The organism is Antrihabitans cavernicola, assembly GCF_008297975.1.
Taxonomy (GTDB): Bacteria; Actinomycetota; Actinomycetes; order Mycobacteriales; family Mycobacteriaceae; genus Antrihabitans; species Antrihabitans cavernicola.
The window spans coordinates 1-56,264 of record NZ_VLNY01000022.1; the positions used below are offsets into that span (position 1 = coordinate 1).

Sequence of the window (56,264 nt, forward strand, 5' to 3'; positions counted from 1 at the left end):
GTGGCGCGGTATCGCGACCCGCTACGACAAATACGCCCTGACCTACCTCGGTGGTGTCCTGCTGGCCTGCGCCGTCATCCACGCCCGCGTCGGAGCCAACCAATTGAGAGACACGCCCTAGTCAGCCATGATGCGATGCAGGAACGCCGTCACATCGGCGAAGTCCTGATCGCCGAGCGTGTTGTGGTCAGCGGTCGGATAGACGTGGTATTCCACGGGCTGTCCGGCCGTTGTCATCTGTGCGGCCAATGACAACGACGTTACGATCGGCGCGAGTGTGTCGACGGCGCCATGGCCAAGGAAGATCGGGCGGTCGTAACCGGAGAACGGCACCTGCATGTACTCGCGCAGGACCGTCTCGAAGTTCGGCACGCTCGACAGCGGAGCCGAGAAGAACTGGCGCAGATCGACATTGCCCAGCGCCGTTCCCAGATTGTCGACACAGAGATCTCGCGCCTTCGCCATCCACTCCTGCCCCAACGGGGTCAGCACATTGTCGATGCCGAGCTCGGGATGCTCATGTGCCAGCCCGTTCAGCACGTACAGCGGGAACGTCGCCAACCCAGATGGCAAGGCGAAAGGCGGCGAGTCCGGGCCCAGCGCGGGGAGCACGGTTTCCAGATTCGCGGGTGGCGCTGTCGCGACCGCACCTCGAAAGTCCAATCCCGTACCGCGAGTCAGCTCGGTCGCGTAGCGCGCCGTTGCCAATGACACCTGCCCGCCCTGCGAGTGACCGTAGACCGCCCACTTGCCGGTGAGCGGGAAGTCGGCGCGCTTGGCGGCGATGACGGCATCGGTCACACTCGTCGCGGCGACTTGCGTTCCCAGAAAGTCGTGCACGCCAGGCGTTCCGAGGCCCGCGTAGTCGGATGCGACCAGCGCATACCCTTGGCGCAGCCACTTGCTGCGATCCTGGATCAACTGATCCAGATCCTCGACGGTGGACGGCGCGCAGCCGTCACCGATCCCGGTGGTGCCGTGCGCGTACGCCAACAGCGGATATCCGCCCGGTGGCGGCGGCGCATCCGGCAGATAGATGGCCGCCGAACTGACCGCAGGACGACCGTTGCCGTCGACGGTCGAATACAACACGCGGAACTGCTTGCCCGCATTCGGAATTCGGACGTGCGGATCCAGATCTGCCCGTGCGATGATCTGCCCGCGAGCCGGAATCGGTCCGTTGTAGTGCGCGGCGTCGATGCCCGAGTCGAAGACCGGTCCCGTCAGCGCCGTCAGTGGCCGTGCGTTCGCGGTGACCGAAACCGATTGTGCGGCAAACACAACTGTGAGTGCCGCCACGACCAATGCCCGTGCGCTTTTCATCTGTCGCCCCCATGATTGCGCCCCCGACGGCCAGATTCCTCAGCCGCAGGAATAACCTTGCCTCAGCGGTAATGCACTCGCAACCCGGCCGCGCCAGCGTCACACTCGGGGCGGAGCACCAGGTGGTCGTCGTAATCGCCACCGTTCTGGCTGCGAAAGGGAATGGGCCGCTCATCGGGTAACGACGCCAGACGCTTCGCGAGTTCTGCTGCGACAGTGTCGTATTCGGTCGTCGACAGGCCCAGGGCACTGTTCACCACGAACGGTCGCAGCGCATCCATTCCGGTGTACCAGATCGTGCCGTGCAGCAGCGGAAACAGCAGATCGTCGACGTCGCCGTGAATCCCACGCGGACCGGTGGTCGCCGCCTTCGCGCCGATCGTCGTGATCACCAGCGCTCGCCGCCCGACCAGACCGCCGTCACCGTAGCGACGTGCTCGACCGGTGGCCGGATCGATCACGGTCTGCGCGAACCCCTGCACGAACAACCGGTCGAACCAGCCCTTGAGAATTGCCGGCGGACCGAACCACCAGAGCGGAAACTGAAACACCACCGTGTCGGCCCACAAGAGCTTGTCCTGCTCGCTGCGGATATCCGGGCTGAGGGTGCCGGTGTGCAACGCCTGCTCGGATTCGGTCAACACGTCGAGCCGCTGAGCAGGGTCATGACCGAAATCGTCATGGTCGACAACGGGATTCCACTTCATGGCATAGAGATCAGATTCCAGGACCTCGTGTCCCTGCTCACGCAGCGTGCGTATGCCGTGGTCGCGCAGGCTGCCGTTCAACGATCGAGGATCGGGATGGGCCAACACCCACAGCACTCGCACGTCTGTCCTTTCGTCGCACCGTCTTCGGTGCAACGAGGCCCACCTGCTGAGCATTCCGTGCTCGGCCGTGATCGAGGCTTTCGGCTCAGTCGATCCCCGGGACGAACCGGATCTCGCGGACGACCCCGTCGTCGAGGACGGTAAGCGCGTGCTGATACGCCGCACTGTCGTGTGCCGCGACAGCCGCCTCCATCGACGCGAACTCGATGATGACCACTTTCCCCGGACCACCGTGCTCGTAGTGGTGCTCGGAATCGCCGCGGGTGAGGATCGTCCCACCGGCCTCGCGCAGCGCCGGACCCGCCAGCTCGGCGTACGCCGCCATCTTCTGCTCGTCGCGGATCTCGTGGTAGTAACTCACCCAATACACGCTCATGCGCCTCATCCTGCACCACCCCGTCTAAGGTCATCTCGATGACCTGGTAGACCGGCAACGCGACGTACGACACGGTGCTCACCATCGGCTTCGTCTGCGCCGCTTTCACGATCGTCAGCGGTGACCGCGCAGGCGAGATCACGCCGTTGGTCCTCGGCTTCATCTGGACGATGCACTATCTGAACCGCGGCTGGTTCTTTCCGCTGTCGTTACGCGTGGTGCCCGGCAAGAAGAGCACCTTCAGCGTTGCCGTGTTGGCTGCGGCATGTTCGTCACCGCCATGCACGGATACTTGAACGCGACGTGGTTCACCACGTACGGAACACATTTGACGCGATCCTGGCTCACCGACCCACGGTTCGTCGTCGGCCTGGTGATCTATCTGGCGGGCTTCTCCCTCACCGTGTCGTCGGAACACATCGTGCGCAACCTCCGACCCAAGAACAACGCAGCTTCGTCGGAGTACACCGTCCCGCACGGCGGCGGATTCCGCTATCTGGTGCCGCGAGCCATCGCAACGCATCGGTGGTACCGCGACAAATTCGTCGACTACCCCGCCAACCGAAAGGCCCTCATTCCCGGGATCCTGTGATCCCGGAAACACTCTCGCCCGGAACGCTTTTCGGGTCGTATTTCAACATCGTTTCCCACCACCGGTCCGGAAATTCGACGCCTCGGGCCATCGACAGCGTGAGCCCGATGGCCATGAACACACCGAGCAGCCCAAGCCACAGGGCGTAGCCGGCCAGCACGCTCCATACGAGAGTCACCACGATCCGACCCGGGTCCATGAACACGAGTGCCGGCGCTGTCACCAGTGCGATCGGAATGAACCAAAACGATCCCGCCTGATCGAGTCGAAGTATCAAACGCACCAACCGACTTGGCCTCTGTGAATTGCTCATGCCGTCAACGCTAGGCACGCGATGTCGTGGTGGCGATTACCTCGGGGTAAGTAACCGAGTACGCGGGGCTAACGCGCCCGCTCGATCTCCCACGTGAGTCGAACCCGCGTACCGCTGTCGGCTTTGTCGAACACCACGTCCGAGGCGAGCGCCTTCATCAACGGCAGGCCACGACCCCGCAAGTGCAGGGGGTCGGCCGCCGGGATGCGCCAGTGCCCGCGATCGGTCACCGTGACGACGATGCGACCCGAGTCGGTGTCGTGCATGACGTCGAGTTCGACCAGCGGAAGATCCTCGGTGATGCCGTAGGCATGCTCGACGACGTTCGCGAGGGCCTCGTTGGCCGCTAAAGCTATGTCACTCAAGCGCTCTCGACTCAAGTCGAAGTTGGTCGACAGCCAGAACGTCAATGCCTTACGAAGTACCGCCGCCCCGGTCGGGGTCGCCTCCGTCGACCAACTTCCGGAGCTCGCCACATCGGCGGTTCCGGAGGTCGAGTTGTCGGCGACTTCGCTCATCGGCGCAATCGGTGTCCCGTCAGGCTGCCGACATCGCAGCAAGCGCCGCGTCGACGGTGGAATACATCGTGAGTTCCTTGTCCAGACCCACCATCTTCATGGGTCGACCGATGGCAGGCCCGTCCGCGACAACGCCGAACGGAACGCTCTCCTTTGCCTGTTCGTTTGCAGCGACCAATACCGTCATGCCTGCCGAAGCAAGGAACTCGACACCCGTGAGATCGACGATGATTGCGGCGGGCTTGTTCGCGAGCGCATTGAGGATCGATTCGCTCAGCTGCGGCGCGGACACCATGTCGAGCGATCCGAATACCGAAAGAACGACAATTCGGCCGTTCCATGCAACGGCGATCTCGAAACCTTGGGAACCGAAAGGGGTTGCGCCTCCACTGACAGCGTCAGAATCCGACATCGTTCCCGAAACCTCCATGCGCGTTCCATCGCCGACACGTTGGTACGACGGTTCGACCACGCTGCGCCAGCATCCTGCTCCGGCTGTTGGCTCAACCGTCGTCGCAACCTTACGAGATTCCGTTCCGATGCACCACCGATGCACGATCGATGCACGACGGCGCTTGGCTACGCCGGCCTGACGATCACTCGGGCGCTTGGTCTGCACTGTCTATCTGCTCGGTTTCGGCCCGGTCGTCGACGTTTCCGGGCTTCCCTTCGTCCTTGCGCTCCTCGGTGACGCGCTCCTCGATATCATCGAGCGTCTTCGCCAACGCGTCGTCTCGCTCCGCGCCTGCCGTTGCCGAGCGCTGCACATCGTTCTCTTGCTCCGCCATGCCGATCCTCCTTCGCGGTTTCCTCGTCAGGTACCCACCGCGACAAACCGTCAATCGCAACCCGAGACCGCCGGAGCCGCGCGTGTCAGACACTTATTTTCGAAACCGCCCTGGCGGGTCGGTATCGGTGAAATCTCCCGATTCGTCGCACCGACAGTGAGCCGAACGAAGAGGCACCCGAAACAGGTGCGATCCGGACCGATCGGGAGGCCCGAATCGGAGGGGCAGCATGGTGTCCGACTCGCCGGATTCGCACTTCGCGTCGATGCGAATTAAGAGGATTCCGAGGGCTAGTTTTGCGAGAAATTCTGCTATGTTGCGAAAAAGTTGCCAGCATAAGCCCAGATCGTTGCGGGTTTTGCCTGCTGGGGCTGGGCGAAAGGGCCGCTCCCTGGCACACTGAAAATGTGGTCATTGCAATTATCGTTGGAGCGTGGGTGGTGATATCCGTCCCACTGGCGGTGGTCTTTGCCCGCATCTGCTCCAACGGCCACAGGTCCGAAGTGCGTCCGATCAGCGATCCCGAAGCCGCTCACGGCGTCGAAATACGGCACTGAATCCACGCCTCATTCACCACACCAGTCACACCCGGACGACGCCGTCCTGTTCGCGAGCTTTGCCCAACCAGCCGATTCTGAACATCGAAGTTCAACCTTCTTGTTAGTTACGCTGTCGAAAGCTACGTCTCGCTCGGCCGATTTTCGTTTGTTAGGATTCCGTCGTTTCGAGTCGCGGTTCGCGGCTGAAGGAAGAATGGGGCGCTTAGGTGAAACGCACTGGTTCGCTCGGATTGGCAGCTGTTGCTGTCGCGACTGCGTCGGTGCTGGTGTTCAGCAGCCCCGCTTCCGCTGATCCGAACGCGATCAATCCGTTCCCCGTTCTCAACGGCACCAACGGCCTGCCGATCCTGCACGGCAACACTCGCGCGGTCTTCCAGGCCACCGGCATGGCCAGCCCGAACAACACTCAGAACTACAACGTGCTCGGCACCGACCTCGGCATCATGTGGGACAGCGGACGTGGCGACATGCTGACCGCATACGGCGATTCGGCTGGGCTCGGCTTTCCGAACCTGTTGGCAGGCAGCATCTACGCGTGGCGGAGCAACATCCTGCTTCGCTCGAACGGTCAGGATCCGTCGCACGGCATCCACTACGACAGCGTCGTCAAGGACATCTTCGGGCAGGCCAAGGATCTGATCCCCAGCCCCAAGATTCCGTTCATCGAGATCAGCCGCATACCCACGGCAGGCGTTTCCGTGGACGGCGTCCAGTACATGAGCCTGATGTCGGTGAAGAACTGGGGCCAGCCCGGTCAATGGGAGACCAACTTCTCCGGACTCGCGGTGTCCGGTGACAACGGCGAGAACTGGGCCGAAGCACCCGAGACACGCAGGCCGTCCGATGGCGGCAACAAGAACTTCCAGATGAACGCGTTCCTCAAGGACGGCGGCTTCGTCTACGAGTACGGCACCACGCCGGGCCGTGGCGGCAACGCCTTCGTCTCCCGGGTGAAGGAACACGACATCCGCAACATGGCCGAGTACGAGTACTGGAACGGCAAGGATTGGAAGAAGGGCGACGTCAACGCCGCGACGCCGATCGCAAGCGGTGTCGGCGAACTGTCCGTGCAGTACAACCAGTTCCTCGGTCAGTACGTGATGCTCACGACGGACCCGTTCAACTCCGTCGTCATGCGTAAGGCACCGTCGCCCACCGGTCCGTGGAGTCCGCCCCAGGTGCTGATCGACACACGCGAGCTGCCGACCGCGTACGCACCGTCGATCTACCCGTACCAAACCGGATCCGACCTCTACTTCCTCACCACGGTGCATTCGCAGTACAACGTGGTGTTGATGAAGACGAGCTTGGGCTGACCATGGAAAGACGATCAGGGCTCACCGGTGCAGCAGCGGTGACCCTGGCCGCTCTGACGTTCTTCGCCTCGCCTGCCGACGCCGTCCCCGGCGGTGTCAATCCCATTCCGTACATCAACGGCACCGACGGACAACTCCCGCACCTCACGGGACGCACCCAGGCGGTCTCCTTCTTCACCGGACCGTCCAGCCCCAACAACACCGTGGGCCGCTTCAACGTTCTCGGCACCGATCTCGGCGTGATGTGGGACAACGGTCACGGTCAGGTGCTGACCGCATTCGGTGACACCGTCGGCCTCGGTCTCGACACCTTCAGCGCCAACGGCATCGTCGGCGATTGGCGCAGCAACGTTCTGTTCCGTAGCTCCGACCACGTTCTGAGCGACGGCATGGGGATCGACAGCGCCCCGCTCGACAACCCGATCCACGCGAAGGAACTGGTACGCAGCCTCAAGATTCCCGGGGTCGAAACCAGCGTGATCCCCACTGCCGGAGTCGAAGTCGGCGGAATCCAGTACATGAATTTCATGTCCGTGCGAAGTTGGGGCCCGCCGGGAGAGTGGGACACCAATTTCTCCGGCCTGGCATCGTCCCCCGACAACGGCGAGAACTGGTTCATCGAACCGCCACGACGCACCAATCTTCCTGGTAGCGGCGACCACAATTTCCAGATGGCCGCGTATGTCAAAGAAGGCGGCTACGTCTACCAATTCGGTACGCCGTCAGGACGATTCGGCGACGCCCGACTCGCCCGCGTCCCGGAGGCAGCGATCCGCGACCTCGGCGCCTACGAGTACTGGACCGGCAAGGACTGGAAGAAGGGCGACGTCAACGCCGCCGTTCCGGTGCTGCCCGCACCGGTCAGCGAATTGTCGGTGCAGTACAACGACTACCTCGGTCAGTACATCGCGCTGTACGCGGATCAGGCCAACAACATCGTCATGCGCAAATCGGCCAGCCTGACCGGACCGTGGGGTCCGCCCGAATCCATCCTGGGCGGCAACGAGATTCCGCAGCTGTACGGCGCGTACATCCACCCGTGGTCCACCGGCTCCGACCTCTACTTCCTGGTGACCACGTACCGTAGTTACAACGTCATGCTCATGCACACCCGCCTGTAACTGCCGAAGGATCGGAGCCTCGTGGACGCCGCCGAATGGAATGCGCGCTACGCCGCTACCGACTTGGTATGGGGTGCCGCACCGAACACCGTTGTGGTGGAGCAAGTTACCTCCCTGCATCGCGGCCGCGCTCTCGATCTGGCGTGCGGCGAGGGCCGAAACGCGATCTGGCTCGCGACGCGAGGCTGGGATGTCACGGCCGTCGACTATTCGCAGGTGGCGATCGACAAGGCGCGCACGGTTGCGACGCGGTCGCCGCGATCGGTACGCGAACGGATCGACTGGGTGCGCGCGGACGTCACCACGCACACATCGGAACCCGGCTACGACCTCGTTCTGCTGGTGTACCTGCATCTCCCTGCGCCCCAACGCCGAACGGTCCTCTACAACGCGATAGCGGCGCTGAACGACGCCGGCGTTCTGTTGGTGCTCGGCCACGATTCGTCCAACATCGCCGACGGTGTCGGCGGCCCGCAGGATCCCGGCGTTCTGTTCACACCGGAGGACGTCGTGCACGACATCGCGGACACCCTCGAGGTGTTGGTCGCGGAGAAACGGCTGCGGCCGACGGAGGCAGGCGACGCCATCGATGCTCTGGTCGTGGCGACCAAGGTTCCTTCTGCCGTTGATGTCACCGAACTAACTGTCGCTCCACCTGCGCAGCCACGGATCGACAACTGAGGCAATCTCTTTCGCGCTCTTCTTCATGGCGTGCGTCTCGCCCGGCAGGGCATGAACCAGAGTGGCATCGGCGGCGTCGGGCATTCCGAACGGATCACGATCGCCGTTAAGAACCACCACTTCGGTTCCGGCGGAACGCAATTCGGCGACCCGAGTCATCTCCGGCTTGCCGGGTGGGTGCAGCGGGAAGGCGAGTGCGATGATCCCCGTCGGCTGCAGTTCGGGTGCGGTGCGACAGGCGACGCGGGCACCGTTGCTGCGGCCGCCCTGGATCAGCGGCACACCCTTGAATCGCTTACGAAGATCGGTGACGATCTCCACCCACGCCGCATCCTGCTTGACCGCCGATCCCGGCGCCCGACCACCTGCGACCCGATACGGCTGCAGCACCCGAGCGACGGCGCCACCGAGTTCGACGGCGACTCGGCGCACCACCAGCAGGTCGGGCGCCTCGACTCCCCCGGCCGCTCCGTGCGTGAGAACGAGGAGGAACCGAGGACTCGTACGGCCGTCCAGGGCGACATGGGCGTCCCCCGCGGCAGTAGGCACGACGATGTTCCTCTTCCGCACCACTCCGGGTTCGATTTCTCGCGACGCTCGGGGTTCCATGGATCGACCGTAACCCGTTCACCGCTGCCGTTTCCGACAAACATGACGGAATCCTCATGATTTTCGATGAAACAGGCCGCGAAAGTTGTTGTTCGGCAGGCTGTTTCACACTTTCGCAGCAAATGTGCTTCGTATCACAATTGACCGACGGACTCTTGGCGGTTATGGCTACCCGGTAGTAATATGGCGGTTAAGTTACTCACCAGTAGCACTGTCGAGTAGCACTGCAGTTGAGCGACACCGCATGGGCGGGACCGGACACCCCCGGACCGCACCACCTCAATGGAGAGCGAAGAGACACGATGGGCCATTACAAGAGCAACGTCCGCGACCTGGAATTCAACCTTTTCGAGTCCCTGGGCCTCGACGACGTCTTGAAGACCGGCGCGTACGGCGACCTGGACTCCGACACCGTCCGCGAGATGCTGAGCGAAGTTCGCCGCCTCGCCGAGGGGCCGCTGGCCGACTCGTTCGCCGACGCCGACCGCAATCCGCCGACGTTCGATCCCGAAACCCACGCCGTGACTCTTCCGGCAGCGTTCAAGAAGTCCTACAAGGCGCTCGAAGACGGCGGCTGGTCCAAGGTCGGCGTCCGTGAGGAGCTCGGCGGTCTCGGCGCACCCAGTCCCGTCACCTGGGCGCTGTCCGAAATGATCCTGGGCGCCAACCCCGCCGCGCAGATGTACGCCGCGGGCGGCGGCTTCTCCCAGGTTTTCTACAACAACGGCACCGAAGAGCAGAAGAAGTGGGCTGCCGCGATCTCCGAGCGCAACTGGGGCGCCACCATGGTGCTGACCGAGCCGGACGCCGGTTCGGACGTCGGCGCAGGCCGCACCAAGGCGATCAAGCAGGACGACGGCACCTGGCACATCGAAGGTGTCAAGCGCTTCATCACCTCGGGCGACTCCGATGACCTGTTCGAGAACATCATGCACCTGGTGCTGGCACGCCCCGAGGGTGCAGGCCCGGGCACCAAGGGCCTGTCTCTCTTCTACGTGCCGAAGTATCACTTCGACTTCGACACCGAGACGCTCGGCGAGCGCAACGGCGTCTTCGTCACGGGTGTCGAGCACAAGATGGGCTTGAAGGTTTCGGCCACCTGTGAGGTCACCTTCGGTGGCCACGGCGTTCCCGCCAAGGGCTGGCTGGTCGGCGAGGTCCACAACGGCATCGCGCAGATGTTCGACGTCATCGAGAACGCTCGCATGATGGTCGGCACCAAGGCCATCGCCACCCTGTCGACCGGTTACCTCAATGCACTGGACTACGCCAAGGAGCGCGTCCAGGGTGCCGACCTGACCCAGATGACCGACAAGGCCGCTCCTCGCGTCACCATCACGCACCACCCGGACGTGCGTCGCAGCCTGATGATGCAGAAGGCGTACGCCGAGGGCCTGCGTGCGGTCTACCTCTACACCGCCGCACACCAGAACGACGACATCGCCAAGCATGTCTCCGGCGCGGACAAGGACGTCGCGTTCCGCGTCAACGATCTGCTGCTCCCGATCGTCAAGGGCGTCGGCTCCGAGCGCGCCTACCAGTACCTGACCGATTCGCTGCAGACCTTCGGTGGCTCCGGCTTCCTGCAGGACTACCCGATCGAGCAGTACATCCGCGACGCGAAGATCGACTCGCTGTACGAGGGCACCACCGCGATCCAGGCGCAGGACTTCTTCTTCCGCAAGATCGCCCGCGACCGTGGCGTCGCGCTGGCGCACGTTGCAGGCGAGGTGCAGAAGTTCATCGACAGCGACGCAGGCAACGGTCGGCTGAAGGCGGAGCGCGCGCTGCTCGCTACCGCTCTCGAAGACGTGCAGGCGATGGCGGCAACGCTGACCGCTCACCTCATGGGTGCCCAGCAGACCCCGACCGAGCTGTACAAGGTCGGCCTCGGTTCGGTCCGCTTCCTGCTCGCGGTCGGCGACCTGGTGATCGGCTGGCAGCTGCTTCGCCACTCCGCGATCGCCGTCGCAGCCTTGGACAACGGAGCGGATTCGGGCAAAGACAAGTCGTTCTACGAGGGCAAGGTCGCGGTTGCGTCCTTCTTCGCGAAGAACGTGCTGCCCGAGCTCACGTCGACTCGCGCCATCCTGTCGAACATCGAGAACGACATCATGGAGCTCGACGAAGCTGCGTTCTGATACCAACTGCAGCCCTCGAGACGACACCCCCGAACCACACAGGTTCGGGGGTGTCGTCGTTCACACCCTGTTTCGGAGCCGATCCCGTCGGGTAATCGCTCGGTACGACGTAAGCAAGGGAAGGACGTTATGACGGACATCCACACGTACACGGTTCCCGGTCTGAAGGCGGACGAAGGCAAGAAGGTCGCCGAGGCGCTGCAGGATCGGCTGAACGCACTCAACGACCTTCATCTGACGCTCAAGCACATCCACTGGAACGTGGTCGGGCCCAATTTCATCGCTGTGCACGAGATGCTCGATCCGCAGGTGGACACCGTTCGCGGTTTCGCCGACGACGTCGCCGAGCGGATCGCGACGCTCGGGGCGGTCGCAACAGGTACGCCGGGCGCGTTGGTGAAGAACCGCACCTGGAACGAATACTCGATCGGCCGTGCCGACACCATCGAGCACCTCGGTGCGCTGGATCTGGTCTACGCGGGCGTGATCGAAGGCCACCGTGCGGCAATCACGGCGACAGGCAAGATCGACCCGGTCACGGAGGATCTGCTGATCGGGCAGAGCGGGAAACTCGAACTGTTCCACTGGTTCGTGCGCGCGCATCTGGAGAATTCGGGCGGCGAGCTGTCGACCCGCGGCGCGAAAACCGAAAAGACGGCTGCCAAGAAGGCCAGCTGAGAAACGAGACAAACGTGAGGGGCCGGGCACTGCTGCCCGGCCCCTTTCCCCTATCCTTCGACAATTGCGCGTGATCCGCGTCACTTAAGTCGAAGGAGGGGTTCGATGACGACACCCGTCAAGAGCGTGCCTACAGGTTTGCGCCGAGTCGTCGCCGCATCGATGGCGGGCACGGTGGTGGAGTGGTACGAATTCTTTCTCTACGGCACCGCTGCCACGTTGGTGTTCAGCAAGGTCTTCTTCGCCAACACCGGTGACGACCTCGACGCCATTCTCGCGGCGTTCATCACCTACGCCGTCGGTTTCGCCGCCCGCCCGATCGGCGGCATAGTCTTCGGCCATTTCGGCGACAAGTACGGTCGCAAGCAGTTGCTGCAGTTCAGCCTGTTGTTGGTCGGCGGTTCGACGGTACTGATGGGCTGCCTGCCCACGTACGGCCAAGTCGGTTATTGGGCGCCAACGCTTTTGGTGATCCTGCGGTTCATCCAAGGATTTGCCGTCGGCGGCGAGTGGGGCGGCGCGGTATTGCTCGTCGCGGAACACAGCCCCGATCGAGACCGTGGTTTCTGGGCCAGCTGGCCGCAAGCCGCGGTGCCGGTCGGCAACATTCTCGCGACGGTGATCCTGCTGACGATGGTCGAGACGCTTTCCGACGACGCGTTCCTCAGCTGGGGATGGCGGGTCGGTTTCTGGGCATCGGCAGTGATCGTGCTCGTCGGGTACTACATCCGCACCAAGGTCACCGATGCACCGATCTTCGTTGCGGCACAGGAGGAAACAGCGCGTATCAAGGCGGCGTCGTACGGTGTCGTCGAGGTGCTCAAGCGCTATCCGCGCGGAGTCTTCACCGCCATGGGCCTCCGATTCGCCGAGAACCTCATGTACTACCTGGTGGTCACGTTCTCCATCACCTATCTGAAGGTGGAGGTGAAGGCCGACACCAGCACTATCCTCTGGTACATGCTGGCCGCACACGCCGCGCACTTCATCGCAATTCCGTTGGTGGGCAGGCTGTCCGACAACATCGGCAGGCGGCCGGTGTACTTCGTCGGCGCAGTGCTCGCGGGCACCTGGGGCTTCTTCGCGTTCCCGATGATGAACTCCGGGCACTACTTCGTGATCATGAGCGCGATCATCATCGGTCTCCTGATCCACGCTCTCATGTACTCGCCACAGCCCGCGTTGATGGCGGAAATGTTCCCGACCCGGATGCGGTATTCCGGTGTGTCCCTTGGCTATCAGGTGACGTCGATCGTGGCCGGTTCACTCGCGCCGATCATCGGAACTCGGTTGCTGCAGCACTACCATTCGTCGGTACCGATCGCGATCTATCTGCTGCTGGGAGCGCTGATCACCCTCGTCGCCGTCTACTTCACCCGTGAGACCAAAGGGATCTCGCTGCAGTCCATCGACGACGAGGATGTTCGGCGACTCGCGACCGAGACTCAGGCACCGGCGGCCAGGAGTTCGTCGAGCTTGTCGTAGCCCTCGCGCACACCGTGTTCCATGCCGGCTTCGATGATCCCGTCGCGGGACTCGACGCTCGGGAACACCGAGCGTTCACGTAGCAGAGTCCGGCCGTTTCCGAGATCCTCGAACGTCACCGTCCCGAATCCGACATCCGGCACGCCGAGGTACTCGAACGTCTGGGTCACACCGGTTTCCACCGATGGATCGCCGTGGAAGACGCCGCGGAACGAGAACTCCGTGCCCGCCGGGTTGCGGTGGATGTAGGCGTACTTGCCGCCGTGGCGCGGCTCGAACTCGGTGATGATCATCTCGTAGCCCTTGGGGCCGACCCAACGGCCGTAGAGGTCGCGGTCGGTGTGCGCCCGCAGCAGCTGTTCCGGCGTCGCAGCGAATTCGCGGGTGATCTCGATGTTCTGGGTGCCGGAGACCGCAGTGATCTGCAGGGTGTCGGTGGTTGTCATGACTGCTCCTTCGAAAGTGTTGTGGTGGTGTTCATTTCGCCGAGGAGCTCGTCCAGCCTGGAGTAGCTCTCGTCCCAGTAAGCTCGATAGTCGGCCAGCCAGTCGGTGGCGTCCTTCAACGGTTCGGCTTCGAGATGACTCAGGCGCATGGTGCCCTGTCGATTGCGTGAGATCAGGCCCGCCTGCTCGAGCACCTTGAGATGCTTCGAGATCGCAGGTTGCGACATCGAGAACTGTGCGGTGAGCGCGCCGACGTTGCTGTCCTCCCGCTTCAGCCGAGCCAGGATGGCGCGGCGGGTGCGGTCGGCCAAAGCGCTGAACACGAGATCGAGCTGATCGTCGGTCATTTGATAACCATTCCGTTATGTAACTTACTGGTTATAGATAACCATACGGTGATGGAGTCGTCAAGAGAGTTCGCAAACTCCTTCCCCGGACGCGAGTCAGGGGTCCGCTCACCACGTCTAGTGGAGGAAGCGGACCCCTGACTCGCGTTTTTCTAGCGGGTGGGCGACCCCGAGAACGGGATGCCGGTTGCAGCGCCGCTGTTGCGCTGGCCGCCAGGGTGCTTCCACAGGCCGCGACGTTCGAGGATCGGCAACACACCTTCGCCGAACCAGTACGCCTCTTCGAGGTGCGGATAGCCGGAGAGAATGAAATGGTCGACCCCGGTTTCCGCGTACTCGGCCAACCGATCCGCAACCTCTTCGTGCGAGCCGACCAGCGCCGTTCCCGCACCGCCGCGGACCAGACCGACACCCGCCCAGAGGTTGGGCGCGATCTCCAGCCGATCCGTGTTGCCACCATGCAGCTCGACCATGCGACGCTGCCCCTCGGACTCGCTGCGCGCCAAATTCGCTTGGACGCGTTCGACATCCGCGGGATCGATCTGCGACAGCAGCCGATCCGCCTCGGCCCAGGCCTGCTCAGAGGTGTCGCGGCTGATCACGTGGACGCGCAGGCCGTAGGTGAGTTCACGGTTCTGCTCGGCACCGAGCCCGCGGATCCATTCGATCTTCTTCGCAACCGCAGCAGGCGGCTCGCCCCACGTCAGATAGGTGTCGGCGTACTTCGCTGCGACCGGACCGGCCGGACCCGACGACCCACCGAAGAACACCGGTGGTGTGGGCGTCGGCTGGCGACCGAGGGCGGCATCCTTGACGTGAATGTGCTTGCCCTCGAACGTCACCGGACTCTGCGAGATCCACAGACTGCGAACAACGTCGAGGAACTCACCGCAGCGTTCGTAGCGCTCTTCCTTGCCGAGGAAGTCACCGTACGCCTGCTGTTCGTGCGTTTCACCGCCGGTGACCACGTTGAGCAGCAATCGGCCACCCGACTGCCATTGGAACGTCGTCGCCATTTGTGCGGCGAGCGTGGGGCTGACCAGTCCGGGCCGAAATGCGACGAGGAATTTGAGCGTCTCGGTGGTCTCCACCATCATCGCCGTCGTCAGCCACGCGTCCTCGCACCAGGCGCCGGTCGGCGTGAGAACAGCCTCGAAGCCGTTGTCCTCGGCCGCCGAACCGATTTGGTTGAGGTACTTCAGCGTTGCCGGTCGATCACCGGACATGCCGGTGCCGTGCCCGCCGGCGATCAGGTTGCGGGAATCGCCGTAGGTAGGCAGAAACCAGTGGAAAGACAAGCTCATTCGATAACTCCAGACATTTCAGGGCCGAGCATTTCAAATCAAGCCGTGGCGCGGCGGTGCGTCATCGCGGAGCACAGCACTACCGATGTGCTGGTACTTCCACCGGGCGGGGTCGTGCAGCGTGTGCGTTCGCGCGTTTCGCCAGTGCCGATCCAAGTTCAGCTCGGCTCCGGCGGAGCGGGTTCCCGATACCTCGAAGATAGCCGAGGACACCTCGAGCGCGCTTCGCTCACCGACCACCTTCGCGACGGCCACGGCGACCGACGCAGCCTGTGCAGCGTCGTCGCTGGCCTGCGCGAACGCGGTATCGACAGCGATGCCCGCTGCGACCAGGGTGGCTTCGGCAGTAGCGACGCTGACGGTGAGTTCACCGAAGCGTTGAACCAGCAGTGGATCGTCGACGGCGTTGTCGACCTTCGCCTCGAACCACGGCCTGCTCTTGGTGCGAACGAACTCTTTCGCCTCGTCGAGCGCGGCACGGGCGATACCGACGTCGATCGCGGCATGCAGCAACTGTGCGTAGGCGCCGTAGCTGGTCGGTCCGTCGAAGGCAGGCGAGCGCGGCACCACCCAATCCGGCTGCACAGCAACATTATCCAGGGTTACAGTGCCGCTGCCAGTCAACTTCTGACCCAACGCATTCCAGTCGTCGGCGATGTGCAGCCCTGCCGAGTCGGCAGGAACGTAGAGCACATAGTCACCGGCAAGCAGCGACGACCGTTCCTCCGGATCGTCGAGTCGAGCCAAGACCGGAATCCAGTTCGCGAACAGCGTTCCCGTGCAGTAGTACTTGGCGCCGGTGAGCCGGAAGCCGTCACCGTCGGGCGTGAACGTGGTCGCGATGTCGGTGATGGTCTTGCCGCCACGCTCCGACTGGGCATTGGCAAATCGTTTGCCCGCCAACAGTTCGCCGAAGAAGAACTCCTGTTGTTCGGGGGTCGCCGCCACCTTCAGCAGGTGTACGTACACGAAGTGGCTGTGCGGAATCTGGGCGATGTTCGGATCGGCGTAGGCGAGGCGTCGGATGATCTCGGCCAGTACCGACGGCGGTACATCTGCACCACCGTAAGTCGCCGGGACAGTCGCGGCATAGATCCCGGCCTGCGACAGCTGCTCGATCTCGACAGCGGGCAACCGGCGATCCTGCTCGCGTTCCGATGCGCCGCTATGGAATTCGGCTGCCAACCGAGCTGTGCTCGCCAACGCCTCGTCAGCGTCGGCGAGCACAACTACATCGAGAGACGTCGTCACGCGCGCGCCGGCTCCAGGACCGGCTCCTGCTGCGCCTCGAGCTCACGAACCAGTGGCAGCACGTTGGCACCGAAGTACTCGATCTCTTCCTGGAAATGCAGGAAGCCGCCGAGGATCAGATCGACGCCGAGCTGGCGGTACGCCACTATTCGCTGCGCCACCTGTTCGGGTGTACCGATCAGCTGGGTGCGGAAACCGTCGTTGTACTGGACCAGGTCTTCGAAACTCGAATCGGCCCACATGCCCTTCTTGTCGCCGGTCGAGTTACCTGCCTGCTGCACGGCGCCCTTGAAGCCTTCCACCGCAGGCTTGTTCGCCTTTTCGATGATCTCGCGCAACGTATCGCGAGCTTCCTTCTCGGTATCTCGGGCGATGATGAAGCCGTTGAGACCGAACTTGGTCTCGCGCTTCGCTTCCCTTGCGTGGGTTCGCAGGTCGTCGAGTTGCTCGGTGACCCCGTCGAAGTCCTTGCCGTTGCTGAAGTACCAGTCGGCGTACCGACCACCGTTGACGCGGGCCGCGCTGGAGTTGCCGCCCTGGAACAGTTCGGGATTGGGGCGCTCGGGTGTGTTGAGCGGCTTCGGCTTGAGCGTGAAATCGTGAATCCGGTAGAAGTCGCCACGGAAGTCGACGTCGTCCTCGGTCCAGATCTTGCGCAGCACCTGCAGGAATTCCGCGCTGCGACGGTAACGCTCGTCGTGCTCGAGCCACGGCTCGCCCAAATGCGTGAATTCGTCCTTGAACCAACCACTCACGACGTTGACGGCGAAGCGGCCGTTCGACAGGTGGTCGGCGGTGGCGCCGAGCTTCGCGAGTACGGCAGGCTGCCACAGTCCTGGGTGCACCGCGGCGATCACCTTGAGCCGCTCGGTCGCCAACAGCAGAGCGAGGCTGAAGCTCGTCGACTCGTGCTGGAACTCGGCGCCGTAGCTGGCCTCGTAACGCACCTGGCTCAGCGCGTACTCGAAGCCGTTGTTCTCGGCCGTCTGCGCCAACTTCTTGTTGTACTCGTAATCCCAGCTGGTGCGCTGCTCGATGGTGGAGGTGACCAGCCCGCCACTGACGTTGGGAACCCAGTAGGCGAACTTGATCTCGTCGGCGATCTTCTCGGTGCTCATGTACGTCCTTGCGTTGCGGTGTCGGTCAACGGCTCAGCGTCTCGGCAAACGACGGTTCGGCCAACCCATGCAACGCCGATGAACGAAACCCTTGACATTGCGAGATAGTCGCGTTGGCTTGTCCGATGCCAAGTACCGCAACAGCGCACACCGACGAGGCCAGCCTCGGCACCGGCCTGCAACGCCGACACATGAACTTGATCGCACTCGGCGGCGTGATCGGCGCAGGTCTCTTCGTCGGGAGCGGCGTGGTGATCGGCGACGCGGGACCCGCCGCGGTGGTGTCGTTTCTGATCGGCGGCATCATCACCACCCTCATCATGCGGATGCTTGCCGAAATGGCAGTTGCCCGACCGGTGATCGGCTCGTTCTACGAGTACGCACGCCAAGCGCTCGGCGACAGAGCAGGATTCGCCACCGGCTGGATGTACTGGTACTTCTTTGTCATCGTCGTCGCGGTGGAAGCCGTTGCGGGAGGACGCATTCTGCAGTTGTGGATACCGGCCGTCCCACTGTGGATTCTCAGCTTCGCATTGATGATCATTCTGACGGGCACCAACATGGTGTCGGCTCGATCCTTCGGTGAGTTCGAATACTGGTTCAGCTCGATCAAGGTGATCGCGATCGTGCTGTTCCTCGGCATGGGCATCCTGTGGATCACCGGGCTGTGGCCGGATTCCACACCGGGACTTGGCAATCTGGTCAGCCACGGCGGATTCACGCCGCTGGGCTGGGGTGCGGTGCTGGCGGCGGTGGTGCCCTGCGTCGCTTTCTACACCGGTGCCGAGATCGTCACGATTGCCGCCGCCGAATCCGAAGACCCCAAGGGCGCGGTGCAACGGGCCATGCGGTCGATCGTCGCACGGATCGTGGCCTTCTACGTCGGCTCGATCTTCATCGTCGTCTCGATCCAGGCATGGGACGCCAAGAGCGTCGGTGTCAGTCCGTACGCGGCAGTACTCGACGTGCTGGGCATCCCCGGGGTCAGCACGGTCATGAACTTCATCGTCCTCACCGCGGTCCTGTCGTGCTTGAACTCGGCGCTCTACACCACGTCGCGAATGCTGTTCGCGCTCACCAGAAACGGTGACGCACCGCACGTCTTCACCAAGCTGTCCAACAACGGTGTACCGCGCCGCGCGATTCTGCTCGGCACCACCGTCGGCTACGTCTCCGTGGCCGCCACCTATCTGTGGGGCGACGTGGTGTTCAACTTCCTCATCAACTCCTACGGTGCGGTCGCACTGTTCGTGTATTTGATCATCGCCATCTCCCAGGTGGTGTTGCGGAAACGGCTCGAGCGCGACGATCCAGGTTCGCTGCGCTTGAAGATGTGGCTCTTCCCCTGGCTGAGTTACGCCACCATTGCCGTGATGGTGATCGTGATCGTCGAAATGGCGCTGCTGAAGAGCACACGCTCACAGTTCCTGATGAGTGGCGTGACGTTGCTGGTCATCCTTGCCGTATACGAGGTGCGTCGGCGACTTGCGGGACGGAAGCCGGCCCTGACCGCAGCAGAGACCAGTTCACGACAGGGATGACGAGTTCCACCGGAATCATCAGCACGTAGAACCAGTTCGGTGTTCCCGTCTGCAGCCAGGCAAGCAGGCGGGCGAGCCCGCCGAGAAAGAACAGCAGACCCAACAGGTTGACTACGCCGGCGCGGTGGTCGAGATCTTGTGCGGCCCAGACGAAACCGAGGCCGTAGGCGGCGAACAGGACGAAGCAGAAGCGGAGGTCGCTGTCTACGGTCGCGTTGACCGATCCGCCGCCGATGATGGTGGAGACCCCGAAGAACAGGTGCACCACACCGATTGCTGTGCACACCAGACCGAACACGACAAGCCACCAGCGGAACGCAGTTCGCATCACGGCCTCCTATTAGACGATTGTCGAATAGACTAAGGTTAGGACTACGCTGCGTCGTGGTCAATGGCTGCCTAAAGTCGAGATGTGCCACGTACCAGACTGACTCCGAATCAACGACGCGATCACCTGATGGACGTGGGCGCCAAGGTGTTCGCCGTGCAGGCGTACGAGGACATCTCGATGGACGGCATCGCTGGCGAGGCAGGCGTCTCGCGGGCGCTGCTCTATCACTACTTCCCGAACAAACGAGACTTCTTCTCTGCGATATGGGCACGTGCGCACGACGGCTTGCTCGAGTCGGCCGTCTTCGACGACACTCGACCGCTGATCGAGCAGGCTCGGGATGCTCTGACCGCCCACTACGTCTTCTACGAACAGAACGCCGCGCTGGTCTTCATTGCCAACCGCAGCGAGATCTCGTCGGATCCGATCGTGCGCGACCCGGTCATGGCTGACCTCAACATCATTCGGCACCGGTTGCTCGACGCGAGCGGTGCCACTGGACATACCCGAGCTATTGCTTCGGCGGGGCTCGCCGGCTGGATCGCATTGGTGCGCGAGGTCGGAATCGAGTGGCTGCAGTATCGGCAGATCTCACGCGTGGAGGCGATCGACATCTGCATGGCCACGCTCGTCACGGCCGTCGGACCTGGCATCGATCTCGACCGAACACCCGGCTGACGGCGATCATTCACACTTGATGATCGGCACCGGATCGTATTTGACAGTTCGGGTATGCGTCGAGATCTGTTGCCCCGTAGCATGATCGGTGATCACGCGGGTATTGCTCGCAGTGAAGCCCGGCGCACCAGTGGACGGAATGCAATCGTCCCCCTTGGGTAGCGTCTGCGACTCCGGCTCGGTTTCCTTGGTGCGATCACCGGTAATCGATTCGACGTCCACCGTCTTGGTTCCCCAGATGCGCACGGTCACATCGGAACTGGTGCCCGACGACTGGATGAGAATTCCGGTCTTGGTGTTGTTGCGGAACTGCAGGTCGATCGCGCCCTCGAATACCGTCGCTTCACGTGCCTCGGGATAGCGCTTGATGTAGTAGCTGTGCTCGGTGTGTTCGACGTCTTCCAACCCGGCAAAGTAACTCGCGTTGTACAGCGTGGTCGCGAACTGGCTGATCCCGCCGCCGACTGCTTTCGACGGTCGACCGTGATCGATGATGCCCGACGGCACGTAGCCCTGCGCCTCGCCGCGCGGACCGGTATAGCCGTTGAGCGAGAACGTATCTCCCGGTTTCACGATGGCGCCGTTGACATCCTGCGCCACCAAACGGATGTTCACGCCGGAGGCGGATTCGAAACCGCCCGTGGTGAATTCGCCGATCACCTCCTTGATGCCAAGAGCGTTTGCGCCTTCGGTGGTGAGCTTCGGCGGCACCGGCTCGTAGACCGCGGCGACCGTGCGCGGCGCGGGAGCCGCCAGCAGTGCAGGTAGCGGATCGAGCGTCTTCTGCCACTGCACCAGATCGCCGACGACGGCGGGCAGGACGGCAGGCGAACCGCCCGCGACGGAGATCGTGGCGTCCTTGGGTTCGATCTCGGTGTCGGCGAGTTGCGGCGCAAGAATGCCGGTCGCAGCGGCCCGATCGAATTGGGGAGCCAAGCCGCCCTTCCCATCCGGCGCGAATTTCAACACCGCACCGACTTGGTCCTTGGCGAGCGTTGCGTTCTTGCCGTTCTTACCGGTGAAGACGAGGTCGTTGGCGACGGCCGGTCCCGCGACCTCGGCGACCGCCTTGTCGACAGCCGCTTGATCGACGGACACATCGGTGACGGTCACCGGAAGATCGATCTGAGCGTTCGATGCCCACTCGTCTATCAGCGCGCTCTTGGCACCGTCGACGTCGAGCTTCTGACCGTCGACCGGTTTCACGCCGACAGCCTTCGCGCCCTCGAACACCACGTTGCCCTCGACCGGCGCCCGATCGACCTGACTGCGCAGCTTCTCGACGGCGGCCGTCAGAGCGGTCCGGTCGACGGCAGGCACCAGATCGACATCACGACTGGTGAAGAACGACGTGATGCGGGTGATCGGGTTGATCGGCTGCGATCCGACATGGTCGAGCGTCGCATTCCAGTCGACACCGAGGCCGGCGTCCTTGGGCAGCAGCTCGGCCTGAACCGAACCCGCCTTCGCTTGCAGCGGCTGCTCGATGCGCGAACCGACGCGGTCCCGGAGTACCGCATCGGCGTCTGCAATGCTCTTGCCACCGAGCGCGACGCCTGCGACGTCGACGCCACGGGGGACCTTGCCCGCCGAGGTGAACCAGTCGGTTGCATAGGCGAGCGCGAAAACGGCGAGCACTGCGGCAGCGATCAAACCGAACGCGGCAAATCTCGGGCGCTTTCGCCGGGGAGGCGGCGCGTCAGGAGTTGGAACCTCGGCGGGCGGCTGGGTCTGGGTCGAGAGCTGCTCCGGCTCGGGCGCTGCACTCCACGCCTGCGCCAGCGGCTGCTGCACCGGGATGGCCTGCGTCGGCGGCTCCTGCGGTGCCGCGTGACGTGCAGGCTGATCAGCGGAATGCGGCGGAACCACAACGCGAAATTCTTGCGTGGGCGCATCGGATCCGGGCTGCTCCGCGGCGGGATCCGTTCCGTGCCGAGCATGGCGGGCGCCCGATTGCGGGTCGTTTCCGTCGCTCACGCAGTGCCCTCTCGCCGGATCTGAATTTCGATGTGGATCCTGTTCCGACATTTCAGCCTAGTCGGGCAAACGGGATGCGCGACTTCGCGCTCACAGTAAACGGGCTCAAAGTAAATGGCCCTACGCGGCTGCCGGGTCGGGGGTCTGGCAGCAGCGCAGGGCCGCCTGGGATATCGCTATCGATCGCGCAGCGTTACACATCCCAGGAAAAAGATTTATGAGCTGTAAAACGCAAAGCGCCCGGAGCCTGACGACCCCTCGGTGTCAGGACTCCGGGCGGAGCTTCTCGCGGTGAGCTGTCAGCGCTCGATGATCGCCGTGACGCCCTGTCCACCTGCAGCGCAGATGGAGATCAGGCCACGGCCCGATCCCTTTTCGGCCAGCATCTTCGCCAGCGATGCAACGATGCGACCACCGGTTGCGGCGAACGGGTGACCGGCCGCCAGCGACGAACCGTTGACGTTGAGCTTGGACCGGTCGATCGATCCCAGCGCGCCGTCGAGGCCGAGCCGCTCCTTGCAGTACTCGTCCGACTCGAACGCCTGGAGTGTGGCGAGAACCACCGATGCGAAGGCCTCGTGGATCTCGTAGTAGTCGAAATCCTGCAGCGTCAGACCGTTGCGAGCGAGCAGACGCGGGATCGCGTAGGTCGGCGCCATCAGCAGGCCGTCGGGGCCGTGCACGTAGTCGACAGCGGCGGTCTCGGAATCGACCAGATGCGCGAGCACCGGCAGCTTGCGCTCGGCGGCCCACTCGTCCGAAGACAGCAGCGCAGCGGAGGCACCGTCGGTGAGCGGCGTCGAGTTACCCGCCGTCATGGTGGCGTCGCCCAGCTTCACACCGAACACGGGGTTCAGCGTCGCAAGCTTCTCGACTGTCGAACCGGGACGCAGGTTGTCGTCGCGCGTCAGGCCCAGGAACGGGGTGACGAGATCGTCGAAGAAACCTCGGTCGTAGGCGGAGGCCATGTTCTTGTGGCTGGCGGCGGCAAGTTCGTCCTGGTCCTCGCGACGGATGCCGAATTCCTTGGCGGTGATCGCGGCGTGGTCACCCATCGACTTGCCGGTGCGCGGCTCGCCGTTGCGCGGGATCTCCAGGCCGACCATGCCCGGACGGACGTTGCCCAGCAACTTGACGCGGTCGCCGGTGGTCTTCGCCCGGTTCAGCGACAGCAGGAATTCGCGAAGGTCGTCGTTGACGCCGATCGGGGCGTCGGACGTGGTGTCGACGCCACCGCCGACACCGGCCTCGATACGACCGGCCGCGATGGCGTCACCGACGGCAACGATCGATTGCAGGCCGGTTCCGCAGGCCTGCTGCAGGTCGTAGGCGGCGGTGTACGGGCTCAGCGAGCTACCGAGGACGCACTCGCGCATCAGGTTGAAGTCGCGGCTGTGCTTGAGCACCGCGCCGCCGACGACCAGACCGAGCTGCTCACCCTGCAACCCGAAACGGCTGACGAGCCCGTCCAGTGTGGCGGTGAACATGTCCTGATTGGACGCTTGCGCGTAAGCCTTGTCCGATCGCGCGAACGGAATACGATTGCCACCGAGGATGGCGACCGGGCGCAGTTGCTTGCCGTTGTCGCTCTTCGGGGCGGCTGCCGTGGTGGAACTACTGCGGGCTTTGCTGGTCACTTCCGTCTCCAAGATCTGGTGGGGGTCTGCCTCGACATACAACTTACTCCGGAGTAAGTTATATGTCGACACCGCACCCGTCATCAGTGCGGACATTCCGTATGCAGTCGACACAGAGAAGGTAGAAAAAGTGGCAGCCAGTAAGGGAGCCCCCGACCTCTATTCGTCGTTCCTGTCCACAGGACCGGGCGCGTTCATCGCCAAGCAGGCCGGATTGCCCCAGCCCGAGAAACTGCGTCGATACAAGGCAGGCGAGCCCGCTCTCGCCGGACCGGTGCTGCTCGGCGGCAGTGGTCGCCTGGTCGAGCCGATCCGTGAGCTCCTGTCGGACTACCAGTTCGCGACAGGTAATGACAGCAAGTACGGCGCGTTGGTATTCGACGCGACCGGCATCGCCGACGTCGAAGGTCTGCGCGAGCTGTACACGTTCTTCCAACCGGTGATTCGCAACCTGGCACCGAGCGCCCGCGTGGTGGTCATCGGCACGACGCCGGAGGAATCGTCGAGCGTCGACGGTCAGATCGCCCAGCGCTCGCTCGAGGGCTTCACCCGCAGCGTTGGCAAGGAGATCAAGCACGGCGCAACCGCCCAGTTGGTCTACGTCTCACCGAACTCGTCGGCCGGCCAGTCGGGCCTGGCGTCCACTCTGCGCTTCCTGCTCTCGGCCAAGTCGGCGTTCGTCGACGGCCAGGTCATCCGCATCGGTTCCGAGGACTCCACCGCACCCGCCAACTGGGACCGCCCGCTCGACGGCAAGGTCGCCATCGTGACCGGTGCCGCCCGCGGCATCGGTGCCACCATCGCCGAGGTGCTCTCCCGCGACGGTGCACACGTGATCTGCGCGGACATCCCGTCCGCCGGTGAAGCACTGTCGGAGACGGCGAACAAGGTCGGCGGCACATCGCTGGCGCTCGACGTCAGTGCACCCGATGCGGGCGAGACCCTCGCGGCGCACGTTCTCGAGCGGCACGGCGGCGCGGACATCGTCGTCCACAACGCAGGCATCACCCGCGACAAGACCCTCGCCAACATGGACGACGCCCGCTGGGACTCCGTGATCGGCGTGAACTTGCTTGCACCGCAGCGCATCACCGACGCGCTGGTCGCGAAGGGCGCGCTCAAGGACGGCGGCCGCGTCGTCGACGTCTCGTCGATCGCAGGCATTGCAGGCAACCGCGGCCAGACCAACTACGGCACCTCCAAGGCCGGCGTCATCGGTCTGGTGCAGGCCACCGCACCGGTGCTGGCGAAGAAGAACATCACCATCAACGCCGTGGCCCCCGGCTTCATCGAAACCGCGATGACGGCTGCCATTCCGTTCGCCACCCGCGAGGCAGGCCGACGGATGAGCTCGCTTCTGCAGGGTGGCGAGACCGTGGACGTCGCCGAGACGGTCGCCTACTTCGCAAGCCCGGCGTCGAACGCCGTCACCGGCAACATCGTCCGGGTCTGCGGGCAGAGCCTGTTGGGCGCATGATGTCGACGCCGAACGTGCTGCGGCTCAGCAAGATCCAGAAGCTGGACGGTCAGCCGAAGACGCGCGACATCTACACCCGCGCGGCTTTGGGTGCGTTGCCGTTCCGGAAGTCGAATAGTCGGACGGTGCCGAGCACCACGCTGGCGCTCGACGGGCTGAAGGTCGATCCCGACAATCTCGCGGCGTACGCCCGGGTGTGCGGTCTGCGATTCGGTGATGCGTTGCCGATCACCTACCCGTTCACCTTGGTGTTCCCGACGGTGATGAAGCTGATGGTGTCGAAGGGCTTCCCCTTCGCTGCCATGGGTTCGGTGCACGCCGCCAACGAAATTCAGCAGTTCCGACCGATCTCGGTCAGCGATCCGCTGGACATCAAGGTGCACGCGGAGAACCTCAGGGAGCATCCGAAGGGCCTGCTGATCGATCTGATCTCCGAGGTGTCGGTCGGACGCGAGTTGGTGTGGCGGCAGACGTCGTCGTTCCTGAACCAGCAGAAGACGTCGCTCTCGGGCGGACCGAAGCCGGAACCCAAGCCGGAAGAGGTTCCGCCGCCGCCGATGCGGACGCTGCGCGCCGATCAATCCACGATCAGCAAGTACGCCGCTGTCTCCGGTGATCGCAACCCGATTCACGTCTCGTCGTTGGGCGCCAAGGCATTCGGCTTCCCCACCACCATCGCGCACGGCATGTGGAGTGCCGCAGCCGCGTTGGCGGCGGTGGAAGGCCGCATTCCCGACGCGGTGACGTACAACGTGAAGTTCGGCAAGCCGATCCTGTTGCCTGCGACGGTCAACGAATACGCCGAACCGGTGGACACCGGCTGGGACATTTCGTTGAAGCATCCGAAGAAGGGCTATCCGCACCTCACAGCAACACTGAGGTAGGACGCACTCCCTGTGCGCGATCACCTCGATCGCGCACAGGGGTCGTCAGGCGCGCTTGCCTGCCAAGCCCCGCCATGCAAGATTCTCGAGCAGTGTCGCTGCTTCGTCGACGTCGATCTCGCCACCGGCCAGCCGGTCTGCGACGGCCTCGCCCGCACCGATGATCGCCACAGCCGTGATCGTGTAATTGGTGGCGGGATCCGGATTTACCGAACTCGACTCGATCAGCGCGGCCACCAACTCGATCAGCCGCTCACGGCTGGAGTTGACCTGCTTCGCGAACGGCTGCTGCCCAATTGCCTGGCGGTAGAGCACTTCCCACGACTGACGATGGGTATCGACATAGCCGAGGAACGCGCGCAGCGCAGTACCCACCTGCTCGCGCGGCGACAACGACGGATCGCCTGCGGGTGACATCGCCTCGACGAAGCGGACGCCCTCGCGCTGGATGCACGCCGTGAACAGCTCTTCTTTCGAGCCGTAGTACAGGTAGAGCATGGGCTTGGAAATCTCGGCCTCGGCAGCGATGGAGTCCATCGACGTGTCGTGAAAACCGTTGCGGGAAAACACTTCCACTGCCGCGTCCAGCATCTGCTGTTCGCGGACAGCGCGCGGGAGCCGTTTGGTGCCGCCAGCCATACCCGCCTCCAACCGCTGTAGGACTTCTACCTTACTCTACGGTAAGGTAGGTAGCCCGTAACGGGGTGTCAGCAGGTGACTGCGCCCTTGAATCGCGCCGAGTGCAGCACCGCGTCGTCGACTCGCTGCTGACTCAATCGTCCTGAGGCAACGGCCTGTTGGAGCTGATCGAGCACCTGCGGCACCGCATCCGTCGTGATCCACAACGCCACGTCCGCGCCGGCCTCGATGGCCGCCTCGACCGCTTGGGGCACACCGAGACGTTCGGTGATCGCAGCCATGCCGCTCAGGTCGTCGGTGAAGATCGGGCCGTTGAACGGTGCCGCGCCGTAGCCGATTCCGGTGCGCAGCAACGTCATCGCCTGCGGGCTGATGCTGGCGGGAACGTTGGGGGTGGTCAGTCCGGGCACGTCGAGGTGCCCAACCATCACACCCGCGCCGGAGTTGACCAGGTTCCGGAACGGCACCAAGTCGTCGGCCATCAACTGCGTCAGCGGCGGCGTGGTCACCGAGCCCTTGTGCGAATCGCCCGATCCGTGACCGTGGCCGGGGAAGTGCTTGATGACGGCCTGAATGCCCGCATCGTGCATGCCACGGATGTAGGCGTCGGCGTACTTGGTGACGACGGCGGGATCGTTCGAGAAGGACCGGTCGCCGATCACGGCGTCGTCCGGCTCGTCGCTCACGTCGGCATCGGGGGCGAAGTTCACGGTGATTCCGAGGCCCTTCAACGCTTTTCCGCGTGCGAGCGAACGCTGGTAGGCCTCGTCGACGGAAACCGTTGCGGCCATCTGACGCGCGGAGGGTTCGGGTCCGATCAGATCCGCAACCCGCGACACCCGACCGCCCTCTTCGTCGATGGTGACCATCAGCGGCACCTTGGAGGCGCCCTTCACCTGAGCGAGTTGCTGTCCGAGCAGACCCTGATCGGTCCACCCACCGATGAAGATTCCGCCGACCTGATCGTTCGCGACAACCTGAGTCGCGTCCGCAGTACCCGTCACGCCCACGGTGAGCAACTGCGCCAACTTCTGGCGCTCGTTCAGCGACGCGAGAAACTGGGAACCGCAATCGGCGGCAGGCTTGGTCTGCAGAGGCTGCGCGGGCGATGCCGCACTCGCCGACGCGGGCGTCGCGGTCTCGGAACCGACACTCGATGCCGGCGAAACAGGTTGCGACGACTGCGCGTTGTCCGTCGAGCAGGCCCCCACCACAGCCGCACACATCAGCAGCACCATGCCGCGCGTTTTCCGCATGAGCGAACTCCCGTCGATCGGTTGGCGTCGCTATGACCGTACTCGAGCGAAGCGCCGTTCGGGACCGGCATCGGGCGGAATACCGGTCTTCGTGGGCTTCGAAGGGTAGCCTTGTGGTGGCGGATATGGCTTCGGACCTGGAGGTTCCCATGCCCTGCGATCTCATGCTCATCGCCTACGACGGCTCCGACAACGCCAAACGCGCTATCGACTACGCAGGTAGATTTCTTGCGGCCAACCGCGCAATCGTGCTTACAGCCTGGGAACCGATGGTGCGTCAAGCAGCACGTATGTCCGGGCTGTCCGGTGTGATGCAACCCGACTGGGTGCCCGACGACGACATCGAAGACGTTGCCCTCGGCGATGCCAAGGTGACCAACGCCGAGGGACTCGAATTGGCGAAACAGGCAGGCCTCAACGCCGAGCCACGTACCGAGGAATGCACCAGCACCATCTGGAACACGATCGTGGACTGTGCCGACGACCTGGATGTCGACATCATCGTCGCAGGCACCCGCGGCGCCACCGGGGTACGCGCGCTGTTGCACAGCAGTGTTGCCGACCAGGTGCTCAAGCATTGCCATCGGCCGGTCCTGCTCGTTCCACCGGTGCGAACGCCGACTCGCAACGCGTCGTAGCGAATCTCACTCGCGAGAGGGACCAGGTCACAGCGCTGCCCGGCTATCGTCGGAAGCACTATGGGTGGCTTTCTTCTTGCGCAGTCGGATCGGGTGTTGCGGACATCGGGTGTACGCGAACGCTTCGCCGACGTCGACGCCGCCGCCGCGGCGGTGCGCTCCGGGCGAATCCCGTTGCTGGTGGGCGCAATCGCCTTCGACCCGAGCAGACCCGCCGCGTTGCACGCACCCGAGTCCTGGGACTTTGACAGCGCTGCCCTTCCCGTCGGCGACCTTCCCGAGGTCCGGCTGGTCGGCCAGACACCGAGTCCCGCCGAGCACGTCGCACGGGTGACCCGACTGGTGAAGCTGCTCGGCGAGGGTGAGCTGCGCAAGGTGGTCGCGGCCCGATCGGTGCAGTTGGCCGCCGACGCCCCGATCGATCCGGAACTACTGGTCGCCGAATTGGTGCGCAGGCATCCGTCGTCCAACGGTTATGCCGTCGAACTGACCGGCGCGGGTGAGCAGCACGATGGCGCGCATCTGGTCGGGTCGAGTCCGGAGCTGCTGGTCAGCAAGAGAGGTTCGACGCTGACGATGCGACCGCTCGCTGGAACGGCACCGCGGCGTCCCGATCCGGCGGCCGATCGGGACGAAGCCGACCAGCTCCTGGCCTCGGCGAAGAACCGGGAAGAACATTCCTATGTCATCGAGTGGATCCGGGACCAACTGTCCCCGGTGTGCAGCGAACTGACCGTCCCCGACGGCCCGGCGCTGATCAGCACTCCCGAGGTGTGGCATCTGGCGACATCGATCAGCGCGGTGCTGCGCGATCCCGCCACCACTGCGCTCGACGTCGCGGTGCTGCTGCACCCCACGCCCGCACTGTGCGGCACCCCGACCGAGCTGGCCATGAAGACGATCACGGACATCGAAGGCGACCGCGGTTTCTACGGCGGCGCGGTCGGCTGGTGTGACGAGCGTGGCGACGGCGACTGGATCGTCGCGATTCGATGCGCGGAAGTGGCTGCGGACGGTCGTACCGCAACCGCATATGCGGGCGGCGGCATCGTCGTCGCATCCGATCCCGATGCCGAACTGGACGAGACCACCACCAAGCTGCGCACCTTGCTCGGCGCGCTGAACGTGACCATCTGAGCGCCCTTGCTGCGCGGGTGGTCACGCCCCGGGTGATACCTTGACCGCAAGCAGTATGTCGAAAACAGGGAGAGCCGAGATGAAGAAGAAGTTCCTTGGCCCCGGCGTGGCCAGTGCCGTGATCGGCGGGCTCCTGGGGCTCGGTCTGGTCGTCGGTGTCACCGCCGCAGTCCAGGACAACACTCGGCCGGACATCGATCGCAGCGGTAACGCCGATTCGTCCTTGCTGAACCAGGTCGAGTACGGCAACCGCTGAGTCAGCCCTCCACGCAACAGCTCGACCGCCGCTGGTTCGTCGCAGCGGCGGTCGTCGCATTCCTACTGGCGTTCACGCAGTCCCCCGGACTGATAGTCGCCGACACCAAATACGATCTCACCCAGAATCCGCTGGGATTTCTTTCCCGCGCGTCGCATCTGTGGAGTAGCCAGTCGACGTTGGGCCAGGTCCAGAACCAGGCCTACGGGTACTTCTTTCCACACGGCGCGTTCTTCTCGCTCGGCCACGTTCTCGGCATTCCCCCGTGGATGACGCAGCGCATCTGGTGGGCGCTGCTGATCCTTGCCGGGTTCTGGGGCATCGTGCGCCTGGCCGAGGCGATCGGCATCGGCAGCCGAAGTTCGCGAATCATCGCAGGTATCGCCTTCGCGCTCTGTCCGCGAGTGCTGACGACCGTCGGCTCGATCTCGTCGGAAACGCTGCCGATGATGCTGGCGCCGTGGGTGCTACTCCCGGTCGTACTGGCCTTCGGCCAGGTGAGCGGAAAAGGGGTGTCTGGACCAACAAACCACTCACCTGGGCGGCTTGCCGCCCAATCGGCCGTCGCTGTTGCACTGATGGGTGCGGTGAACGCCGTTGCGACGGCTGCGGCCTGTCTGGTCGCGGTGCTCTGGTGGGCGTCGCACAAGCCGAACCGACGTTTCTGGGTGTTCACCGCCTGGTGGGTGCCGTGCGTTGCGCTGGCGACGGTGTGGTGGCTGGTGCCGCTGCTGATCCTCGGCAAGGTGAGCCCCCCGTTCCTGGACTACATCGAATCGGCGGGCGTGACGACGCAGTGGGCATCGCTCGCCGAAGTGCTACGCGGCACCGACAGCTGGACGCCGTTCGTCTCCCCCGAACGCATCGCCGGTGCGGTGCTGGTGACCCAGCCCGCGGCCGTCGTGGCCACGGGGCTGATCGCCGCTGCCGGACTCGCCGGACTCGCAATGCGCTCGATGCCCGCGAAGGGTCGGCTGTTCCTGATCCTCGGTGTCGGTCTTGCCGGGCTGACGGCGGGCTACGTCGGCGAACTCGGCTCCCCCGTCTACGACTCGGTCCGTCATTTCCTCGACTCGGGTGGCGCCCCGCTGCGCAACGTGCACAAGCTGGAGCCGCTGATTCGGTTGCCCCTGGTGCTCGGCCTCGCACACCTGCTCGCGCAAGTGCCGATGCCGGCCTCCGTCCCAGGTAAGCAGTGGCGCAGCGCATTCGCCCATCCGGAACGCAAGCCGATCGTGGCACTGACCGGCCTGATCCTCGTTGCCCTGACGCTGGCGACATCGCTGGCATGGAACGGCAACCTCGCGCCCCGCGGCGCCTACGACCACGTCCCCGACTACTGGTCCCAGGCCGCCGACTGGCTCGACCACAACACCGACAAGGGCGCGGCGACCGAGCGAGCTCTTGTGGTGCCCGGCGCTCCCATCGGCAGCCAGGTGTGGGGGTTGACCCGCGACGAGCCCCTGCAGGCATTGGCGAAGACACCGTGGGCCGTGCGCGACGCCGTGCCGTTGAATCCGCCGGGTGCGATCCGCGCGATGGACTCCGTGCAGCGACTCATCGCCGACGGACAGCCCTCGGCCGGGCTCGCGGAAACCCTGCTCGGACAAGGCATCGGCTATTTGGTGCTCCGTAACGATCTGGACCCCGATACCTCGCGCTCGACCCGCCCGATGCAGGCGCACCAGGCGATCGAAGAGTCGCCCGGCATCGAGAAGGTGGCGGAGTTCGGACCCAAGATCGGGCCGGGGCATGTCGACGGCCTTGTCGCCGACGGTGACCTGCGACCCAATTACCCTGCCGTGCAGATCTTCCGCGTCGATCACCCCGCTGACCGTCCGGTCGGGGGTCCGTACACGGTGGATCTGAAATCGGTACCGGTGGTCGCGGGCGGGCCGGAATCACTGCAACGACGCAACGAGCGTGACAAGACCAGCGGCCCAGTGCTTCTCGCCGCCGACGCCCAGCGCGCGGGACTCCCGCTCGACGACGTCACCGTCACCGACACGCCCACCGATCGGGAAACCGACTTCGGCCAAGTCGACAACCACAGCTCGGCGCTGCGTGCCGCCGACGATCCGCGCCGCACGCTGAACCTGGTTCCGGACTATCCGGTCGACGGCGCACCGCTGGTCGAGGGCGAATGGACCGGAGCGAAGGTCACGGTGTCGAGCTCCGCAGCGGACGCGACGCAGCTCGGCGGGTCGTCGCCCGGAGCAGGCGCGGCCGCAGCGGTCGACGGCGACGACGCGACCAGCTGGGTGAGCAACGGCCTGGAAAGCGCTGTGGGGCAATGGTTGCGACTCGATCTGGACAAGCCGATCAAGGGTGGGCTGCTGCACCTGACCACCAGCGCCGGAGCGATCGGCGCACCCGTGAAGTGGATCGAAGTCCGCACCGCAACCGGCTCGACGGCGGCACGCGTCGACAAGCCCGGTAAGCCGCTCACCGTCGCGTTGCCGCCCGGCAAGACATCCTGGGTGCAGGTGATCTCCACGGAGACCGACGACGGCTCGGTGGGCAGCCAGTTCGGCATCAGCGAGCTGTCGCTGGACGATTACTCGAACATCGACGCACCGGTCCCCGTCGACATCAGACACCACACCGTGCTCCCCGAGACACCACCGGGCGCAACCATCGCGGGATGGCAACTCGGACAAGAACTTCCCGGACGAACAGGGTGCGTCGACGCACCCGATCGCGTCCGGTGCAGCAAGGGACTGGCCCAGGCACCCGAAGAGATGTCGACGTTCACCCGCACCCTGTCGGTGCCGACACCGACGACCGTCCGACCCGAGCTGACGTTGCGGTCACGACAGGGCCCGGCGCTGGAAAGCCTGCTTGCCCAGCCCGATCGGGCCACCGCGACCGGTGCCGCCGACATCGCCGACGTCCGCGGTTCTGCCTACGCGGCCACCGACGGTGACCCCAAGACCACGTGGACGGCACCGGAGGATTCGGTGCGCAAGATCGCCGGGGCCAAACCCACGCTCACCATCACGCTCCCGCAGCCGACCCTGGTGTCCGGCCTCGACCTGCAGCCCAGCATCGGAAACCTCCCTGCCGCACCGACATCCGTGACGGTGAACCTGGGCGACGGCCCGCAAGTGCGAAAGATCGATACCAAGTCCAGCAAGATCGAGCTGCACCCCCACGTCACGGACCGCATCGAGCTGAGCCTCGATTCGTGGCGCCCGGTGCTCGATCAGACCGCGCTCGGATTCGCTCAGCTCCAACCGGCGGGCTTGGCCGAGGTGACGGTGTTGGGCGAGGACGGCAAGCCGATCCCCGGCAGCGGCAGATCGAGCGGGACGCGCACCGTCACCGTCGACTGCGATCGCGGACCTGTGGTGTCGATCGGCGGCACGCTGTATCGCACCTCTGTTACCGCGACAGCCGATCAGCTCGAGTCCGGCGCGCCCGTCGAAGCCCAAGTGTGCGAACCGAATCCGGTTCCACTGCCTGCTGGGCAGCAGGAGGTGGCGGTGAGCCCGGGCGCGGCGTTCGTCGTCGACGGGCTCGACCTGCCCACCGGAGCGCCCGTCCCCACACCCACCATGCATGCTCGCCCGACGGCCGCGTGGACCGAGAATCATCGTGAGATCAGCGTCGACAACGCCGCCACCGATCAACTGCTCGTCGTTCCGCAGAGCAACAACGTCGGGTGGCAGGCGACCGGACCCGGTGGGCAGAAACTGAAGTCCGTTGTGGTCAACGGCTGGCAGCAGGGCTGGGTGGTGCCCGCGGGCACCGGCGGCACCGTCAACCTCGACTTCCCGAAGGACCGTTGGTATCGGCTCGGGATCTTCGGCGGACTGGTGTTGTTGCTTTCGCTCTTCGGTCTCGCCCTGTTCCGACGTAAGAAGGCCGACGTCCTGCACTACCCCGAATCCGGCCCCGCACCGCGCACCTGGCGCAGCAGCGTGGCGGGTTTCGTCGGGCTGCTCGCCTTGACGACCGTGATCTCCGGGCCGACCGGTCCGGCGCTGACGATCGTGCTGGCGGGCGCGGCAGTGCTGTTCGCGGCGACCGGCCGATCCGCGACCAGGGTGCTGGTCGGTGTGGCCGGAGTCTCCGCAGTGATCGCGATGGCCGTGCTGTCGCGAGGACCGTGGCGCTCACCCGACGGTTACATCGGGCATTCGATGTGGGTTCAGCTGCCCGCGCTGATCGCGGTGATCGCCGTCGGGCTCTCGGCGTTGGTGTCGCCGTCGTTCGGTCCACCGATTCTGCGCCGACTCTCCCAGCGCTTCACCGCACGACGGACCGGCTCCTCCACCAGCGCGTAGCTGGCCGATGCCACCGGGATCGACAACGCGAACGTCAGCACCAGCACGAAGACGAAGTGCCCATTGAACGGAATCAGGCCGAACACCGGGAACACGATCGACAGCACGGCAAGATGCCAGATGAAGATGCCGTAGGACCAGCGACCGAGCGCCAGTACCGCAGGGTGCTCGAGAATGCGGTGTCGTCCACGAGGCCCGAGTACCAGCGGAGCCAACAACGCGAACGCCAGAATCGCGCCCAGCGCAATCTTGATGGCATACTGCCACGGCTGCGCGCGGACCAGCCCCTCCGGACCGGCAAGGTCGGTGGCCGACAGTCCGAACGCGACGACGGCAACCAAAGGCATCAGCCACCGACGACCGACGAGGCGAGCGGTCATGCCCGTGCCCGCCGACACCGACAGTTCGGCCAGCACCATCCCGGCACCGAACCAGGGCAGATACCCGGGCAGCCAGTTGTCGGAATGAATCGCGTCGGGCGTCGGGATCGGCAGGTACACCCAGCCGAGGCTGAGCACGCAGACCGACACGATCACCGGGATTCGCAGGCGCGCCGAGCGCCCGCATAGACCCAGCAGCGCCAGTGCGATGAACGGCAGCAACAGATAGAACGCCACCTCCACGGACAGGCTCCACATCTGCGTCATGCCGCCGGTGAGCGTCAGCGGCACGAACACCTGCACCAACCCGAGGTTCGCGAGCCACACCCGCCAGCCGCCGCTCGCGTCCGGGAGGAACAGCAGAACGATGCAGACCACCACCCAGTAGGCGGGGAGGATGCGGGCAGCGCGGTTGAGCAGATAGCGCGGCAACGACGGTGACGGGGTCAGCCCGCGGGCAGCCGCCGCGTGACCGCGCCAGAGCAGATACCCGGACAAGCCGAAGAAGATCGCCACCGCCATGTCGAATCGACCCCAGATGCGGCCGATGAGAGGGACACCGGTCGCCGCGGTCTGAAAGGCCACGTGCGTGACGAGCACCCCGACAGCGGCGAACCCGCGCATGCCCTCCAGCGCGGGCACGAAACCCCTGGGCGCGGTGTCGGTGGCGGTCATTTGCGATTCAGTGTGCACCGACAGTCGCGTATCGCCGAAACCGACGGTCCCAAATCGGACATGACGCGCCCTCGCCTCCGAAGGGCGCGACCACGACGAGCGTGGCCGGACTGTTACTGTCTGGCTCACGTAGGTTCGGCGATCGAGCACCGAAGATCCGTCGGAACCGCCCGCCTGGTGCGGCAGCACGCCGATCGTCCGTGGAAAAAGAAGGAGAACCAGCATGGCAGAGCGTTCAGGGTCCAAAAGGACACTGGCCTGCATTCTTGTAGGACTCGGCGCGCTACTCCTTGTCGCCGCCATCCTGATCCCGACGTATACGGTGAGCAGGCTTGCGAAGACCCCGCTGGATCTCGAAGTGACCACGGTTGCGCCGTCGCCGAAGTCCGAAGTGCTGGACTCGCGCTCGCTGACCGCGCCGACCGGTGCTGCCGTCGTCGACAAGGACGTGCCGATCGTCTCCCAGCGCTTCCTGACCGTCGAAGATCCGTCGGACTCGAAGAAGATGACCATCCAGATGGGTCAGACGCTTCGGCGCACCGATAAGCAGGGCGACACCGGCCTGCTCACTGCCATCGTCGACCGCGTCACGATCGACCGCAAGACCGGCGAGCCCACCGACGACCCGATCGGCTCGATCCAACTCCAGTCGGACAAGCCGGGCCAAGAGGTCTCCCACACCGGCCTGCAGTACCGCTTCCCCTTCGACACCGAGAAGAAGACCTACCCGTTCTTCGACGTCAACGCCCGTCAGAGCTTCCCGATGGACTTCGTCGACGAGCAAGAAATCAACGGGCAGAAGGTCTACCACTTCCACCAGAAGACGCCGATCGTCGATCTGTCCAAGGTTGTGAACCTGCCGACCAACAAGCTGTCGCTGCCTGCCGACAAGTGGGGCGTCCCCGGTGGCGCCGAGCCGGTCACCATGACCCGCTGGTACCAGAACGAGCGTGACTACTACATCGAGCCGAAGACCGGCGTGGTGATTCGTGGGCGTGAGCAGGTGCACCAGTTCTACGCCCGCAGCGCCGACAAGCCCGAGGTCACCGTTCTGAAGGCCGACTTCGACACCGACCAGAACACGATCAACTTCCAGCTGAAGGAAGCCAAGGACGGCATCGACAAGCTGTCGCTGTACGGCCGGATCATTCCGATCATTCTCGGCATCCTCGGCGCCCTGTCGTTGTTGGCCGGGCTTGCGTTGGGCTTCCTCGGCGGCCGTCGTAAGACCGCCTCAGCGTCGGGTTACGGCAGCCTCCCGCCGGAGCCGACCACCGGAACCGCCCGTGTGTCGGACACCCCGGGCAACCGCGACTGGACCACTGACAAGACCGAGGTCATCGACACGAACAAGTCGTCGGGTCGGGACTGGACCACGGACAAGACCGAAGAGTTCCCGCGCGTTCGTCCGGAGGACGAGAAGTAGTAGCTGAACCCTCGAATCAGGGGCCCCCTTCCAACGTCTAGCGGAGGAAGGGGGTCCCTGACTCATTCCAGGGTGTGCGCGAGGGCGTGGCGCGGCTCGTAGATCAGCATGTCACCTGCACCGGGCACCTTCATCGTGATCGCCAGCCCGAAGCCGCGGTCGACGACCTCGCCGACGAATTCGGCACCCTTGGCGGTGAGGTCCTCGACCGTGGTTTCGATGTTGTCGCACATCAGCGAGATCTCGTGCTGCTGAGCTGCGGCGAATCCGTCGCCCGAGGTGGGATGGACACCCAACTCGCTCGGTCCGGTGCGAAAGATCAACCAGCCGTTGCCGGAATCCACGCCCGGCCATTCGAGGACGTCTCGGAAGAACGCACGGGCGGCGTCGGCATCGTCTGCGTAGACCAACGTGTGTACGGCAGTAATCATGTGCTGAGATTAGGGCATTGTGGTGGGTATGGAGACGTATCTGGTCGGGCGGGGAATCGCCGACATCACCGGCGAAGCTGCCGACGCGGGCATGCTCGGGTACGGCAAGAAGGAGCAGCGCACCACCGGGATCCACACCCGGTTACGTTCGCGCGCATTCGTATTCGCCACCGAGACCGACCGAATTCTGCTGGTGGTCAACGACTTGCCACTGTTGTTCGACAGCATTCATCGCGCCGTGCTGGATCGACTTGCGACCCGCTTCGGTGATCGCTACACCGAACGCAACGTCATGCTCACCGCCACCCACACGCACTGCGGACCCGGCGGCTACTCGCACCATCACCTCTACAATTCGACGACAAACGGGTTCCGCCGCAAGACTTTCGAAGCGATCGTCGATGGCATTGTCGAGGCCGTCGAGCATGCCGACGCCGATATCGCCCCCGCGACCCTGCGACTGAACTCCGGCGAGCTGCACGATGCGAGCGTCAATCGATCCAGATCCGCCTTCGACCTGAACCCGCCGTCGGACAAGGCGCATTTTCCCGATGCCATCGATCCGCAGACCACGCTGTTGCGGATCGAACGCGACGGCACGCTGGTGGGCGCGGTGAACTGGTTCGCCACCCACAACACCAGCATGACGAACACCAATACGCTGATCAGCGCGGACAACAAGGGTTACGCCGAATACCATTGGGAAAGAATCGTTTCCGGTGTCGACTACCGCACCGCATACGACGACGAGACGGGGCCGAGCATCGTCGCCGCCCTCGCGCAGACTAACGCGGGCGATATGTCACCGAACCTTCGACTGAAGCCTGGGCACGGCCCCACCGACGACGAGTTCGAGAACACGCGCATCATCGGCAGCAGGCAATACGATGCGGCCGCGGCACTGGCCGCCGATCCCGGTACACCGATCGACGGCGTAATCGATTCCCGCACAATCTATGTCGATCTCGCGCGCGTCGACGTCGCCGCCGCGTTCACCGGCAGCGGCCGCAGCGAGCGAACCAGCGGCCCGACAGCAGGTGCCTCGTCACTGGCAGGAGCGCAGGTGGACGGTCCCGGCTTCCCCGGCTTTCGCGAGGGACGCAATCCCGTCTGGGACGGACTGTCACGTCAGGTGTTCTATCGGTTCTCGCGACGGTTGCGAGCGAGCCAGTCGCCCAAGGGAATCGCGCTTCCGGGCGGATTACTGAACCGCGTTCGACCGATGGTGGCGGACCGCGCACCGGTCCAGCTGCTGCGGATCGGCCAGCTGTATCTGATCGGCATTCCGGGTGAAGTGACGATCGTGGCCGGTCTTCGGCTACGCCGAACCGTCGCCGCGATCGTCGGCGCGGATCTCGAGCACGTTCTGGTCGCCGGCTACAGCAACGGTTACATCCACTATGTCACGACGCCTGAGGAATACGACGCTCAGCAATACGAGGGTGGTAGCACCCTGTTCGGTCGCTGGGAACTCCCGGCGCTGCAACAGATCGCGTCGTCGCTGGCGGTGTCGATGCGCGATGGCACGGTTCTCCCAGCAGGCGCACGACCGACGGATCCTGTTGTCCGCGAGCAGAAATCCGTTCTGCGCACACGAGTGGATGCGACTCCGACGGGTCGGGGGTTCGGCGATGTTCAGGTGCAGCCGGACTCGTCGTACGCGCCGGGTAGCCGAGTGACCGTCGAGTTCGTCGGCGCCTATCCGAACAACGATCTGCGCCGCGGGGATACGTATGTGACGGTGCAACGCCAGGCCGCCGACGAGTGGGAAACCGTCGCCGACGACGCCGACTGGTCCACGATCTTCCGCTGGCGCCGCGGTGCGGATGCCACGTCTGTCGCGACGATCACGTGGGACATCCCTCCGCACACGCGGGCCGGCCGGTATCGCATCGGGTACAACGGCGACGCCGTCGGATCGAGCGGGCAGGTCGACGGCTTCCGCGGCACCTCGGCCGAATTCGACGTCAGCTGATCCGACGGCGCGCGATTCCGCCCAACCATGTTGCGGGAGCCGCGATCACGACCAACGCAACCGGGTACCAGACCGGACCCAGATCGCCGACGATCGCCGCAATCACGCCACCGATGGCAGGCACTGTTCCGATCGCGATCAGGATCCATACGTGGCGCATCGCATTGCGGGGAGCCAGGCGTGCGGTGAGGTAGCCGCCCAGCACCATGAAGACGGTGCGATAGGCAACGGCGAGCGCGAACTGGCCGTTGCCCATGTATTCGGCCGACGACGGAAAGACGTTCAGCGAGTGCATGACCTGGTCGACGGCGGACGACAGAACGACGTTGGTGATCAGGCCCGCAGCGATCGCGAGGACGCTGCGTCCCGTCGTCCGGGACTGGATCTGTGCGGGTGCGGTGATGACGGACATGGCGCTCTCCTTTGGTTTCGGCGCCGTTTTCGGCGCTTTCACTGACAGGGTCGGAGCGGGCTGCCGATTCTCTACACGCGCGTCACATTTTCTCCGGATGCCACCACAGCGTCTTGCCAGGGCCGCGGTGACCAGCCGAGTTGGTTGCGCGCTTTGGCGCCCGTCGCGTTGCGGCGCGCACCGAGCAGCGGAACCAGGTCGCCGAGTTCGACGTTGAATCGAGCGACGATTCGGAAGATCCAACTCGGCAACTTTCGGGTGGGCACCTTGGAACCCTTGTCGCCCAGTCGTTCCCGAAGCACCCTCGCCACGTCGATCATGGCGACCGTGCCGTCGGTGGAGGCGATGTAGCGCTCGCCGCCGGCATCCGGCGACGTCATGGCGCGGATGTGCAGGTCGACGACGTCGCGAACATCGACGATCCCGAACCATAGATCGGGAACGGCGGGCGTCTTGCCGCTGGTCAGCTGCTCGATCAGCCGAAGCGACGACGGCACGTCGTTGCCGAGAGCAGGCCCGAAGATGCCGGTCGGGTTGACCGTGGTGAACTCCGTCTTGCCGCCTTCGGCCGCTACGAAGTCCCAGGCCGCACGCTCGGCGAGGGCCTTCGACTTGACGTAGGCACTCATCGGCTCGCCGTTCACGTCGGTCCAGCTGGTCTCGTCGAACGGGCCGGTGTGCTCGGGGTGTCCGTAGTAGACCGCCGCGCAGCTGGACGTGTAGACCACGCGCCGCACACCGGCATCGCGGGCGGCGCGCAACACCCGCAGGGTGCCGTCGACGGCGGGTCGTATCACTTCTTCCTCGTTGCTGGTCGCGGTGAGCGGCGATGCGACGTGGAGGACGTAGTCGCAGCCGGCAACCGCTGCGGGCCAGCCGTCGTCGCTGTTCAGATCGGCCGCGACGACGCTCAGCCGGTCGCCCGGATCGGTCTCCGCGGAGATCGTTCGTCGAACCTGGTCTTCCTTCTTCAGATCGCGCACCGTGGTGCGCACCTGGTAGCCGCGCTTCAGCAATTCGACGATTGCCCAGCCGCCTACGAAGCCGGTGCCACCGGTCACCAGGACTGTTTCGCTCATGTCGTTCTCGCTCCATTTCGTTAGCCGATCGGCTAACCAGTAGTGTAGCGCCATGCAGACGAGTAGGGCTAGACAAGCCGAGGACACCCGCGCGCGGGTGCTGGCCACCGCACGTCGCCTGATCGCGGAGCACGGTTACGACGCCACCTCGTTGCAGCAGATCGCCGACGACATGGGTGTCACCAAAGCCAATGTCTACTACTACTTTCGGACGAAGGACGCGATTCTCGAAGCGTTGCTGGCTCCGATGGTCGCGGGCCTCGACCGACTCCTGGATCGCGTCGAAGGACTAGCCGACCAGCAGCAACGGGTGACCACTCTCACCACCGGATTCGTCGACGAAGTCGTTCGCGCCTTTCGTGCCCTCGGTCACCTCGGCCTCGGCGATCCGGGTATGCGCCGCAACGTCGCGATCACCCGAACCATCGACGATCAATTCGAGCGAGCATTGCGCCTGTTGTTCGGGGAGACTCCGACGCCCGACCAGATTGCTGCCTACGCGATGAATTCCGACCTGGCTCCTGCATTGCGTCGACTTCAGTCGCTACCCGACGATCAACTGCGCGACACGCTTGTCCGTCATTGCCTGCGGAATTTGCGCGGGGTGATGTGAACGGGGCCGATCGTCGGGATGCAGGCCACCACCGCGGTCACGGCCGCCGTCGCAACCGCGATCGAAATCAACTCCGTCACCGATGCCGCCAACGTGAGCATCAATAGCACCTCGACACCGAGACCCACCCACGCGATCAGTGCCAGCCTGGTTCGCTTGCCTGCGATCGCTGCCAGCAGCGCACCCTGCAGCAATGCCAGGCAGGCGCCATCGAGCGCGAACGCCCACAGTCGACCCTGGATCGGCCGATAGTCGTCGCCGACGATCAGCGGCGCGAGCGGAGCGGCCAGCGCCACCCCGATCACCATCACCGCGCCCAAGCCGACCAAGACGGCAAGCGCGGATCGCACCGCCCTCGCGGAGTGATCGGGGTGCGCCATCCGCGGATACAGCACCACCCCCACCGCCTGCGGGAGCCAGAACGCGGCCTTCGTCGCAACGGCGCCCAGCGCGTAGAGACCCGAATCGTGTTCGGTCAAGACAATCCGCGCGATCAGCAGATCCGCGGACGACATCGCGATCAACGCAAGCTGAACCTGCGACGCGGTCAGTACGGAAGTCACACTCACAGCTGGCTTTTCGCCGTCGCGCGGCACTCGGCCCGCGATCAACTGCGCAAACGCGGCGGCGACGCCGATGCCGATCGCGCACACCACCAATGCAGGTGCGGCACCGCCGCCCAGCGCAAGGACGACGACGCCGGGCGTCACCTTCGCAACGCCCGCGAAGCCGAGCACGAGCGCAAGTTCCTTGAACCGACCGCTGCCTTGCAACAGTCCCTGCTCACCGGCGAGCAAGACCAGAACGGGCACCGCGAGGAGCGCCGCGACGGTGGCGATCACGTCGACGTCGAAGACCGACGCGATCACCGGAACCAATACCGCGGCCACCACCGCAACGATCGCCGCGCACCGTCGTTCGAGGCGTCGTAGATAGTCGGCGGATGCGCCGTGCACCAGCTCGCGCGCCACCACCGTCTGCAATGCCAACGCGGGCACCGCGAGGACCAACTGCGCGCCGAGCAGCGTCGCGAACTCGCTGTATCCAGCGGGTCCCAGCCAGCGACTCGCCAAAACCTGCAGCAGGTAGCCCGCCACGTTGGCCGTCATCGAACCGGCCGTCACCATCGTCATCCCCGCCACAGCGGAGCGGTCGACAGGACGGGTGGACATTCGCCCATGATGTCAGGCCTTTCGTGGCACGCCGTATCGTGCCGCGCATGGTCGTGGTTCCAGCGTTGTACAGCTTTGTGCTCGCTGCACTGGTCTTCGGACCGCTGTTCGGCCCCGGCTATCTGCTGCTGCGCGACGCCGTGAGTACGCCGCACTCGTATCTCACAGACTCCGCCCTCGGCCTGACCGATGCCGCTCCGCGGGCGGTTCCGCAGGACTGGTTGCTTGCGGTGACGTCGTCTGCCGTCGATGGCGGCGTGGTCGTGAAGGTCATCCTGTTCGCCGCTCTGTGGCTGGCGGGGTGGGGTGGCGCGGTATTGGTGCGAACGGTCTTGAACGTCAGCACCGGTCCTCAACTGGTCGCCGCGACGCTGCTGATCTGGAATCCGTACGTTGCCGAGCGGCTGTTGCAGGGGCATTGGAGCCTGCTGGTCGGGTACGCGGCGCTGCCGTGGACGGTGTGCGCGGCAGTGTCGATCAGGCGCGGCAGCTCCGTGCGGGCCTGGTGCGCGTTGGCGGCCTGTCTTGCCGCGGCGGCGCTGACGCCGACCGGCGCCCTGCTTGCCGCCGTGGTGGCGCTGGTGGTCGTCGGCAAGCGGTGGTGGGGCGTCGTATTGCTGTTCCTGGTCGCGTCAGCACCGTGGCTGGTGGCGACGCTGGTGTCCGGGTCGGGTTCGGCCGCGTCGGATCCGGCGGGGGTCGCGGCGTTCGCCGCACGAGCCGAGCCGGGACTCGGCACCGTCGGCAGCCTCGCCGGGCTGGGCGGTATCTGGAATTCGACGGCCGTGCCAGGCACTCGTGGCAGTTGGTTTGCGCTGGTGGGGACGGTTTTGCTACTGGTCGTGGTCGGCCTCGGGGTGGCTCAGTTGTGGCGGCGTCGGGTGGTTGCATTGCCAGCGTTGTCGATTGTCACCGTCGTATTGATCGCGCTGGCCGCGACGCCGTGGGGACTCGACGTCGGCCGCTGGGCCGTCGAGTCCGTTCCCGGCGCGGGCCTGTTGCGCGACTCGCAGAAGTGGGTGGCACTCGCTGTTCCCGGCTATGCGCTCGCGGCAGCGGCGGGCGCGCACTGGCTGGGTGATCGGTTGCGATTCCTCCCGGAATCCGGGAGGAATCGCACGGTATCGGCTGTGTTGATCGCCCTATTAGGCATTGCACTGCCCGATCTGGCGTGGGGAGTCGGCGGGCAACTGAAACCGGTGCACTATCCCAGCTCGTGGGAGCAGGTTGCGGCCAAGGTCGACGATGGCGACCTCGCCGTGCTGCCGACAGGCATGTTCCGGATCTTCCCGTACACCCGCAGCGCGCCCGTGCTCGATCCTGCGCCGCGCATGCTGTCGGTCGATGTGCTGCAGACGGGAGAACTGCTGGTAGCGGGCGGGAAGGATTCGGGTGGGAATGACACAGCCGGGAAGGATTCGGGTGGGAATGACACGGCCGGGAAGGATTCGGGTGGGAATGACACAGCCGGGAAGGATTCGGGTGGGAATGACACAGCCGGGAAGGATTCGGGTGGGAATGACACAGCCGGGAAGGTCACCGGCGAGGGCAGCCGGGCGAAAGAGGTGGAAGACGTTCTGCTGGCTGGCGGATCACCGCAGCAGCTCAGCGATCTGCGGGTGCGCTGGGTGTTGGTCGAGCGGACCAGCAAGGGTCCGGTCGGGTATTCGGCGCGAACGCTGGACCGGCTGAACAAGGTGTTCGAGGATCCGGAGCTGACGCTCTATCGGGTCGACGGCACTGCTCGCGAACCCGGAGCCAGTGGGCGCGGGATGACCATCGCCGCACACGTGCTGTGGATCGTGTTGCTAGCCGGCGGCTTGCTCGGCCAGGTCGTAGTCGGATTCTGGCGCCGGCGGGTCGCCGATCAGGGAAGCCGTCGCGCCGATCAGACCTGATACCCACTGGCCGCGGGCCGACGCGTGCAGCACCTCGTGGACGCCGCGGCCGCACTGTTCCCAGGAGAATTCGCGGGCTCGGATGCGGGCCTTCTCGCCGAGCGTGACGCGTACGTCGGCATCGGTGAGCAGGGTTTCGACACCGTCGGTCAGCTCGTCCTGACCTTCGACGAGCAGCCCGGTCACGCCGTCGACGATCGAGTCCGTGAGGCCTTTCGAGCTGCGGTAGCCGACGGTCGGGACGCCGTGCTGCGCTGCCTCGATGACGGCGAGACCCCAGCCTTCCTTGCGGGAGGGAAGTACGTGAACCCAAGCGCGGGAAAGCAATTCGTGCTTGCGCTCCTCGGATACGTGACCGTGGAACGTGACGGCGGTCTCGATGCCCAGCTGGTGCGCGCGCTCGCTGAGGTTGTCCGCCCACCAGCCGCCCCCGACCACGTCGAGGTGCAATCCCGGCAGCCGACCACGCAGCGCGGCGACTGCGGCAAGGGCGTCTTCGATCTGCTTGTGTGGCACCAGCCGCGACAGGACGACGATGCTCGGGTGCTCGGTGCGGGCGTCGACAGTGCCGATCGCAACAGGCGCAGGGACGGTGTTCGCCCCATTGCGAACGACGGCGATGCGCTCGCGTTCGACGCCGAGCACTGCCAATTCCTCAGCCGACGGCAATGACACCGTCAGGTATTGGTTGCGGCGGTGGACGCGGGGCGATAACGTCGATTCCACCCACCAGCCGATGCGTCCGACCAGCTTGCCTGCCACCGGCCACTGCTCACGATGGCCGTGATGGACCAGCACCGTGACCGGTGCACCGGCGACGGCGCGGGCGAAGAAGGGGATGCCGTTCTGGGTGTCGATCACCGCGTCGGGCTTGATGCCGCGCAGCGGGCCGATCCCGATCCGGCCGAGCGCGATCGCAGCAAGAGCCCGCGGATAGACGCTGAACCGGCCGCCACCGCGACTGATGTCGATGCCGTCGACCCGCTCGCGCTTGACCGCTCCCGGATAGCCGGCCGTCCGCAACGTCACCTTGATGCCGCGGGCGGCCAATTCGGCACCGACCTGCTCCAAGTACCGTTCGCTGCCGCCGCCCTGCGGGTGCCCTGTGTCGCGCCAACACAGCAACAGGACCTCGCGCACGTGCAGTTCTCCTCGTAGGACGGCAGACAATTGCAGACCAGACTAACGGTTACGTCCCCGAAGCCTGCTTTTCCGTGCTGATCTTCTAGGCTGTTCACTCGTGCCCAGCAGACCCGTGACCGCCCGATTCGCTCGTCGGGCAACCTTGCGGCGCTCGATTCGACTGCTCGGCGACTTCGAGCACGAGCAGACGAATCCCCAGCATTTCTACGGTTCACTGGCGCGCGATTCGGTCGAAATGCTGGGCGATCTGTATTTCGGTACGACCGGTCGGAGCTTGCAGGGCACAGTCGTACTCGATGTCGGCGGCGGTCCCGGCTACTTCGCCGAGGTGTTCGGCGAGGCCGGCGCGCGCTACCTCCCCGTCGAACCCGATCCGTCCGAGATGCACGCCGCGGGCCTGACCGTTCACGGCGCGGTCCGCGGGTCGGGGATGGCGCTGCCGTTCCGTGACGGCTCGGTCGACATCTGCTTCTCGTCGAACGTGGCCGAGCACGTGCCCGACCCGTGGGCCATGGCCGACGAGATGCTCCGGGTGACCAAGCCCGGCGGCCTGATGGTCCTGTCGTACACGGTGTGGCTCGGGCCGTTCGGTGGCCACGAGACCGGACCGTGGCATTACCTCGGCGGCGAGCGGGCCGCGCGACGCTACGTCCGCAAGCACGGCAAGGAGCCCAAGAACAGGTTCGGCACTTCGCTGTTCGCGGTGCGCGCCTCCGACGGATTGCGTTGGGCGCGTTCGCAATCCGACGGCGATGTGCTGGCAACCTTCCCCCGCTATCACCCCCGCTGGGCGTGGTGGTTGCTTCGCATCCCCGTGCTCCGCGAGTTACTGGCAAGCAACCTGGTGATTGCGGCTTCGCCACCTGTGCGTGAAAACCAGTGCCCCAGCACTGAAAATCACGCACAGTAGGCGGTATGACTGCACTCGCGCTGGATGTCGGTGGCACCAAACTGGCGGCGGCACAGGTTTCCGAGACCGGCGTGCTGGGTGATGTGAAAAAGACACCGACACCCGAAACCGGGGTGTGGGATGCGTGCGCCGAACTGCTGCGAGCGGTTGCAGGCGACTCGACGATCACCGCGGTCGGCATCGCATCGGCCGGACCGGTCGACACGGTCGCGGGAACCACGGCGCCGATCAACATCCCCGACTGGCACGACGGCTTCGGTATCGTCGCCGCCGCGCAATCGCTGTTCCCCTCCGCCACAATCTATTTCGCAATGGATGGCGCCTGCGCAACGTGGGCCGAGCACTTGTTCGGCGCAGCCCGCGGCGTGCCGAACGTGTTGGGAATGGTGGTGTCCACGGGGATCGGCGGCGGCATCGTGCTCGACGGCAAGATGGTCAGCGGGCGCACCGGCAATCCCGGACACGTCGGTCACATCGTGGTCCCCGGTTCCACCGAGGAGTGTTCGTGCGGCGGCATCGGGTGCGTCGAGACGGTCGCGAGCGGCCCGTCGTCGGTGCGGTGGGCGAAGCTGCAGGGGTGGGAAGGCGACGACGGCGAGCAGTTGGCGAAGTCGGCCGACGCCGGCGACTCGATCGCGGTCGCCGCGCTGCAACGAGCAGGCACAGCGCTGGGGCAGGCGATCGCCTCGGCGGGCGCACTGCTCGACATGGATCTGGTGGTGGTCGGCGGCGGGTTCGCACAAGCAGGGCCGATGCTGTGGGATCCGCTCTACGAATCGATCGCCCGCCATGCCCGGCTGAACTTCCTCACCGACCTCCGCGTCGTCGCCGCGGAACTCGGCGGACTCGGCACGCTGACCGGAGCGGGTGCCCTCACTCTCGAACGGACGTGACCGCGCGGTTTCGCCACGCCTGCTCCCATTTTCGCGTCATCGCCGGGTAGACGATCAGGTAGCGGAACGGCTTGATCCCCGCCATGTAGAGCTGCCCGAACAGGCCATTCGGCTTCACGAGAACGGCCATCTGCAGCTGGTATTCACCGGCGTCGCTCTGCACCCAGCTGAAATGCGCGATCGCATGCACGGTCTTGTTTCCCAGTTCCATCGCGACCTCGTCGGGCAGCTCGTAAACCTGAGTGAACGGCGTGCCCGGCACCGGCGCGCCGGCCGAGTCCTGGCGCAGATCCAGCGGCAACCTGTCGAGCAGCGACGGAATCCGCGCACCGACGCCCTCACCCGGCTTGTCCCAGCCGAACAGCGCGCCGAGCTTCCACCGAACCTCGAAGAGCAGCTCGACCAGCATCGGATTGTTGTCGAGTCCGCCACTCGCCCGCAGCGCGTCGAGCATGACCGGGAAGTCGTCGGGACCTGCGCCGGGAGTGCGGAAGACCCACACATCCTCGACCTCGAAATCGCGGGTGATCTCGTGGATGCGCCATGGACGACGCGTGTGCTCTTCGATGGGGAGTCGGGTAGACATCAGAGCCCTCCCGCCACTCGCGACAGGAGAAAGTGAATTTTCCGGGGCTTGATCTCCAGCTCGTCGGACTGCGGACCCGCAGCCGCGAACGCCGCGCCGAGCAACTCCTTCGAGTCGAACCACGCTGTCGTCACCACCGCATCACCATCGGGAGTGATCCAGACTTCCGCGCGATGGAAGCCCGACCGGGTGCTCACCTTCTCGACGACCTGGTGGCATCTGCCGACGAATTCCTCGACATGCTCAGGTGCCGGATAGTGGAAAGCGACGAAACCGAACGACATGATGTTCCCCTCTCGAATTGCCGGTACAACGAGGTTAAATCCGCTGCGCGACAACGTGATCCCCCGCCGGAGTGAGGGCAGCTCCCCCATATGCGTGAGGCAACTTGAGCAGCAAGAATTCCTCGCATTCGCACATGTGTTCGGGTATGATGGAGACATGGGGTTAGGGGAGATTCTCGACAATGTGAGCGCACTCGACATGGTCGAGCCGTGGCGCCTCACCGACGACACGATCGGTGTGTTGATCCCCGAGCTCACCAGCGCGATCCACCACCTCGAAGCGATACGGCTGCGGTTGGTTGCTGCCGCCGACGACCGCCCGATCCCCGCACTCGACGGCTACACCAACGCCGCCGCCTGGCTGGCGGACACGACCGTACTCAACGACCGCACAGCACGCACCATCCTGCGCCACGCCCGCGTCATAGCCGCCCACCCAGAAATCGCTGCCGCCTACGAAACCGAACAAATCTGTAGCGAACACGCCGCTCTGATCGCCGCCTTCTTCGAACACCCACCCGCCGCAATGCCAGACGACGCCATCCCCGCAGCCCGCGACTTCCTCCTCGACGCCGCACGCGACCGGGACACCCGGGTGCTGCGCGCCCACATCGAACGTCTGCACCGAATCTTCGAATCCGATCGGGTACCGCCCGCCGAAGACACCGACCGCAACACCCTCCACGCCTCGCCCACCCTGAACGGGCGCATCGCGATCAAAGGAGACCTCGACGCCGAAACCGGCGAAATGTTTCTGTCGGCGCTCTCTCCACTCTCGAAACCACGACCCGACTCCGACGCCCAACCCGACCGGCGCTCCCCCGCGCAACGGCGAGCCGATGCGTTCACCGAGATGCTGCGCCGCTACCACGACACCGCGACCGGACCCGCCGAGGGAAACGAACGACCACACCTGCACATCAGCATCGAAGCCCGTGACCTCGTCGAGAACACACCCGCCGCCGACCGCGGTGCCTACGCCGAACTCTTCGCCCAGACCGGGACCGGGTGGATGCCCTGGATGGGACCACTCACCGTCCAAGCCGTGCGCCGACTCGCCTGCGACTGCGTCCTCGCATCGATCATCCTCGACGAACACGGATGCCCCGTCGACCTCGGCCGCAGCACCCGCGTCGTCTCGAAGAAACTCCGCAGCGCCGTCGTCGCCCGCGACAAAGGCTGCGCCTTCCCCGGCTGCGGACGCCCGCCCTCCTGGTGCGACGCACATCATGTCAAGCACTGGGCAGACGGCGGCCCCACCGACCTCACCAACCTCGTCCTGCTCTGCCGATTCCACCACCGACTGATCCACCACAGCACCTGGGACGTCATCATCGGCAACGACCGACACCCCTGGTTCATCCCACCCAAACACAAAGACCCACAACGAAAACCCATCCCAGCCCACAACCGCGGCGACCCCACGGCAGCCTGAAGAAGGTGAGATGACGACATGCCCGATGCGGTGTTCCACGACCTACTCGCAGCCAGGCTGGCCGGCGACCGCGGTCAGGCGATGACGAAACTCGCTCCCTGCTCATCTATCTGGACGAGGAACACGTCCTCGACTTGCAGCGCGATCTGAGCCGCACCGAGATCGCCTGGTGGATCACCGATATCTCGTCACCCGCGATCGTGCAGTCGATGCGGAGGCACGCCGGTCACAACCTCCGCAATTCGCCGATGAAGTTCGGTCCCGCGAACGGTGTCGCCTTCCTGGAACGCGATGGTTGGCGGGCCATCGACATCGAATCGCAGTTCGCGGTGGGCGCCCGTTTGAAGCGACTACCACTGGTGCTGCGCCCCTTCGCCTATCTCCCACAACCCAACCCGCGCAAACTCGGCAGGGCACAGTGGTCTGCCGTCGTTCGTTTGCAACACGTTCCTATCGGCTAACTGCCAGCTTCGAAGACTTTCTTGTCAGCAGTTCTGCAACGTGTTTTAGTGGCTGTATGACCGACTTCGACAAGCTCTTCATCGGCGGCACCTGGGTTGCTCCGGCAACAGATCAGACCCTCGAGGTCTTTTCTCCCGCGACCGAGAAACGGGTCGGCAGCACGCCCGTCGCAACGCCCGCGGATATCGACGCGGCGGTCGCCGCGGCGCGCACCGCGTTCGACGACGGCCCGTGGCCGCGTACCGCTCCGGCCGAACGGGCCGCCGTGCTGACCAAGGTGGCGAAGCTCATCGAAGAGCGCAGCGCCGACCTGACCGCAACAGTGACCGCCGAGATGGGCGGCCCCACCATGATGGTCGGGATGATGCAGCAGACACCGGCGCTCGCGGTGCTGAACTACTACGCGGGCCTTGTCGACCAATTCCCTTGGGAGGAAACACGTCACGGCGTGTTCGGCCAGACCAAGGTGACACGTGAACCGGTCGGTGTCGTCGCCGCGATCATCGCCTGGAACGTCCCGTTGTTCCTCGCCGCCAACAAGCTGGCGCCTGCTCTGCTCGCGGGCTGTTCGGTACTACTGAAGCCCGCACCCGAAACTCCGTTGTCCGCCAACATGCTTGCCGAGCTGTTCGTCGAAGCGGGCCTGCCGGAAGGAGTGCTGTCGGTACTGCCGGGCGGCGCCGAGACCGGCAGCTACCTCGCAGAGCACGCGGGCGTCGACAAGGTGACGTTCACCGGCAGCACCGCCGTCGGTCGCAAGATCGGCGCCAAGGCTGCCGAGCAGTTGAAGCGTTGTTCGCTCGAACTCGGCGGCAAGTCCGCGGCAATTCTGCTCGACGACATGGACGTTGCCTCGACCATGCCGATGCTGCTGATGTCCGGGCTGATGAACAGCGGCCAGGCGTGCGTCGCGCAGACCCGCATCCTCGCCCCGCGCTCCCGCTACGACGAGATTCTCGACGCCATGGTTGCAGGCGCCGGCTACATGGCGATGGGCGATCCAACCGCGCCGGGAACCGCACTGGGACCGCTCATTTCGGAAAAGCAGCGCGACCGGGTCGAGGGCTACATCGCGAAGGGCAAGGACGAGGGAGCCCGCGTCGTGCTCGGCGGCGGGCGGCCCGCAGGACAGAACAAGGGCTGGTTCGTGGAGCCGACGATCTTCGCCGACGTCGACAACTCGATGACCATTGCGCGCGAAGAAATCTTCGGACCGGTTCTTGCGGTGATCCCGTACGACTCCGAGGACGAGGCCGTCAAGATCGCCAACGACTCCGACTACGGCCTCGCTGGCTCGGTCTGGACCACCGACATCGAGCGTGGGCTGAAGATCGCCGCGCAGATCCGCACCGGCACGTACGCGATCAACTGGTACGCCTTCGATCCCGGCTCACCGTTCGGCGGCTACAAGCAGTCGGGTATCGGGCGCGAGAGCGGACCCGAAGGCTTGGACGCCTACTGCGAGCAGAAGTCGGTCCTGATGCCGCCAGGATACAGCTCCTGACCGGTATGTTTGCTCTATGCGTCACGCGATCGGTGCCTGTGCACTAGCTCTCCTGGTTGCGTTGTGCACCGCTGGTAGCGGCCAGGCTGATTCGATTTCGTCGGCGCATTCCGCAACGCCGGACCCGCGCATCGGCGTCGTATTTCTCTGGGACACCCCGATCCACACCTGCACGGGGACCGTGTTGGACACCCCGGCGCACGATCTGGTCATGACGGCGGCGCACTGCGTCGTCGGGTCCGGGTTCGGCATCTCGTTCGCGCCCGGCTACGACAACGGCGTCTCGCCGCACGGCGTCTATCAGGTTGTGCAGATCTATCTCGATCCCCGCTGGAAGCAAAACGTAGAGGACCCTCGGTTCGACTACGCGGTACTCCGCATGCAACAGCCGATGCCGGTTGCAGGCATGCGGCTCGCCGACGCACCGAAGCCGACCACCGTCGTCACCGCGACCGGATACGCGGCGGGCTTCAACGATCGTGGGGTCACCTGTACCACCAGCACCGGCCTCGAACAGGGCTTCCCGTCTTTCGCCTGCTCCGGCTACCTCGACGGCACCAGCGGCGGGCCATGGGTGACCGACGACCACAATCTGGTCGGCTTGATCGGCGGATTGCATCAAGGCGGCTGCCCGCCGTACATCGTGTCGTATTCGCCGCCGTTCGACGCCGCCACGGCCCGGGTGGTGCAGCGCGCCACCGACGGCGCGACGCCCGATATCGCACCCGTCGCCCTCGCGGACGGATGCTGATCTCCCGGCTACCGTTGCGGCATGCCTGAAGCCGAATCGGAGAGCACGCTCACCGTCGTCCTCGCGTTCGTTGCGAACCTCCTGATCGCGGCTGCCAAGACGGTCGCGGCGATCGTCACCGGATCGGCGTCGATGGTGGCAGAGGCGGCGCACTCATGGGCCGACGCCGGCAACGAGGTGCTGTTGCTCGTCGCCAACCGTAGATCGCAGGCGCCTGCCGACGAACACCACCCACTCGGCTACGGCCGCGAGTCCTACGTGTGGTCGATGTTCGCCGCGCTCGGCCTCTTCGCACTCGGTGCAGGCGTGTCGATCACGCACGGCATCCAGGAGCTATTTCACCCCGAACCGTCGTCGGAGTTCGTGGTCGCCTACATCGTGCTCGGCGTCTCGTTCCTTCTCGAAGGCGTCTCGTTCCGGCAGGCCTTTCGCCAATTGCGTTCGGAGGCAGCGGGAATGGATCGCACCGTGCTGCAGCACGCGCTGCTGACCTCGGATCCGACGACGCGCGCCGTGTTCGCCGAGGACGCAGCAGCGCTGACCGGTTTGATCATCGCGTTCGTCGGCGTGCTGCTGCATCAGGTCACCGGTTCGCCGATCCCGGATGCGATCGGTTCCATTGCTGTCGGCGTTCTGCTCGCGGTAGTCGCCATCGTTCTCGTCGACCGAAATCGCAGGTTCCTGGTCGGCGAGCAAGCCTCGCCACAGTTGCGCACCGCCGGCATCACAACGCTGCTGAAGCTTCCGGAGATCGAACGCGTGACGTTCATGCGAATGGAATTTCTCGGTCCTCGTCGGGTCTACCTCGTGGCCAGCGTGGACCTGGTCGGCGACTTCGTCGAGTCGAAGATCGCCGAAACGCTGCGCGCGCTGGAGTCGAAGATCGAGTCCGACACCTACGTGGTGCGCGCTGTACTGACGCTGTCGACCAAGGACGAAGCCAGCATCGGGCCGTAATCCTCCGACGTTTCGCGTCGGCCCGCTTCGGCTAACCCCCTCCAACAGAGAGGGGTCTGCGTGCACGCGATTTATCAGGATTTTCTGTACGAGTGGCGGTGGATTCCGTATCTGTCGGTCATCGTCATTGCCGGCTTGGTCGGCTACCTCACCAAGGTCGCCGCGATCGAGATGATGTTCAAGCCCATCGACTACTGGGGCGTCCACATCGGCAAGTTCCCGCTGGGCTGGCAGGGCATCATTCCGATGCGGGCAGCGCACATGACCAGCGTGGCGACCAACAAGATCGTCGGCGACCTGCTCACCCCCGACGAGGTGTGGTCGAAGATCGACCCGGACGCCCTGATGAAAGAAATCCGCGAGCCCTTGATGGTGTCGCTGGACACCATCACTCAGGAGGTCGCGGTCTCCATCGCCCCGGAAGTCTGGGGAAACATGCCCCAGGCCGTCAAGGACAGGTTGCTCGCTCGCATCCGCGAACGCGCCCCCGACGCCTTGCGCGACGTGATGACCGACGTGTCCGCCAACGTCGACGACATTCTCGACCTCAAGGCGCTGACCACCCGCAGTTTGGTGTTCGACAAACGATTGTTGCAGCGGGTCTTTCGTAAGGCGGGCAAACAGGAATGGCGGTTCATCCGACGCTTCGGCGGCATCGCCGGCCTCGCGATCGGCGTCGTTCAGCTGGCCCTGTATCTGATGCTGCACGTGCCGCTGATCAATCCGATCATGGGCGCGCTCAACGGCTTTCTGACCGACTGGTTCTGCATCAAGTTTCTGCTGTTCGAACCGAAGCGCCCCAAGAAGTACCTCGGCATCTTCACGTGGCAGGGCCTCTTCCTCAAATATCAGAAGGAAGTCTCCGCGGAACTGGCCAACATCGTCGCGGACAAGGTGATCACCGCGCCCGCTGTCATCGAAACCATCATGCAGGGACCCAAGTCCGATCGGTTCTTCCTGATCGTCGAGCACCACGTCGGGAAGATGATCGAAGACGAGCTCGGTATCGCGGGTCCGGCCGTCAAGGTGCTGGTAGGGACAGGCAACTTCGCGAAGATGCAGACGTTGATGGCGGAACGGGTGATGGTGGCACTTCCCGAGACGATGCACGCCGCCGACGACTACATCACAGACACCCTCGACATCCGCAACGTGCTCGCGCAGCGGATGGCTGAGCTGCCGCCGGAGGAATTCGAGGGAATTCTGCGCCCGGCTTTCCATCAGGACGAGTGGACGTTGATCGGCACCGGCTTCGCGCTCGGTGCGGTCGCCGGGTTCCTCCAAGACGGCGTTCTGTTCGCGTCCGGGATCAGTTGCTTCGACTTCAAGTGCGAATAGTGTTGCGCGACGGAAGGATCGACCGATGACGGAGAAGATCACGGGTCCGCACGAGTTGCAGACCATCCCACCGAAAGCGCTCGTGCAAGACCTTGCCCGACGCGCGTCGGGCACCTCCGATCGTTTGCGCCACCTGCCGATCGCCGGTGTGGAGCTGGCGGTGAAGTTGACGCCGTTCGCTGCACTGCGGGCTCCGATGGCGATGACCGAAGCGGTACTTCGGCGGGCCCTGCTCCCGAACGGCGGTGATGAGTCGGTCGATTCCGGCGTCTACCCCGGTGCGCGGGAGGGGCAGAGCGACGAGGCGTTCACCGCTCCGCCGGACGCCAGATTGTCGGTCCGGTCGATGGTTGCCGAACTACTGGATCGCTCCGTGCGGCAGAGCCCACGCCAGGCCGAAGAGGCCAACTTCAAGCGGCTGCTGCTGCAACTGGTGCCTGACGAGGCCCGCATTCTGCACGCACTGTCCGACGGCGAGCCGAGGGCGATGGAACACATCGGCTTCGGGTCGATGGGCGGAACGCCCGACCGGATGGTGTTGCGGTACGCCTCGCCGATCGGCACGCAAGCCGGCGTTCGCTGCCCCGAATCGGTGCCCGACTATCTGGCCCACCTGGTGGCACTCGACCTTGTCACCGTGGGTGCCGAGGACGAGACCCTGCGCGAGCAGTACGAAATTCTCGATACCTACAGCGAGGTCGAAGCAGCGGAGGAAGAGGCGAAGGCCGACTCGCTGTCGGAGAAGCTGAGGTTGAAGACCGCTCTGCGGGAGCGGCACATCATTGCGATCAGCGAGTTGGGCAACAAATTATGGGAGGCAGCGCATCCGGATACGCACACCTTCATGGTGGCTGAGCAGCGACAAGACCCTGAAATCGACTTCGACGAGGACCTGCCGCCAGAGCCCTGACGGAAGCGGCAAAAACAAACGCGTGCATCATTGCAACACATTTCATTACTTTGTACACTCCTCCTAACGCCAAATTGGAGGACATCATGGCTGACCGCAATGGAGCGACAGCAGCGCCGTACACCGACGAGGCGCTGGCGATCAACGCGCGCAACGTCAAGTTCGACTGGACAGATGTGCCGCTCGAGTACATCCCCGGCGAGCCCTACGCAACACACTTCTGGAACGTCATGCACCTCGTGCTCCCCGAGGGTGAGCGCGCGATGGCGGACGTCTTTGCGCAGGCCATGCCGCGTATCGAGGACGAGCGCCTACGTGAGGAACTGATCGGCTTCGTCGGTCAGGAAGGCACGCATGCCAGTTCCCACGAGTCCTAATCGTTTAGTAGGGATGGGTGGCCGGTCGACTGGCCGGGATTTGTTCCTTGTGGGTCTGCCGCTCGGTGATGCCTGTGTTGTCCCGTCGTTCGACGGCTTACGAAAGAACGGCGCGC

Annotated in this window: 53 protein-coding genes and 4 pseudogenes; 31 read left to right on the forward strand and 26 right to left on the reverse strand. The window is 64.7% G+C overall.

The features are described 5' to 3' along the window. Positions 1 to 121 (forward strand): annotated as a pseudogene (locus FOY51_RS25010) (IS5 family transposase); the annotation flags it as partial. Here FOY51_RS25010 and FOY51_RS25015 read toward each other — a convergent pair. The 3 genes from FOY51_RS25015 to FOY51_RS25025 form a co-directional block, all read right to left on the reverse strand. Then, positions 118 to 1,323: a lipase family protein gene (locus FOY51_RS25015; protein WP_149432992.1), complete on the reverse strand. Its 1,206-nt coding sequence runs from the start codon at positions 1,321 to 1,323 to the stop codon at positions 118 to 120. The pseudogene FOY51_RS25010 and the gene FOY51_RS25015 sit on opposite strands and share 4 nt — an antisense overlap. A gap of 62 nt (positions 1,324 to 1,385) precedes the next feature. After that, positions 1,386 to 2,153 (reverse strand): NAD(P)H-dependent oxidoreductase, encoded by a 768-nt coding sequence (locus FOY51_RS25020; RefSeq protein ID WP_149432993.1) that lies wholly within the window; start codon positions 2,151 to 2,153, stop codon positions 1,386 to 1,388. An 85-nt stretch (positions 2,154 to 2,238) separates the two neighbouring features. Then, complete coding sequence (locus FOY51_RS25025) at positions 2,239 to 2,529, reverse strand: DUF1330 domain-containing protein (protein ID WP_149432994.1); 291 nt, start codon at positions 2,527 to 2,529, stop codon at positions 2,239 to 2,241. A 74-nt stretch (positions 2,530 to 2,603) separates the two neighbouring features. Here FOY51_RS25025 and FOY51_RS25030 point away from each other — a divergent pair. Further along, a pseudogene (locus FOY51_RS25030) lies at positions 2,604 to 3,121 on the forward strand (hypothetical protein). Here FOY51_RS25030 and FOY51_RS25035 read toward each other — a convergent pair. The 4 genes from FOY51_RS25035 to FOY51_RS25050 form a co-directional block, all read right to left on the reverse strand. Beyond that, a complete protein-coding gene (locus FOY51_RS25035) occupies positions 3,102 to 3,434 on the reverse strand; it encodes a hypothetical protein (protein WP_149432995.1) in 333 nt (110 codons plus the stop codon). The pseudogene FOY51_RS25030 and the gene FOY51_RS25035 overlap by 20 nt on opposite strands. 68 nt (positions 3,435 to 3,502) lie before the next feature. Continuing rightward, the gene (locus FOY51_RS25040) at positions 3,503 to 3,952 is read right to left on the reverse strand and encodes an ATP-binding protein (protein WP_149432996.1); all 450 of its coding nucleotides are present in this window, start codon (positions 3,950 to 3,952) and stop codon (positions 3,503 to 3,505) included. 19 nt (positions 3,953 to 3,971) lie between these two features. Next, positions 3,972 to 4,364: an STAS domain-containing protein gene (locus FOY51_RS25045; RefSeq protein WP_149432997.1), complete on the reverse strand. Its 393-nt coding sequence runs from the start codon at positions 4,362 to 4,364 to the stop codon at positions 3,972 to 3,974. A gap of 184 nt (positions 4,365 to 4,548) precedes the next feature. Then, a complete protein-coding gene (locus FOY51_RS25050) occupies positions 4,549 to 4,740 on the reverse strand; it encodes a hypothetical protein (protein ID WP_149432998.1) in 192 nt (63 codons plus the stop codon). A gap of 407 nt (positions 4,741 to 5,147) precedes the next feature. Between FOY51_RS25050 and FOY51_RS27335 the strand changes: the two genes are divergently transcribed. The 4 genes from FOY51_RS27335 to FOY51_RS25065 all read left to right on the forward strand — a co-directional run bounded on the left by FOY51_RS27335 (position 5,148) and on the right by FOY51_RS25065 (position 8,418). Then, a complete protein-coding gene (locus tag FOY51_RS27335) occupies positions 5,148 to 5,297 on the forward strand; it encodes a hypothetical protein (protein ID WP_187776466.1) in 150 nt (49 codons plus the stop codon). A gap of 209 nt (positions 5,298 to 5,506) precedes the next feature. Beyond that, on the forward strand, positions 5,507 to 6,616 hold the full coding sequence (locus FOY51_RS25055; protein WP_149432999.1) for a glycoside hydrolase family 183 protein: 1,110 nt from the start codon (positions 5,507 to 5,509) through the stop codon (positions 6,614 to 6,616). A gap of 2 nt (positions 6,617 to 6,618) precedes the next feature. Further along, complete coding sequence (locus FOY51_RS25060) at positions 6,619 to 7,737, forward strand: glycoside hydrolase family 183 protein (protein ID WP_149433000.1); 1,119 nt, start codon at positions 6,619 to 6,621, stop codon at positions 7,735 to 7,737. A gap of 21 nt (positions 7,738 to 7,758) precedes the next feature. Beyond that, positions 7,759 to 8,418 (forward strand): class I SAM-dependent methyltransferase, encoded by a 660-nt coding sequence (locus FOY51_RS25065; RefSeq protein WP_149433001.1) that lies wholly within the window; start codon positions 7,759 to 7,761, stop codon positions 8,416 to 8,418. On the opposite strand, the gene FOY51_RS25070 is transcribed toward FOY51_RS25065, so the two are convergent. After that, positions 8,377 to 9,027, reverse strand: a complete 651-nt coding sequence (locus FOY51_RS25070; protein ID WP_235916745.1) for an alpha/beta hydrolase family protein — start codon at positions 9,025 to 9,027, stop codon at positions 8,377 to 8,379. The genes FOY51_RS25065 and FOY51_RS25070 overlap by 42 nt on opposite strands. Positions 9,028 to 9,329: 302 nt before the next feature. On the opposite strand from FOY51_RS25070, the gene FOY51_RS25075 reads away from it, so the two are divergent. The 3 genes from FOY51_RS25075 to FOY51_RS25085 all read left to right on the forward strand — a co-directional run bounded on the left by FOY51_RS25075 (position 9,330) and on the right by FOY51_RS25085 (position 13,331). Next, positions 9,330 to 11,168: an acyl-CoA dehydrogenase gene (locus FOY51_RS25075; RefSeq protein WP_149433040.1), complete on the forward strand. Its 1,839-nt coding sequence runs from the start codon at positions 9,330 to 9,332 to the stop codon at positions 11,166 to 11,168. A 138-nt stretch (positions 11,169 to 11,306) separates the two neighbouring features. Beyond that, positions 11,307 to 11,846 carry a Dps family protein gene (locus tag FOY51_RS25080; RefSeq protein WP_214633153.1) on the forward strand — a complete coding sequence of 180 codons (540 nt, stop codon included), beginning with the start codon at positions 11,307 to 11,309 and terminating at the stop codon, positions 11,844 to 11,846. A gap of 105 nt (positions 11,847 to 11,951) precedes the next feature. Beyond that, positions 11,952 to 13,331, forward strand: a complete 1,380-nt coding sequence (locus FOY51_RS25085) for an MFS transporter (RefSeq protein WP_149433003.1) — start codon at positions 11,952 to 11,954, stop codon at positions 13,329 to 13,331. Here FOY51_RS25085 and FOY51_RS25090 read toward each other — a convergent pair. The 5 genes from FOY51_RS25090 to sfnG form a co-directional block, all read right to left on the reverse strand. Then, positions 13,292 to 13,777 (reverse strand): SRPBCC domain-containing protein, encoded by a 486-nt coding sequence (locus tag FOY51_RS25090; RefSeq protein WP_149433004.1) that lies wholly within the window; start codon positions 13,775 to 13,777, stop codon positions 13,292 to 13,294. The genes FOY51_RS25085 and FOY51_RS25090 overlap by 40 nt on opposite strands. Continuing rightward, positions 13,774 to 14,124, reverse strand: a complete 351-nt coding sequence (locus FOY51_RS25095; protein WP_149433005.1) for an ArsR/SmtB family transcription factor — start codon at positions 14,122 to 14,124, stop codon at positions 13,774 to 13,776. The genes FOY51_RS25090 and FOY51_RS25095 overlap by 4 nt, the downstream gene beginning before the upstream one ends. Before the next feature lie 152 nt (positions 14,125 to 14,276). Then, positions 14,277 to 15,428, reverse strand: a complete 1,152-nt coding sequence (locus FOY51_RS25100) for an LLM class flavin-dependent oxidoreductase (protein ID WP_149433006.1) — start codon at positions 15,426 to 15,428, stop codon at positions 14,277 to 14,279. A 33-nt stretch (positions 15,429 to 15,461) separates the two neighbouring features. Then, positions 15,462 to 16,679 (reverse strand): SfnB family sulfur acquisition oxidoreductase, encoded by a 1,218-nt coding sequence (locus FOY51_RS25105; protein ID WP_149433007.1) that lies wholly within the window; start codon positions 16,677 to 16,679, stop codon positions 15,462 to 15,464. Next, the gene (sfnG, locus tag FOY51_RS25110) at positions 16,676 to 17,797 is read right to left on the reverse strand and encodes a dimethylsulfone monooxygenase SfnG (RefSeq protein ID WP_149433008.1); all 1,122 of its coding nucleotides are present in this window, start codon (positions 17,795 to 17,797) and stop codon (positions 16,676 to 16,678) included. The genes FOY51_RS25105 and sfnG overlap by 4 nt, the downstream gene beginning before the upstream one ends. Before the next feature lie 125 nt (positions 17,798 to 17,922). On the opposite strand from sfnG, the gene FOY51_RS25115 reads away from it, so the two are divergent. Further along, the gene (locus FOY51_RS25115) at positions 17,923 to 19,338 is read left to right on the forward strand and encodes an amino acid permease (protein WP_149433009.1); all 1,416 of its coding nucleotides are present in this window, start codon (positions 17,923 to 17,925) and stop codon (positions 19,336 to 19,338) included. Here FOY51_RS25115 and FOY51_RS25120 read toward each other — a convergent pair. Continuing rightward, the gene (locus tag FOY51_RS25120) at positions 19,250 to 19,666 is read right to left on the reverse strand and encodes a DUF4345 domain-containing protein (RefSeq protein ID WP_149433010.1); all 417 of its coding nucleotides are present in this window, start codon (positions 19,664 to 19,666) and stop codon (positions 19,250 to 19,252) included. The genes FOY51_RS25115 and FOY51_RS25120 overlap by 89 nt on opposite strands. Before the next feature lie 84 nt (positions 19,667 to 19,750). On the opposite strand from FOY51_RS25120, the gene FOY51_RS25125 reads away from it, so the two are divergent. Continuing rightward, complete coding sequence (locus tag FOY51_RS25125) at positions 19,751 to 20,347, forward strand: TetR/AcrR family transcriptional regulator (RefSeq protein ID WP_149433011.1); 597 nt, start codon at positions 19,751 to 19,753, stop codon at positions 20,345 to 20,347. 6 nt (positions 20,348 to 20,353) lie between these two features. On the opposite strand, the gene FOY51_RS25130 is transcribed toward FOY51_RS25125, so the two are convergent. Together FOY51_RS25130 and FOY51_RS25135 are read right to left on the reverse strand one after the other, a co-directional pair. Then, positions 20,354 to 22,324, reverse strand: coding sequence for a VanW family protein (locus FOY51_RS25130; RefSeq protein ID WP_235916746.1), 1,971 nt, complete (start codon positions 22,322 to 22,324; stop codon positions 20,354 to 20,356). 299 nt (positions 22,325 to 22,623) lie between these two features. Beyond that, on the reverse strand, positions 22,624 to 23,961 hold the full coding sequence (locus tag FOY51_RS25135) for an acetyl-CoA C-acetyltransferase (protein WP_149433013.1): 1,338 nt from the start codon (positions 23,959 to 23,961) through the stop codon (positions 22,624 to 22,626). 130 nt (positions 23,962 to 24,091) lie between these two features. Between FOY51_RS25135 and FOY51_RS25140 the strand changes: the two genes are divergently transcribed. Both FOY51_RS25140 and FOY51_RS25145 read left to right on the forward strand, forming a co-directional pair. After that, a complete protein-coding gene (locus FOY51_RS25140; RefSeq protein WP_149433014.1) occupies positions 24,092 to 25,438 on the forward strand; it encodes a 3-oxoacyl-ACP reductase in 1,347 nt (448 codons plus the stop codon). Next, positions 25,438 to 26,322 (forward strand): MaoC/PaaZ C-terminal domain-containing protein, encoded by an 885-nt coding sequence (locus FOY51_RS25145; RefSeq protein ID WP_149433041.1) that lies wholly within the window; start codon positions 25,438 to 25,440, stop codon positions 26,320 to 26,322. Before FOY51_RS25140 ends, FOY51_RS25145 begins: the two co-directional genes overlap by 1 nt. A gap of 45 nt (positions 26,323 to 26,367) precedes the next feature. Here FOY51_RS25145 and FOY51_RS25150 read toward each other — a convergent pair whose 3' ends face one another. Both FOY51_RS25150 and FOY51_RS25155 read right to left on the reverse strand, forming a co-directional pair. Further along, positions 26,368 to 26,961 (reverse strand): TetR/AcrR family transcriptional regulator, encoded by a 594-nt coding sequence (locus FOY51_RS25150; RefSeq protein WP_149433015.1) that lies wholly within the window; start codon positions 26,959 to 26,961, stop codon positions 26,368 to 26,370. Positions 26,962 to 27,029: 68 nt separating this feature from the next. Next, the gene (locus FOY51_RS25155) at positions 27,030 to 28,217 is read right to left on the reverse strand and encodes a glycoside hydrolase family 3 N-terminal domain-containing protein (RefSeq protein ID WP_149433016.1); all 1,188 of its coding nucleotides are present in this window, start codon (positions 28,215 to 28,217) and stop codon (positions 27,030 to 27,032) included. Between the two features lie 149 nt (positions 28,218 to 28,366). On the opposite strand from FOY51_RS25155, the gene FOY51_RS25160 reads away from it, so the two are divergent. The 4 genes from FOY51_RS25160 (at position 28,367) to FOY51_RS28050 (ending at position 34,537) form a co-directional block, all read left to right on the forward strand. After that, positions 28,367 to 28,855 carry a universal stress protein gene (locus FOY51_RS25160; protein WP_149433042.1) on the forward strand — a complete coding sequence of 163 codons (489 nt, stop codon included), beginning with the start codon at positions 28,367 to 28,369 and terminating at the stop codon, positions 28,853 to 28,855. 60 nt (positions 28,856 to 28,915) lie between these two features. Continuing rightward, positions 28,916 to 29,992 carry an isochorismate synthase gene (locus FOY51_RS25165; protein WP_149433017.1) on the forward strand — a complete coding sequence of 359 codons (1,077 nt, stop codon included), beginning with the start codon at positions 28,916 to 28,918 and terminating at the stop codon, positions 29,990 to 29,992. Positions 29,993 to 30,071: 79 nt separating this feature from the next. Beyond that, on the forward strand, positions 30,072 to 30,248 hold the full coding sequence (locus FOY51_RS25170; RefSeq protein WP_149433018.1) for a DUF2613 domain-containing protein: 177 nt from the start codon (positions 30,072 to 30,074) through the stop codon (positions 30,246 to 30,248). After that, positions 30,245 to 34,537 (forward strand): alpha-(1->3)-arabinofuranosyltransferase, encoded by a 4,293-nt coding sequence (locus FOY51_RS28050; RefSeq protein ID WP_149433019.1) that lies wholly within the window; start codon positions 30,245 to 30,247, stop codon positions 34,535 to 34,537. The genes FOY51_RS25170 and FOY51_RS28050 overlap by 4 nt, the downstream gene beginning before the upstream one ends. A gap of 23 nt (positions 34,538 to 34,560) precedes the next feature. Here FOY51_RS28050 and FOY51_RS25180 read toward each other — a convergent pair. After that, positions 34,561 to 35,895, reverse strand: a pseudogene (locus tag FOY51_RS25180) (acyltransferase family protein); the annotation flags it as partial. On the opposite strand from FOY51_RS25180, the gene pgfA reads away from it, so the two are divergent. After that, positions 35,816 to 37,018, forward strand: a complete 1,203-nt coding sequence (gene pgfA / locus FOY51_RS25185; RefSeq protein ID WP_149433020.1) for a cell envelope lipid trafficking protein PgfA — start codon at positions 35,816 to 35,818, stop codon at positions 37,016 to 37,018. The pseudogene FOY51_RS25180 and the gene pgfA overlap by 80 nt on opposite strands. A 62-nt stretch (positions 37,019 to 37,080) precedes the next feature. Here pgfA and FOY51_RS25190 read toward each other — a convergent pair whose 3' ends face one another. Then, the gene (locus FOY51_RS25190; RefSeq protein WP_149433021.1) at positions 37,081 to 37,449 is read right to left on the reverse strand and encodes a VOC family protein; all 369 of its coding nucleotides are present in this window, start codon (positions 37,447 to 37,449) and stop codon (positions 37,081 to 37,083) included. A gap of 28 nt (positions 37,450 to 37,477) precedes the next feature. Here FOY51_RS25190 and FOY51_RS25195 point away from each other — a divergent pair, with 28 nt between their 5' ends. Beyond that, positions 37,478 to 39,424, forward strand: a complete 1,947-nt coding sequence (locus FOY51_RS25195) for a neutral/alkaline ceramidase (protein ID WP_149433022.1) — start codon at positions 37,478 to 37,480, stop codon at positions 39,422 to 39,424. Here the strand turns inward: FOY51_RS25195 and FOY51_RS25200 are convergent. Then, positions 39,417 to 39,836, reverse strand: coding sequence for a hypothetical protein (locus FOY51_RS25200; RefSeq protein ID WP_149433023.1), 420 nt, complete (start codon positions 39,834 to 39,836; stop codon positions 39,417 to 39,419). The genes FOY51_RS25195 and FOY51_RS25200 overlap by 8 nt on opposite strands. Positions 39,837 to 39,907: 71 nt before the next feature. Next, positions 39,908 to 40,915: an NAD-dependent epimerase/dehydratase family protein gene (locus tag FOY51_RS25205; protein ID WP_149433024.1), complete on the reverse strand. Its 1,008-nt coding sequence runs from the start codon at positions 40,913 to 40,915 to the stop codon at positions 39,908 to 39,910. A 52-nt stretch (positions 40,916 to 40,967) separates the two neighbouring features. Here FOY51_RS25205 and FOY51_RS25210 point away from each other — a divergent pair, with 52 nt between their 5' ends. Continuing rightward, positions 40,968 to 41,528, forward strand: a complete 561-nt coding sequence (locus FOY51_RS25210; RefSeq protein WP_149433025.1) for a TetR/AcrR family transcriptional regulator — start codon at positions 40,968 to 40,970, stop codon at positions 41,526 to 41,528. On the opposite strand, the gene FOY51_RS25215 is transcribed toward FOY51_RS25210, so the two are convergent. Continuing rightward, positions 41,495 to 42,700 (reverse strand): polysaccharide biosynthesis protein, encoded by a 1,206-nt coding sequence (locus FOY51_RS25215; RefSeq protein WP_149433026.1) that lies wholly within the window; start codon positions 42,698 to 42,700, stop codon positions 41,495 to 41,497. The two genes, FOY51_RS25210 and FOY51_RS25215, sit on opposite strands and share 34 nt — an antisense overlap. Positions 42,701 to 42,747: 47 nt before the next feature. Between FOY51_RS25215 and FOY51_RS25220 the strand changes: the two genes are divergently transcribed. After that, positions 42,748 to 44,598 carry an MmpA family trehalose lipid delivery protein gene (locus FOY51_RS25220; RefSeq protein ID WP_235916749.1) on the forward strand — a complete coding sequence of 617 codons (1,851 nt, stop codon included), beginning with the start codon at positions 42,748 to 42,750 and terminating at the stop codon, positions 44,596 to 44,598. Here the strand turns inward: FOY51_RS25220 and FOY51_RS25225 are convergent. Continuing rightward, the gene (locus tag FOY51_RS25225; protein ID WP_149433027.1) at positions 44,509 to 45,738 is read right to left on the reverse strand and encodes a glycosyltransferase family 4 protein; all 1,230 of its coding nucleotides are present in this window, start codon (positions 45,736 to 45,738) and stop codon (positions 44,509 to 44,511) included. The two genes, FOY51_RS25220 and FOY51_RS25225, sit on opposite strands and share 90 nt — an antisense overlap. A 100-nt stretch (positions 45,739 to 45,838) precedes the next feature. Between FOY51_RS25225 and FOY51_RS25230 the strand changes: the two genes are divergently transcribed. Together FOY51_RS25230 and FOY51_RS25235 are read left to right on the forward strand one after the other, a co-directional pair. After that, complete coding sequence (locus tag FOY51_RS25230; RefSeq protein ID WP_149433028.1) at positions 45,839 to 46,651, forward strand: class I SAM-dependent methyltransferase; 813 nt, start codon at positions 45,839 to 45,841, stop codon at positions 46,649 to 46,651. 5 nt (positions 46,652 to 46,656) lie between these two features. Next, a complete protein-coding gene (locus FOY51_RS25235) occupies positions 46,657 to 47,544 on the forward strand; it encodes an ROK family protein (RefSeq protein WP_149433029.1) in 888 nt (295 codons plus the stop codon). Here FOY51_RS25235 and FOY51_RS25240 read toward each other — a convergent pair. Beyond that, positions 47,525 to 48,130 carry a DUF2867 domain-containing protein gene (locus tag FOY51_RS25240; protein WP_149433030.1) on the reverse strand — a complete coding sequence of 202 codons (606 nt, stop codon included), beginning with the start codon at positions 48,128 to 48,130 and terminating at the stop codon, positions 47,525 to 47,527. The two genes, FOY51_RS25235 and FOY51_RS25240, sit on opposite strands and share 20 nt — an antisense overlap. Then, a complete protein-coding gene (locus tag FOY51_RS25245; RefSeq protein ID WP_149433031.1) occupies positions 48,130 to 48,414 on the reverse strand; it encodes an antibiotic biosynthesis monooxygenase in 285 nt (94 codons plus the stop codon). The genes FOY51_RS25240 and FOY51_RS25245 overlap by 1 nt, the downstream gene beginning before the upstream one ends. A 157-nt stretch (positions 48,415 to 48,571) precedes the next feature. Between FOY51_RS25245 and FOY51_RS25250 the strand changes: the two genes are divergently transcribed. From FOY51_RS25250 to FOY51_RS25285, 8 genes and pseudogenes are all read left to right on the forward strand, one after another. Then, complete coding sequence (locus FOY51_RS25250; protein ID WP_149433032.1) at positions 48,572 to 49,849, forward strand: HNH endonuclease signature motif containing protein; 1,278 nt, start codon at positions 48,572 to 48,574, stop codon at positions 49,847 to 49,849. A gap of 134 nt (positions 49,850 to 49,983) precedes the next feature. Beyond that, positions 49,984 to 50,310, forward strand: a complete 327-nt coding sequence (locus FOY51_RS25255) for a hypothetical protein (protein WP_149433033.1) — start codon at positions 49,984 to 49,986, stop codon at positions 50,308 to 50,310. Positions 50,311 to 50,366: 56 nt separating this feature from the next. After that, a complete protein-coding gene (locus FOY51_RS25260; RefSeq protein ID WP_149433034.1) occupies positions 50,367 to 51,815 on the forward strand; it encodes an aldehyde dehydrogenase in 1,449 nt (482 codons plus the stop codon). A 16-nt stretch (positions 51,816 to 51,831) separates the two neighbouring features. Next, a complete protein-coding gene (locus tag FOY51_RS25265; protein ID WP_149433035.1) occupies positions 51,832 to 52,566 on the forward strand; it encodes a trypsin-like serine peptidase in 735 nt (244 codons plus the stop codon). A 21-nt stretch (positions 52,567 to 52,587) separates the two neighbouring features. Further along, positions 52,588 to 53,523, forward strand: coding sequence for a cation diffusion facilitator family transporter (locus tag FOY51_RS25270; RefSeq protein ID WP_149433036.1), 936 nt, complete (start codon positions 52,588 to 52,590; stop codon positions 53,521 to 53,523). A gap of 60 nt (positions 53,524 to 53,583) precedes the next feature. Next, positions 53,584 to 54,861, forward strand: coding sequence for a DUF445 domain-containing protein (locus tag FOY51_RS25275; RefSeq protein WP_149433037.1), 1,278 nt, complete (start codon positions 53,584 to 53,586; stop codon positions 54,859 to 54,861). Between the two features lie 25 nt (positions 54,862 to 54,886). Further along, entirely contained in the window at positions 54,887 to 55,771 is an 885-nt protein-coding gene (locus tag FOY51_RS25280) for an Abi-alpha family protein (RefSeq protein WP_149433038.1), read from the forward strand. 86 nt (positions 55,772 to 55,857) lie between these two features. Then, a pseudogene (locus FOY51_RS25285) lies at positions 55,858 to 56,142 on the forward strand (metal-dependent hydrolase); the annotation flags it as partial. Positions 56,143 to 56,264 lie beyond the last annotated feature (122 nt).

What these genes read in the sequence shown, in the direction of transcription:
- FOY51_RS25015 (WP_149432992.1), bottom strand. Translation starts at nt 1,323, where the DNA reads ATGAAAAGCGCACGGGCATTGGTCGTGGCGGCACTCACAGTTGTGTTT.
- FOY51_RS25025 (WP_149432994.1), bottom strand. Translation starts at nt 2,529, where the DNA reads ATGAGCGTGTATTGGGTGAGTTACTACCACGAGATCCGCGACGAGCAG.
- FOY51_RS25035 (WP_149432995.1), bottom strand. Translation starts at nt 3,434, where the DNA reads ATGAGCAATTCACAGAGGCCAAGTCGGTTGGTGCGTTTGATACTTCGA.
- FOY51_RS25040 (WP_149432996.1), bottom strand. Translation starts at nt 3,952, where the DNA reads ATGAGCGAAGTCGCCGACAACTCGACCTCCGGAACCGCCGATGTGGCG.
- FOY51_RS25045 (WP_149432997.1), bottom strand. Translation starts at nt 4,364, where the DNA reads ATGTCGGATTCTGACGCTGTCAGTGGAGGCGCAACCCCTTTCGGTTCC.
- FOY51_RS25050 (WP_149432998.1), bottom strand. Translation starts at nt 4,740, where the DNA reads ATGGCGGAGCAAGAGAACGATGTGCAGCGCTCGGCAACGGCAGGCGCG.
- FOY51_RS25060 (WP_149433000.1), top strand. Translation starts at nt 6,619, where the DNA reads ATGGAAAGACGATCAGGGCTCACCGGTGCAGCAGCGGTGACCCTGGCC.
- FOY51_RS25070 (WP_235916745.1), bottom strand. Translation starts at nt 9,027, where the DNA reads ATGGAACCCCGAGCGTCGCGAGAAATCGAACCCGGAGTGGTGCGGAAG.
- FOY51_RS25075 (WP_149433040.1), top strand. Translation starts at nt 9,330, where the DNA reads ATGGGCCATTACAAGAGCAACGTCCGCGACCTGGAATTCAACCTTTTC.
- FOY51_RS25085 (WP_149433003.1), top strand. Translation starts at nt 11,952, where the DNA reads ATGACGACACCCGTCAAGAGCGTGCCTACAGGTTTGCGCCGAGTCGTC.
- FOY51_RS25090 (WP_149433004.1), bottom strand. Translation starts at nt 13,777, where the DNA reads ATGACAACCACCGACACCCTGCAGATCACTGCGGTCTCCGGCACCCAG.
- FOY51_RS25095 (WP_149433005.1), bottom strand. Translation starts at nt 14,124, where the DNA reads ATGACCGACGATCAGCTCGATCTCGTGTTCAGCGCTTTGGCCGACCGC.
- FOY51_RS25100 (WP_149433006.1), bottom strand. Translation starts at nt 15,428, where the DNA reads ATGAGCTTGTCTTTCCACTGGTTTCTGCCTACCTACGGCGATTCCCGC.
- sfnG (WP_149433008.1), bottom strand. Translation starts at nt 17,797, where the DNA reads ATGAGCACCGAGAAGATCGCCGACGAGATCAAGTTCGCCTACTGGGTT.
- FOY51_RS25115 (WP_149433009.1), top strand. Translation starts at nt 17,923, where the DNA reads ATGCCAAGTACCGCAACAGCGCACACCGACGAGGCCAGCCTCGGCACC.
- FOY51_RS25120 (WP_149433010.1), bottom strand. Translation starts at nt 19,666, where the DNA reads ATGCGAACTGCGTTCCGCTGGTGGCTTGTCGTGTTCGGTCTGGTGTGC.
- FOY51_RS25145 (WP_149433041.1), top strand. Translation starts at nt 25,438, where the DNA reads ATGTCGACGCCGAACGTGCTGCGGCTCAGCAAGATCCAGAAGCTGGAC.
- FOY51_RS25150 (WP_149433015.1), bottom strand. Translation starts at nt 26,961, where the DNA reads ATGGCTGGCGGCACCAAACGGCTCCCGCGCGCTGTCCGCGAACAGCAG.
- FOY51_RS25155 (WP_149433016.1), bottom strand. Translation starts at nt 28,217, where the DNA reads ATGCGGAAAACGCGCGGCATGGTGCTGCTGATGTGTGCGGCTGTGGTG.
- FOY51_RS25160 (WP_149433042.1), top strand. Translation starts at nt 28,367, where the DNA reads ATGCCCTGCGATCTCATGCTCATCGCCTACGACGGCTCCGACAACGCC.
- FOY51_RS25165 (WP_149433017.1), top strand. Translation starts at nt 28,916, where the DNA reads ATGGGTGGCTTTCTTCTTGCGCAGTCGGATCGGGTGTTGCGGACATCG.
- FOY51_RS25170 (WP_149433018.1), top strand. Translation starts at nt 30,072, where the DNA reads ATGAAGAAGAAGTTCCTTGGCCCCGGCGTGGCCAGTGCCGTGATCGGC.
- pgfA (WP_149433020.1), top strand. Translation starts at nt 35,816, where the DNA reads ATGGCAGAGCGTTCAGGGTCCAAAAGGACACTGGCCTGCATTCTTGTA.
- FOY51_RS25190 (WP_149433021.1), bottom strand. Translation starts at nt 37,449, where the DNA reads ATGATTACTGCCGTACACACGTTGGTCTACGCAGACGATGCCGACGCC.
- FOY51_RS25195 (WP_149433022.1), top strand. Translation starts at nt 37,478, where the DNA reads ATGGAGACGTATCTGGTCGGGCGGGGAATCGCCGACATCACCGGCGAA.
- FOY51_RS25200 (WP_149433023.1), bottom strand. Translation starts at nt 39,836, where the DNA reads ATGTCCGTCATCACCGCACCCGCACAGATCCAGTCCCGGACGACGGGA.
- FOY51_RS25205 (WP_149433024.1), bottom strand. Translation starts at nt 40,915, where the DNA reads ATGAGCGAAACAGTCCTGGTGACCGGTGGCACCGGCTTCGTAGGCGGC.
- FOY51_RS25210 (WP_149433025.1), top strand. Translation starts at nt 40,968, where the DNA reads ATGCAGACGAGTAGGGCTAGACAAGCCGAGGACACCCGCGCGCGGGTG.
- FOY51_RS25215 (WP_149433026.1), bottom strand. Translation starts at nt 42,700, where the DNA reads ATGTCCACCCGTCCTGTCGACCGCTCCGCTGTGGCGGGGATGACGATG.
- FOY51_RS25220 (WP_235916749.1), top strand. Translation starts at nt 42,748, where the DNA reads ATGGTCGTGGTTCCAGCGTTGTACAGCTTTGTGCTCGCTGCACTGGTC.
- FOY51_RS25235 (WP_149433029.1), top strand. Translation starts at nt 46,657, where the DNA reads ATGACTGCACTCGCGCTGGATGTCGGTGGCACCAAACTGGCGGCGGCA.
- FOY51_RS25240 (WP_149433030.1), bottom strand. Translation starts at nt 48,130, where the DNA reads ATGTCTACCCGACTCCCCATCGAAGAGCACACGCGTCGTCCATGGCGC.
- FOY51_RS25245 (WP_149433031.1), bottom strand. Translation starts at nt 48,414, where the DNA reads ATGTCGTTCGGTTTCGTCGCTTTCCACTATCCGGCACCTGAGCATGTC.
- FOY51_RS25250 (WP_149433032.1), top strand. Translation starts at nt 48,572, where the DNA reads ATGGGGTTAGGGGAGATTCTCGACAATGTGAGCGCACTCGACATGGTC.
- FOY51_RS25260 (WP_149433034.1), top strand. Translation starts at nt 50,367, where the DNA reads ATGACCGACTTCGACAAGCTCTTCATCGGCGGCACCTGGGTTGCTCCG.
- FOY51_RS25265 (WP_149433035.1), top strand. Translation starts at nt 51,832, where the DNA reads ATGCGTCACGCGATCGGTGCCTGTGCACTAGCTCTCCTGGTTGCGTTG.
- FOY51_RS25270 (WP_149433036.1), top strand. Translation starts at nt 52,588, where the DNA reads ATGCCTGAAGCCGAATCGGAGAGCACGCTCACCGTCGTCCTCGCGTTC.
- FOY51_RS25280 (WP_149433038.1), top strand. Translation starts at nt 54,887, where the DNA reads ATGACGGAGAAGATCACGGGTCCGCACGAGTTGCAGACCATCCCACCG.